Source organism: Bryocella sp., from assembly GCF_058498515.1.
This window is the reverse complement of the sequence record NZ_JBMHYI010000014.1, coordinates 1-57671: the sequence shown is the minus strand read 5'-3', so window position 1 is coordinate 57671 and position 57671 is coordinate 1. Positions and strand designations below refer to the sequence as shown.

The window sequence follows — 57671 nt, the reverse complement described above, 5'->3', positions numbered from 1 at the left end:
TCGTAGGGAGGCATGGCGGCAAAGACTTTGGGCTTGCCGTCGGCGTCCTGCTGCGGGGGCTCGGGCGCGGGTTGTTCGGGCACCGTCTGGACGGGAGGGCCAGAGGGGATCGGTGCTGGCGTGGTTGGTGCAGGGGCCGGCGGTGCTGGCTGCGGAATCACCACGGGCTGTGGGGCGGGCGGAGGATACGTGGGCTCGGCCGCGGGCGTCGCGGCCGGCATGGAGGGCATGCTGCTGGCGGGGGCTGGAGTGGCGGCCGGCATCGACGGCAGCTGCTGACCCGGAATCGGAATGGGGGTCTGCGGCTGCGGCTGGGTCTGGCTCTGGGAGAACGCCTGCGAGGGGAGGGTGAGCGTTGACAGCAGGCAAACTGCCTTCAGACTGAAACGAAGCCGCGACGGGGGCATATGCCCCTTAGTGTACCGGGGTGACATTCGACAAGTTTTCCTGCAGGGTTCGATGCTGAAAGGCGAGGTCGCGCCTAAGTGATTTGCAGGGCAAGGTTAGCGAGATTTCCGAGCCACCGCGGCCATGGGGATGTCGCGCACGCGCATGTAGTCCTCGAGGCGGGCGATGGGCTCTTCGGAGGGCTTGAGCTTGCTGGCGGAGCAGAGCGCCCAGACGAGGATAGGGCCGACGCCGAGGCGGACGTGGATCATCGACTCCTGCATGACGCGATAGAGGGCGACGGCGTCTTCGCCATCGACGGAGACGATGGGGATTTTGGTGCGGGCGGAGAGCTGTTCGGCAGCGGCCCAGCTGGGGGCAACGGGGTTGTTGCCGGTGGTGTCTGGCGCGGCCAGCGTGGCTAGTGAGTCGACGCAGACGACGATGAGAGCGAGCTCGGCGCGCATGGCGTAGTCGAGGGCTTCGGCCCAGCCGGGCTCGGAGATTGCAGCGGAGGCGGTGTCCGTGAAGACGACGGCGGCGCGGTCGAGCTTGGCGAGCTTGAATCCCTGGGCGACGCCGGCGGCGACAGCGATGCGATCGCGGGTGGGCTTCGCGGCGAGTGCGGGGGCTTTCCTTGCGGTCTTCTTCGGAGATTTTGCGGGGAGTGCGTCTTCGGCTCCGGGGGCGGTGGTGTAGTCGCCAGCCTCGAGATGCATTAGCGTCGCGGCCTTGAGGGCTTCGAGGCGTGGACCCTTGGTGGAGCGGCCTTCGAGCGCGCGGAGGCGCAGCATCAGGGCGCGAAGCTCCTGGAGCTTGCGATGGGGAAGCAGGGGATTCTCAGCCAAGTGTTCGATGTCCTTGCAGGGAGTACGCGTAAAAACTTGATCGCTCCGACAAGTATGCCGGAGCGATGCGTTTGCTTGCAGTTTTTTCTGCGCGTATGCGATGCGGAGGGTATGGGCTTGTGTTGCCTAGCGGCTGAAGCGGTCTTCTGCGTTCGTGCTGCCGTGCCATCGTGTGTCGCCGTGGAATACCCCACCCTTTCGCGAAGTGCGCGAAAGGATGGGCCACCCAATATTCGTTAGGCCTTGGCGGCGCTGGGAGCTTCGGCGGAGAGGCCTAGCTCGGCGAGGGCTTTCTCGGCGGACTTGGGCTTGATGACGCCTTCGCGGGCGAGCTTCGAGAGAGTGGCGGCGACGATGGACTCGGCGTCGACCTCGAAGTGGCGGCGCAGGTGGGCGCGGTTGTCGGAGCGGCCGAAGCCATCGGTGCCAAGCGAGAGCAGACGGCTGCCGAGCCACGGCGAGAGGGAGTCGGGCATGGACTTGATGTAGTCCGAGGCCGCGATGATGGGACCGGTGGTCTTGCCGATGGCTTCGACGAGGTACGGCACCTTCTCCTTCTGGGCGGGGTGCAGGCGGTTCCAGCGCTCGGTCTCAACGGCGTCGCGGCGAAGTTCGTTATAGCTGGTGACGCTCCAGACGTCGGCGGCGACGTTGTACTTTTCGGCGAGTATCTCCTGGGCGCGAAGGACCTCGTTGAGGATGGGGCCGGAGCCGAAGAGTTGGGCTTGGGCGGGCTTGTCCGATGCCTTGTACTTGTAGAGGCCGCGGAGGATGCCTTCGCGGATGGCCTCAATGTTTTCGGCTGCAGGCTGGACGTAGTCCTCGTTGTACATGGTGATGTAGTAGAAGGTGTCGGCCATCTTCTCGTACATCTCTTCGATGCCGTGCTGGATGATGACTGCCATCTCAAAGAGGTAGGCGGGGTCGTAGGTCTTGCAGGTGGGGATTGTGCCGGCGAGGACGTGGGAGTGGCCGTCTTGATGCTGTAATCCCTCGCCCAACATTGTTGTTCGGCCAGCAGTCCCGCCCATCAAGAAGCCCTTGCCGCGGGAGTCGGCGAAGGCCCAGGCCATGTCGCCGATGCGCTGGAAGCCGAACATAGAGTAGTAGAGATAGAAGGGCACCATGGGCACGCGGTAGTTGGTGTACGCTGTGCCCGCGGCGGTGAAGCTCGCCATGGAGCCGGCTTCGGTGATGCCTTCCTCGAGGATCTGTCCATTCTTCTTCTCGGAGTAGGAGAGGAAGACGTCGGAGTCATGGGGGACGTACTTCTGGCCTTCGGGGGCGTAGATGCCAACGGCCTTCATGACGGACTCGAAGCCGAAGGTGCGGCCTTCATCGGGAATGATGGGCACGATGTACTTGTTGATCCCTGAAGCAGGCTTGAGCATGCCATTGAGCATGTTCACGAAGCCCATGGTGGTGGAAGCGGCGCGGCCCTTGGAGCCGGCGAGCCACTCCTTGAAGAAGTCGAGGGTGGGCGCCTTGAAATCGAGCGGCTTGACTTCGCGCTTGGGCATGTAACCGCCGAGTTCGGCGCGGCGGGCATGCATGTAGGCCATGGCGTCGTCGGTCTCGGCGGGCTTGTAAAACTCGGCGGCGGCGATTTGTTCGGGGGTGAGCGGGATCTCGAAGCGCTCGGCGAAGGCTACGAGGTCCTTGTCGGCGAGCTTCTTTTCGGAGTGCGTGGCGTTGCGCGCCTGAGCGAAGGCGAGGCCGTAGCCTTTGACGGTGTGCGCGAGGATGACGGTGGGTCCGCCCTTGTGGTCGAGGGCGCGCTTGTAGGCGTTGTAGACCTTCGCGGAGTCGTGACCGCCGCGGTGCAGGCGGTAGAGCTGATCGTCGGTCTTGTCCTCGACGAGCTTGAGCAACTCGGGATACTTACCGAAGAAGTGCTCGCGGAGGTAGGCGCCGCCCTTGGCCTTGAAGGCCTGGTACTCGCCATCGACGCACTCTTCCATGCGCTTGAGCAGGAGGCCCTGGTGGTCGCGGGCGAAGAGCTCATCCCAGTCCGAGCCCCAGATGACCTTGATGACGTTCCAGTTGGCTCCGCGGAAGGTGGACTCGAGCTCATCGATGATGCGGGCGTTGCCGCGCACGGGGCCGTCGAGGCGCTGCAGGTTGCAGTTGACGACGAAGATGAGGTTGTCGAGCTTTTCGCGGGAGCCGAGGTTGATGGCGCCGAGGGTGTCGACCTCGTCCGTCTCGCCGTCCCCGAGGAAGCCCCAGACCTTGCGGTCGGTCTTCTCGATGAGGCCGCGGTTCTCGAGGTACTTCATGAAGCGGGCCTGGTAGATGGCATTGAGCGGGCCGATGCCCATGGAGACGGTGGGGAACTGCCAGAAATCCTTCATCAGCCAAGGGTGCGGATAGCTGGAGAGGCCAGGCTCGTCACGAAGCTCGTGGCGGAAGTTCTTGAGGTGCTGCTCGGAGAGTCGGCCTTCGAGGAAGGCGCGGGAGTAGACACCGGGCGAGGCGTGGCCCTGGAAGTAGATGAAGTCGCCGGGTTGGTCGCCGTAGCTGGCACGGAAGAAGTGGTTGAAGCCGACTTCGAGCAGCGTGGCCTGCGAGGAGTACGTGGAGATGTGGCCGCCGATGCCGGCATCGTACTTGTTCTGCTTGTGCACCATCGCCATGGCGTTCCAGCGGAGCAGGGACTCGACGCGGCGCTCGAGGGTTCGGTCACCGGGGTAGGGGACCTCGTCATGCTTGGGAATGGTGTTCAGGTAGGGCGTGACGGTGCTGCCGGTGGCCGGCACGCCGGCTTCGCGGGCGCGGGTGCGGAGGGCTTCGAGGAGCTTCGCGCCCTGTTCCCAGTCGTCGGCGACCACCTGGTCAAATGCCTCAATCCACTCCGCGACCTCGGCGGTGAGGTCCTTCTTTACTGCCTCGTCGAGTACTGCCATCGCTTATAACCCCTGTCGAGCCGACTTATATCCACTCTCTACGATAAATCCGTCTGCGGTCGTTGTCACACGTCACCGTGATGCGTGCGCGCCGGGGAGGGCGAGGGCTGTTCGCTATTCGGAACGGAGGGGGCAGGCGGGTACGAGTTCGCGTCCCTCAGGGGCTGAAGCCCCCTGCTTCGAGGCGCCTGGATGGCCCGGCTGAAGCCGGGCCCTGCCGTTCGTGCCGGGACGGACGAAGCAGGTCCCTCGGCTTCGCTCGGGATGACACATTTTTCCGATCGGGGGAAAAGCAGGTCCCTCGAGATTCGCTGCGCTCCGCTCGGGATGCACCTCTTCATCCGAGGTTTGGCGGGGAGACCCGATGCCGGAAAGCCCGGGTCCCCAAGTGCGAGGGACCCGGGGGCACCCAATTTCGGTTAGGTGGAGTAGTCGGCGTTGATGGAGACGTATTCATGGGTGAGGTCGCAGGTGACGAACTTGCAGGCTCCGGCGCCCATGCCGAAGTCGATGGCGATGGTGTAGTGGCGTGCGGACATGCGGTCGTGGGTGGCGGTCTCGTCCCATGCGGGGGAGCGGACGCCCTTGGCGAAGACTTCGAGGCCTCCGATGGAGATGGTGACGGTGGCGGGGTCGAAGGGGACGCCGGCCTTGCCGGCGGCGGCGAGGAGACGTCCCCAGTTGGGATCGCCGGAGGACCAGGCGGTCTTGACGAGCGGAGAGTTGGCGATGGACTTGGCCATGGTGGCGGCGGCTTCGTCGGAGCCGGCTCCGGTGAGCTCGAGGGTGACGACGTGGGTGACGCCTTCGCCGTCGTCGACGACCTGGTAGGCGAGGGAGTCGCAGACGCGCTGCAGGGCGCCGTCGAATTCGTGGGTGATGTTGGTATCGAGTGCGACCCAGCTGGCTCCGCTGGCGAGCAGCAGGACGGTGTCGTTGGTGCTCATGTCGCCGTCGACGGAGATGGCGTTGAAGCTCTTGGCGACAGCGTCGGAGAGCATCGTCTGAAGGAGCCCGGTGCTCGCAGCGATGTCCGTGAAGAGGTAGACGAGCATGGTCGCGTGGGGCGCGGCGTTGGCGAGTTTGGGCCCGATCATGCCGGCGCCTTTGCAGCAGCCCCAGATGCTGACGCGCTTGTCGTCGAGGGTGAAGGTCTCGCTGGCGATCTTGACCTTGGTGTCGGTGGTCATGATGGCGTGGGCGAAGGCGTCGGCGTGGCTGGGCGTGTTGCCGAGCGATGCGACGGCGGAGGGGATGGCGGCGAGGAGCTTGTCGATAGGCAGCGGGACGCCGATGATGCCGGTCGAGGAGGGGAAGACCTCGTCGAAGACGCAGCCGATGGCGTCGCCGACAGCCGCACAGGACTGCCGGCAGTGCTCGAGGCCGGGGTCGCCGGTGGCGCAGTTGGCGTTGCCGGCGTTGACCAGCACGGCGCGCATGTGGTGCTCGGTGGCCTTGAGGTGGCGCTGGCCGACGAGGATGGGCGCGGCGACGAACTGGTTGGAGGTGAACATCGCTGCGGCGACGGCTGGGGAGTCGGCGACGGCGAGGGCGACGTCAGGCTTGCCGGAGGCCTTGATGCCCGCGGTGGTAGCGCCCCAGCGGAAGCCGAGAGGGAGAGAGATGCTCGTGTTGCTCACGAAGGCGATTGTATCGAGGGAAGCTGGCAGATGCGCCAAAGCGACGTTGTCCTCCGGGGGAGAAGCAGGTTTCTCCACTTCGCGGGACGATGAAGCTGTCCCGCTCCGGTCGAAATGACACTTCGTTGGAGGCGGAATATGTGGATGCTGCCCAGAGGTTTCCGTCACTGTGTCGTGCAGTGGGGGCGGCGTATACTCTTTCGGTAACAGCGGGAGATTCTGAAAACATGAGCACAAACGGAAACGGCCACTCGAATGGCAACGGACATCACTCGAACGGCCACGTACCCGCGCAAGGGAACGACTATGCGGTTCCGCAGCCGCGCAGGGAGTGGATCGTCAAGCGCAAGGAAGAGGCGGCGCGTACGGGCGACTGGAACATGAGCCAGATGCACTTCGCGCGCAAGGGCCAGATCACCGAGGAGATGGCGTACGTTGCGCACAAGGAGAAGCTGGACGCTGAGTTCATCCGCGCCGAGATCGCCAAGGGCACGATGATCATCCCGGCGAACATCAATCACGTAGAGCTGGAGCCTATGGCGATCGGCGTGGGTTCGCTGTGCAAGATCAATGCGAACATCGGCAACTCGGCGCTGAGCTCGAATGTGGATGAAGAGCTGCGCAAGCTGCACACGGCGGTGCACTATGGCGCCGATACGGTGATGGATCTGTCCACGGGCGGGGATATCCCGATGATCCGCGAGGCGATCATCCGGCACTCGCCGGTACCCATTGGAACGGTCCCGCTGTATGAGGCGCTCTCGCGCGTCAAGCGGGTAGAGGATCTGAACATCGATCTGTACCTCGAGGTGATTGAGGAGCAGGCGCAGCAGGGTGTGGACTACTTCACCATCCATGCGGGCGTGCTGGTGCAGTACATCCCGATGGTGTCGAAGCGGATCACCGGGATCGTGAGCCGGGGTGGCGCGATCCTGGCGCAGTGGATGACGGCGCACCACAAGCAGAACTTCCTGTACGAGAACTTCGACCGCATCACCAAGATTCTTGCCAAGTACGACGTGAGCTATAGCCTGGGCGATGGTCTGCGGCCGGGCTCGGTGGCGGATGCGAGCGATGAGGCTCAGTTTGCCGAGCTGAAGACGCTGGGTGAGCTGACGCGGCAGGCATGGAAGGACGATGTGCAGGTGATGATCGAAGGCCCCGGCCATGTGCCGATGGACAAGATCAAGGAGCAGGTCGACAAGGAAGTGGAACTGTGCGACGGGGCTCCGTTCTACGTGCTGGGACCGCTGGTCACGGACATTGCTCCTGGCTATGACCACATCACGAGCGCGATTGGCGCGGCGATGATTGGATGGCACGGAGCGGCGATGCTGTGCTACGTGACGCCCAAGGAGCACCTGGGACTGCCGAACGAGAAGGATGTGAAGGACGGCATCATCGCGTACAAGATTGCGGCTCATGCGGCGGATATTGCGCGGCACAGGCCGGGTGCGCGCGATCGCGACGATGCGATCTCGCATGCTCGTTACACCTTCGACTGGGATGCGCAGTTTGCGCTGTCGCTGGATCCGGACACGGCTCGCAGCATGCACGATGAGACGCTGCCGGATGATTACTACAAGGAAGCGGCGTTCTGCTCAATGTGCGGACCGAAGTTCTGCTCGATGAACTGGTCGAGCAAGGTGGACAAGTACAACGAAGAGGTCCATGGGCTGAAGAAGCCGGAGCTGACGCAGATCATGACGGAGCAGATGGCTCTTAGGAGCTAGCAGAACAGCAGAATAGTTAAGAGCGGACCGGTCGCCTTGGGGCGGCCGGTTTGCTTTTGGGCATGCTGGTGTTCAGAAAGGCGGGTCTTTCGCCGCGCTCAGGATGACAACCTCTAACGGCATTGCCTGAGGAGTGATGGTTGGCTGTGAAAAAGCGGAAGCCCACGCTGTCGCGGCGTGGGCTTCGTGGTCACAGGAGTTGTCATTACCGGGTACGTATTCGCTGCAGGCTCCGCTGGTTTGATCGGAACACTGCTCCCTAAGGTTCCTCCACCAGGCTCCCCTGCCTGATGTTTTGTTGGGCTCACCCTGCCCGACTGGATAATCATCGCGCGGAGTGGAGGGTTTGCCTACGTCACAGTGGTGCTGTCTGGGGTAACTGAGTGCTGTTACCGCAGCGGCGACGCTAGACGGGCTGGGTGCAGAACTTGCAGCGCGTGGCCGCGACGGGGATATCGCCGAGGCACTGGGGACAGGACTTTGTGGCGGGCGGTTCGACCTTGGCGGGGGAGAATTTCTTGAGCAGGTACTGCATGGGCAGAACAATGCCGAAGTAGATGGCGCCGGCGTTGAGGATGAAGGCGATGACTGCGTTCAGGAAGAGACCAATGTGGACCTCTCCCGGGCAAGGCGTCTTGGAAGTTGCGTCACAGGCTTTGTCCAAGTGGTGCAGGACGGGAACGTGGATGATGAGGCTTGAGAAGTTCGGCGCGCCGATCAGCGCGGAGATGAGTGGCGTGATGACATCCGCCGTGAGCGAGGCGGTGATGGCGCCGAAGGCTGCACCGATGATGACGGCGACGGCGAGGTCCACCACGTTGCCGCGCAGAATAAAGTCACGAAATCCCTTGAGCATCAGCTGTAACCCCTAGCGTTCGTATTGCCGATTTTCGGCGAGTATATCCCAGGTTGGATGGCTGATTTGGGGTTGGTTCTGCCTGGAGAAGCGGTGCCGGGCGCGAATACCGTATTCTCGATGTCGTGCGTCCTACCACCATGCGTGTGCGTTTGCTTTCGTTCGGTCCGCTGCGAGCCAGCCTCCCAGAAGGAGGTGCGGTTCGTGAGTTGCCCCTCGGCGCGCGAGTGGTTGAGCTTCTTGACGGACTGACGGCGGATGGAACGCTGAAGGCGGAGGCGCTGCGGTCGGCGGCGATCGCGGTGAACCAGGAGTATGCGAAGCGCGATCAGGCGTTGGCCGATGGCGATGAGGTTGCGATTCTGCCTCCGGTGAGTGGAGGGAGTGACGACGAGGTTTCTGAGCGGAAGCCGACCGTGTATCTCACCCATGATGCTATCGACGTGAAGACGGTGACCGCGGGGCTGGTGGATGGGCCGGATGGTGCGGTGGTGATCTTCGATGGCGTGGTGCGGGATAACACTCGCGGCCGGAAGACGCTGTACCTGGACTACGAGGCCTATGAGGAGATGGCGTTGAAGCAGATGCACCTGCTGCGCGAGGAGGCCATCGAGCACTATGGCGCGCGGGATGCGGCGATTGTGCATCGGCTGGGGCGGATTGGGATTGGCGAGTCGAGCGTGATCATTGCGGTGACGTCGGCGCACAGGGCGCAGGCGTTTGCGGCGTGCCGGTTTGTCATCGATACGTTGAAGAAGACCGTCCCAATCTGGAAGAAAGAACAGTTTGCGGACGGTGCGGTGTGGGCCGATGGCGAGCCGTTTCCAGAGGAGATTGCAGGAGCTTCGTGAGGAGAGGTTGGTATTTCGGTTGCGCGCAGGCAGCGATTGTTCTTGCAGCGCTGTGTGTGGCGGGACGGGCGCAGACGACTTCCGGACAGCAGCCTCAGGAGCCGACTCGGGATGCTGCGCCGATTGTGCGGCGCACGCCTGAGATTCCGACGATCCCAACGATTCACGTGGAGACCCGGCTGGTGAACGTCGCGCTGAACGTGACGGATGAGCATGGCATGCCGGTTGCGGGGCTGACGAAGGACGACTTCGAGATGCTGGAAGACAACCAGGCAGTGAAGATCTCGATCTTCGACAAGGAGGCGGTGACACCGCTGGCGATTGTGATGACGGTGGACGCGAGCGGCAGCGTGAACATCGATGACAAGCTGGAACGGGATGCCGCGAAGGACTTTGTGCGGTTGATTTTGCGGACGCAGGACCGCATCGACCTGATGGGGTTCAGCGACCAGGTGGATGAGGTAGTTAGCTTCACCAATGATGCGAAGCGCGTGGAGTCGGGGCTCTCGCGGATCAGCAAAGGCGATGCGACGGCGCTGTATGATGCGATCTTTCTTGCGGGCCAGAGACTGGCGGAGACGTCGCAGGCCAATGGTGAGCGGAGGATCATCGTGGTGATCTCGGATGGTGAGAACACCACGCATCATGGGAGCTATCCGACGGCGCTGGAACAAGCGGAGCGCGCGGGCGCGATGGTGTATGCGCTGATCATTGTGCCGGTGGAGGCCGATGCGGGACGCGATACCGGCGGCGAACATGCGTTGATCCAGATGGCCAACGATACGGGTGGGAAGTACTACTACGTGAACGACAAGCATGACCTGGCGCCGGCGTTCGCGCATGTGTCGGATGACCTGCGGACGCAGTACACGCTGGGGTACTACGCTCCGCAGCGGGCGCTGAATCGCGAGGGACTGCGGCATATCACGGTGCGGATGAAGGATCCGGCGCTGCGAACGAAGTACACGCTGCGATACCGCACGGCGTACTACGCTCAGAAGTAGCTGAAAGCCAAAGGCCTGGAAATAGTTTCGAGACGGAGGCGCGGGATTGTGCATCCAAGAGGCAGATACAATGATACGTATGCCTCTCTTTCGTCGCCGCCAAAAAGGTGCGCCCACGGGCGAAACCGGACAGGAAGCCTTGTACCTGAAGTCGCTCTCCGACCGCCAGGTGCAGGTTGCCGTGAAGCTGCGCGATGGCGAGATTGTGTCGGGCTGGATCGAGTATTTCGACGACAGCATGCTGCGCCTGACACGCGAGGGCCGGCCGAACCTGTTCATCTACAAGACGCAGATCCGCACGATCACCGAAGGCAATGCTACGACGGCGAGACGGAGCGGGAACAGAGCCGAGTAGCAGCGCTACGCGCTAGCGCGCGGACTCGCTTCGCTTGTCCTACCGGTAGCGCTTCGCGTTAGCGCGCTGAGGCGCGTTAGCGGCGATCGAGGCGGCCTTGGTGTTCTTCCTAACGCGCATAAAGCGCTATCCCGAAGGGCTAACGGGCGAAGCCCGCTAACGCGCAGCGCTACACTACTTCTGTGCCCGAACTTGTCTCTATCGCTGAGTCCATTGCGCGTGAAGCTGGAGCTTTGCTGCGCGACTACTATCACCGCGGCGTTCGCACGGAGTACAAGGGCGACGTCGATTTGGTTACGGAGGCGGATCGCGCCAGCGAAGCGCTGATCGTCGAGCGGCTGCGTGAGGCACTGCCTTCGCATGGGATCTACGGCGAAGAGGGCACGCGGCATGCGCTCGATGCCGAGTACCGCTGGTACGTCGACCCGCTGGATGGAACGACGAACTTTGCGCATACGTTCCCGGTGTTTGGGGTGGTGCTGGGGTGCGAGCATCGGGCGAAGAATCTGCCTGCGGACCAGGACGGGCAGATGGTAGCGGGTGTGATCTATGACCCGCTACGCGATGAGCTGTTTGCGGCAGAGCGTGGTGGCGGGGCGCGGTTGAACAATCGGCCGATCCATGTGTCGTCGGTGGCGTCGCTGGGCGAGTCGCTGACGGGCACGGGGTTCCCGAGCCGGAAGCGGCATGGGTCGCCGAATGTGCACTTCTACCACGAGTTCACGCTGCGATCGCATGGGGTGCGGCGGGCGGGGTCGGCGGCGCTAGACCTGGCATGCGTGGCGAGCGGAAGGCTCGACGGCTTCTGGGAGTTCAAGCTGAACCCCTGGGATACGTCGGCGGGCGTGCTGCTGGTGGAAGAGGCGGGCGGCAAGATTACTCACTTCGACGGCGGGCCGTTCACGCTGGACAGCCGGGAGGTGCTGGCGACGAATGGGCTGATCCATGACGAGATGGTGGCGCTGTTCAAGGATTTGTTTGCGGGGAGGGATTTGTCGACGCCGACGAGCCCGAAGGAGTATGCGGAGCTGCAGGTGAAGGGGCTGGCGTAAGGGGTCATCACAAATGACTCTTCGTCTTCGCCGCAGTGCGCGCGTGTTTCTCTTCGATGAGCGTGGTGATCTGTTGCTGATCCGGTTCGTGGCGCAGCGGCCGGATGGGCTGTACACCTGCTGGGTGACGCCGGGAGGCGAGGTCGAGCAGGGGGAGCTGGATAGGGATGCAGCAGAGCGGGAGTTGTTTGAGGAGCTAGGGATTCGGCCGCAGCTTGTGGGGCCGGTGCATGAGGAGTCGGGTGGGGAATATTTCCATCTGGGCGAGACGGTGCGGAACCATGATGTGTTCTTCGCTGCGCGGTGTGGGCGCGAGGAACCGGTGCTGGCGGGCGTGACGGCGGATGAGATCGCGCTGATGCGCGAGGCTCGATGGTGGCCGCTGGCGGAGCTGGAGCATGCGGCGGAGCCTGTGTTTCCACCGCGGTGTGCGCAGCTGGCGCGGCGGATTTGGAAAGCGCCCGCGATGGGCAACGACGCCTGTTGAAGGCGGGAGATCGTTCCCTGAAGGCGCAGGCTCCTGTGACGCAGTGGACAGAACAGCAGGTTTCTCCGCTGCGCCGGACGATGAAGCCGTCCGGCTCCGGTCGAAATGACACCTACTTCTACGCAACGCCGTCCGCAACAGTCCGAGTTCCGTAGCGAAAAACGGGTGTTTCGTCTGTGATCCGGTCACTAGACGTGCGAAGGTTTCTTGCTAGAATCGTAGCGACCTCGCAACCCGACCTCGTAGATTTGGCCGTCGAGGCGATGGACTTTCAAGGAGATTGAATAGATGGCGTATGTGATCGCAGAACCCTGTATCGGCACCAAGGATCGCGCGTGTGTAGACGCTTGCCCCGTGGATTGCATTCATCCCAAGGCTGACGAGGCGGGTTCGGACACCGCGGATCAGCTCTTCATCGACCCGGTCGAGTGCATCGACTGCGGCGCGTGCGTTCCCGTGTGCCCGGTGTCGGCGATCTATGCCGGCGACGATCTTCCGGAGAAGTGGGAAGAGTTCAAGGACAAGAACGCGGCTCACTTCGGCCGCTAGGCTTCGGCGAGTTTCTGGACGGGTGCGACGCGCGGCTTCGGCTGCGCGTTTGCCTTTGCGGTCGTGAAAGGCGGATGAAATTGCTGCAGCGGTGGAGGCTGTGGACGTTCGCGAGCGGCACGCTGCTGTGTGGGTGGAAAGCGATGAGACTGCGGGGCCAGGTGGGCGCCGGGATCGCTACGAAATCTGCGTGATGCGATACACACGGAGTACTTTCGTTTATGGATTTCACTGGCACTTTCGCCCCCAGCGCTTTAGGATGAGGCCACCAGCAACTAAACCAGGGCCCGCAACACCTTACCTGAAGGGACTATCCGATGACAGCCTTCTTCTGGTGCATTGCTATCGCAGTTGTGGTTTGGGTTGGATCGATCCTGGCTCTTCTGAGCATCGCCTTCTGGGAGACCCTCAGCGAGAGGCGGCGTAAGGGCGCGGTATCAGAGCCGGATCTCATTCACCCCTCCGCAGGCCGTTTTGGCCCAAGAATGGTGGGCGGACGGTTGAAGCAGGACTCCGCGGCGTAGGCGAATCGGTCTGGGGGACCGATTCTTGACTCGCTATGCGGTTAGCCATTGCAGGGCGTTTGCCAGGAATCGTTGTTGCATCACGGGGTGCATGGGCGGCACGCGGTGGAAGAGCACCTTGCCCTTGCCAAGCTTGGTGGTGAAGGTGCCTGCGCCGACTTTGCGGTCGTGGTCGCGGGAGTAGCCGACGACGACCTCGACCTCGGGGCCGTTGGGAGCTTTCTCAACGAGCAAGCCGTTTGATTGGCGTCCCGGCGTTTGATAGAAACCGCCCATGGCGGCGTTGACAGGCATGCCTGCGAAGAGTGCGTGCTCGCGCACGAAGTACCAGTTGCCCATCCATGGGGCGCGGAAGTCGCCGACAGCACCGTTGTAGGTGAAGGCTCCGGAGGCGGAGAGCTCGCGGGCGAGGCCTTCGCTGAGGGTGTCAGACTGCGGGATGGCGAGTAGCGGCGTGCCATTGCGTACTGCGTCGAGGATTCCGGGAGCGAAACTGCCTAGCTTCGTCGGCTCGGGGACTTCGCCGGGCTCAGGTGCGTGGCCCGGTTTCATCGTGGGCATGGACTCGCCGGTGGTTTCGCCGATGTTCGCGTCCATCTTCGTGTGGGAGGTGATGCCGGCGGTGATGATGAGGTCGAAGCCGTTTCCGGACCTGTAGTCGTTTATGACGAAGCATTTTCCGGCGAGAGCGGATTCTAGTTGCTGGCGGAGTGCCGGCGTGATACCAACAACTCCAATACGACCGCCGACTTCGCAGTCAGTCTTTGCGTAGGGAGTTGCGGTTGACCATAGCTCCTTCGTCTGCGTGGCCGACGGCACGGAGCTTATCGCGAACTTGAAGCGGTAGAGGCCTTCTTCTGTTAGGGCTGGTGTTTCGAAGGCTTCTTTGAGGAGGTAGCTGAAGATGTCGGGATGCTGCTGCGGGACGGGCAGCGAGATGAGCTGCTGGCGCTTGCCGCTGGGCGTGATCATCGTGAAGGTCAGCGTGCCTGTTGCGGACTTCGACGTGTCGTTGGCGAGGAAGAGATCGAAGGTTGCGGGCTGGCCTCGTTCGATGACCAGGGAGCGCTGCTTGGCGATGGGGCGGATGGGCAGTAGCGAGCCGCGGATAAGCTCGGGGTCGGACTTGAAGTTGCGCAGGTTGTCGACGATGCCGGAGTGGTTCTCGATGGCGGTCGATTCCCAGCCGGAGATGGCGGCGAAGTCCAGCTCGTCGCTGATGCGGGCGTTCTCCATGTAGTTCTGCCAGGACTCATAGCAGGTGCGGCCGACGGTTTTGAAGACGGCTTCGCTGGTGGGGAAGGCCTTGCGGAAGTTCCAGCGGTCTAGGAAGCGTTCGTAGCCGGCGATGATCTCTTCGTGGTCAGCAAGGTCATAGCTGGTTCCGGAAATGCTGGGACCTTTGCCGTTGCTGCCGTACTTCGCATACGTGGTCTCGATCTGGTGGACCATCAGGTTGTGGATGTCGGGGCGGGCGCAGCCTTCCATCTCGCCGAACTCGGTGAGGACGTCTTTGTAGGGCGCGCGGTAGGTGTATTCCGTGGGCGACTTGTAGAACTGGTCGTACCATTGATCGCCTGCGCCCTGATGGTTGTTCCACCAGGCACCGGCCTTCTCTTCGTCGCTGCGATGCAGCTTGCCAGGGACGAGATTCGAGATGCCAGATGCGAGATGCGAGGACGGGCCTTCGCCGGCATGGAGTTCATCGGAAGGGCCATCTAACGTCCACGGCTCGTACCAGGCTTGCGCCGCGCCGCGCTCCACGAAGCCATCGTTGAGGACGACGCAGCGTGATGGGTCTTCGTCGTGCATGGCCTTGAGGATGGCGAGCGTGGCGGGGTTCTTGAGGTCCGCGCCGATCTCGTTCTGCAGGCAGTACTCGATGACGGAGGGGTGCGAGCGGAAGGCCTTCACCATCTCGACGCACTTGACGAACATGAAGCGCTGGGCGAAGAGATCGGCTTCGCTGGTGGGCTTCTCCATGACGATCCCGGCGGCATTGGCTGCGGTCTTGGCAGGTAGCTTGCCGATGGCCATCTTGCCCGCGCCGGGCTCCATGTAGCGTAGGACGCCGAGTTCGTCGTGCTTGCGCAGTACATCTTCCTTGGCAAGGTTGCGATGGAAGTTGAGGCAGTTGAGTCCGAGCGCCTGCGCGGCGCGGACTTCTTTCTCGGCGAGTTCGGGCACGGGGAACATGCCGTTGAGTCCCCAGAAGCCCCAGGAGATGGAGGTGTAGATGCGGATGCGGCGGTTGTTGAGCCGGAACATGGCGTCGGTGCCGATGCCGGGTGTCGTGAAGCTGCGGAAGCCGAAGGCTATGGTGCGGGTGTCGTTCCGACCGTTCGCCCTCATGTTTTCGGCAGTTACCTTTAAGCGATACAGACGCGGAGAGTCGACGCTCCATAACTCCGCTTCCACGAAAGTGATTTCGCTCGTTTCGAAGAAATTGCTGGTCCCGAAGCTCCTCATCAGCCCGCCATAATGCCCCTGCCCACCTTGCTGCACAACGTCGTAATTGGTGGATTGGAATGTTGGCTTACCATCCTCGCCGATCTTTGGGAGCCAGCCTCCAAGGGACGTCCCGGTTCGCGGATCGATGAGCTCCCATCGAATCGCATTGCTGCCGCCTGCATCTTCGGCCTCGATGTGCGCATACAGAATGATCTTGCGCGGGTTTGGCGTGTTGAGCACCCAGGCGTCGAGGATCCGCATTTCGTGCTCGTGTGCGCTGATTGTGATGCCGCGATCCAGTGCGCCGAAGCCGTGGGAGCGATAGAGGCTGACCTTGCCCCACTTGGCATTGAGGCCGTCGACCCAGTCGAAGCGGCCGAAGGGATTGGTGATGCGGATGGCGAGTTGGTTCTCTCCGCCGGGCTTCGCTGCCGCGGTAAGGTCGGCTTCGAAGGGAAGCTCTTCCATGATGGAGTAGCCGCAGAGCTTGTTGTTGAGATAGACCTCGGCCCGGAGGTGGGCTCCACGGATGTGGAGGAAGATTCGTTTGCCCTGCATCGATGCGGGGATGTCGATGGCCCGGTAGAACCAGCTCACACCGAAGTAGGCGCCGTTCTGCGGGATGTCGTCATCGGCGGGTGCGCCCGCGGGTGCCTTGGCATAGCGATACTCTTCGGGCGTGTAGGGGCGGGGTTTGCCATCTGTTCCAGCGCCGTACCTTCCCCAGAAGTGCTGCTCGACGGAGGTGGGGAGCATGACTTCGAGGCCGGCGGAGGGCGTAAGGACGCTCCAGCCACCGGTGGGCTCGTTGACGGGCAGGGGATGGCCTTTGCCGCAGATCTTGCCGTCTATCCAACTGACGTCCTCGGGGAGGAAGATGTCGTCGGTCTCCCAGTGGGCCTTCGAATCGATCCAGAGATGCCAGCCTTCGTCGGGGATGAGCGTACCGTTCTCCGGCCATGCGAAGGGATGTGGCTTCGCCTTGGGCTCTGCGAGCGAAGACGTGGGCAGATAGGGAGCGGAGGCACCGAGGGCCATCGTCTTGAGTACATTCCGGCGGGAGATCGCGCGGGGGAAGGACATCGTGCACACCTTTGCAGAGAGCGGAGCTGGTTGGGTTTCGTCGCGCGTGCTGCGCGACCTTAGGCGACGTTGCCAACATACCATTCCGGGCTGTTGGGTTAGGTCGAGGAGCCGCGTCGCTTCGTCATGGAGTTCCGGGTGTGATTGACGGCATGACAAGACAACAAGGGCGAGACCATTGGCCTCGCCCTTGTTGTCTCGTCAGAAAGACTGCCGATTATGCCTGCCAGCCGCCGCCCAGTGCCTGGTAGAGCTGTACGAGCGAGAGTGCCTCGGCCTGCTCGGCGCTAATCAGGTTGAGCTGCGCGGTGAAGAGGTTGCTGTCGTTGGTCAGCACCTCGAGGTAGCTGGATGCGCCGCCCTGGTAGCGGATGCGAGCGAGGCGGGTGGCATCCTGTGCGGAGGCTACGAGCTTCTGCTGCTGCTCGCGTGCCGCGCGCGTTTTGTTGACCGCAATGAGGGCGTTCGAGACATCGCGGAAGGCGCCGAGGATGGTCTTCTGATAGGTGAGGACCATCTCCTCCTTCTGCTGCTTGGAGAGGTCGTATTGTCCGCGCAGCTTGCCGCCCTCGAAGATGGGCTGTGCGATCTGGCCGATTCCGTAGACGGTGTGGCCGCCGGGATCGAAGAGGTCGCCCCAGTCGCTGCCGCCGAGTCCTGCGGAAGCGGTGATGCTGAGCTGCGGGAAGAACTGAGCGCGGGCGACGCCGACCTGCGCGTTCGCGGCCATCAGCTGAGCTTCGGCCTCCTGGATGTCCGGACGGCGCTCGAGCAGCTGCGATGGCACGCCAACGGGGAGATCCTGCGGCACGGGAGCGAGCGCTGCGGTGTCCGTGTGGGTCACGGGGCCGGGCGTCTGTCCCAGGAGGACGCGCATGGCGTTCTCCTGCTGCTGGATCTGCTCTTCGATTGCGGGGATTTGCGACTGCGCGGTGTAGAGCAGTTGCTCGGCCTGGCGAACATCGCTGAGCGGAGCGTTGCCTCCGGTCTGCAGCGTGTTGGTGAGGTCGAGCGAGTCTTGCCGGGCCTTGACGGTGGACCTCGCGACGGCGAGCTGCTCATCGAGCGAACGCAGCGTGAGGTAGGTGGTGGCCACCTGGCTCACGAGCGTCATACGCACGGCGCGGCGAGCCCACTCCTGCGAGAGCATCTGGTCGCGTGCGGCTTCGGTCTGCTTGCGGTATAGGCCCCAGAAGTCGGGCGTCCACGAGGCTGCGAAGCCGAAGCTGCCGGCGGCGAGCGGGTTCGAGCCGAGCGTGCTGGAGAGCGAGTTGGGAAGCTCCGCGCCAAGACCGCTGGCGGAGCCGCTGAGCGTGGGCAGTCCCGCTGCGCGCGTGATCTTTACCTGCGACTGCGCTTCGAGCACCTTCTGTGCCGCGATGCGGAGATCGTAGTTGTTGACCAGGGCCTGGCGGATGAGGTCCTGCAGTTCGGGCTCGTGGAAGACCGAGCTCCACTGCTGATCACCCAGCGAGTCCTTGGCGTCGCTGGCGATCTGCGCCTCGTCCGCGCCGCGGAACGCCGGCGGGGCCGGAGCGACGGGACGCGTGTACTTGGGGCCGACGTTGCATCCCGTGGCCGTAAGCGTGGCGATGAGCGCGAGGCTGATCGCCGCGTTGCGGAGGGCGTGAGTGGTGTTCATCTGTGAGATCAAGCGTGACCTCCTTCCGAGCCGGAAGGCTGGTGGATTCCCGCAGCTTTGCCAGCCGCAACGGGGTCTAAGTCGTGTTCTGAATCCATCGTGGTGCCTTTGCCGCCCCTGCTGAAGCGGTGAGAGATGTACTCGACCACCGAAAAGGTGACGGGCACCATGAGGATGCCGAGGACGGAGGCAAGCAGCATACCGCCGATGACGACGGTGCCAAGGATCTGGCGTGAGGCGGCACCTGAGCCGCTCGCGGTCCACAACGGCAAGCAACCGAAGATGAAGGCGAAGGCCGTCATCAGGATGGGCCGGAAGCGGAGCCGGGCGGCTTCGAGCGCCGACTGTGCGATGGGTTTGCCGGACTTGTAGTTGGTCACGGCAAACTCAACGATGAGGATGGCGTTCTTCGCCGAAAGACCGATCAGCATGATGAGGCCGATGGTGGCGAAGATGTCATTCTCGAGCGAGCGCGACCACAACGCGATGTAGGCGCCAAGGATGGCGACCGGTGTGGAGAGCAGAACGCTGAACGGCAGCGACCAGCTCTCGTACAGCGCGGCGAGGATGAGGAAGACGAAGATCAGCGAGAGTCCGAAGACTGCCCACGTGGGCACGCCCTTCTCGGCCTGCTGCTCCTGGTAGCTCATGCCGTTGTAGTCGTAGCCCATGCCTTCGGGCATCGACTTCGCGAAGACCTCTTCGAGAGCGTGTCGAACCTGTCCCGAGCTGTATCCCGGAGCTCCGGAGATATTCAACTGCGCGGCGGGGTACTCGTTGAAGTGAAGGATGAACTCCGGTCCGTTGATCTTCTTCACGTGGACCAGCGACGCCAGAGGTACCTGGCTTCCATTCGCGCTGCGGACGTAGAACTGATTGATGTTGTCGATCTTCGTGCGCGAGCTGCCTTCAGCTTCCACATACGTCTGCCACTGGCGGCCGAAGCGGTTGAAGTAGTTCACCAGGTAGCCACCCATGAAGGTGGACATGGTGTTGTAGATGCTGCCGAGATCGACCTGCTGCTCGATGGCCTTCTCCTTGTCCACATCCGCATAGAGCTGCGGAACTGCGGGCAGGTAGGAGGGAATCGAAGCGGCGATTTCGGGTCGATTCTTCAGCGCGCCGAGATAGGCGTAGAGGTTCTTGGTAAGGAACGTCGGATCGTCGTTGCCGGAGCGGTCTTCGACGATCATGGTGACGCCGCCCGAAGTTCCGATGCCAGGGATCGATGGTGGTGGGAAGCTGAAGGCAAGTGCCGCAGGATTTCCCATCAGCTTCATCGAGACAGCCTTCTGGATAGCGCCGATCTGCTCTTCCTTGGACTTGCGCTGATCCCATGGCTTCAGGGTCACGAAGAAGAAGGCCGTATTGGTGCTCTGCGTCTGCGTGAGCAGGCTGAAGCCGTTGACCTGGACGACGCTCTGGATGCCGGGCGTTGCGAGCAATGCTTTGGTGGCCTGCAGGCCGGCTTCGTCGGTGCGCTGGAGGCTCGAGGCATCGGGAAGCTGCATTGCCGCGAAGATGTAACCCTGGTCCTCCGATGGGATGAAGCCCGTGGGAAGGCGCGTGCCCATGAAGACTGCCGCACCCGCGATGATGGCGAGCGCGATCATGGTCAGCGTGGACTTATGGATGAGCACGTTGGAGGTGCTCACATACTTATCCGTGGTGCGGCTGAAGACGCGGTTGAACCAGTTGAAGAAGCGGCCGAGGAGACCCGGCTTCGCGTCCTTGTCCTTGGGCTTGAGCAGCAGCGCGGAGAGTGCCGGCGAGAGCGTCAGCGCGTTGAACGCGGAGATGAGCACGCTGATCGCGATGGTGACCGCGAACTGCTGGTACAGCCGGCCGGTGATGCCGGGGATGGCGGCGGTGGGGATGAACACTGCCGCGAGGATGAGTGCGATGGCGACGACCGGGCCGCCGACCTCTTCCATTGCCTTGATGGAGGCATCGGTGGGGCTCATGCCTTCATCGATATGGTGCTCGACGGCTTCGACCACGATGATGGCGTCATCGACGACGAGGCCGATGGCGAGCACGAGACCGAAGAGCGACAACGTGTTGATGCTGAAGCCGAGCAACGGGAAGAGGACGAAGGTTCCGATGAGCGAAACCGGTACGGCCAGCAGCGGAATCAGCGTGGCGCGCCAGCCCTGGAGGAAGATGTATACGACCAGCACGACGAGCGCGAGCGCGATGAACAGCGTCAGCACGATCTCATGGATACCGGCGCTGACGGCCAACGTGGTGTCCAGAGGAACGTCGTACTTCATGCTCGCAGGGAAGCGCTTGGTGAGCTCATCCATGCGGGCGCGTACGGCCGCGGCGACCTGCACGGCGTTCGATCCGGGAAGCTGGTAGATGGCCAGCATGCCGGCAGGCTCGCCGTTGAAGCGCGCGTTGAGCGAGTAGATCTGCTCGCCGAGCTCAATGCGGGCGACATCGTGCAGGTGCAGCACCGAACCGTCGGGGTTTGCACGGATGACGATGTTGGAGAACTCCTCCGGCTGCACGAGACGGCCCTGCGTGCGGACCGTGTAGGTGAACTCCTGGCCGTTGGGTACGGGCTCGCCACCGATCTGGCCGGCGGGGTTCACGTTGTTCTGTGTGCTAAGGGCAGAGATAACGTCGGTGGCCGTGACGCCGAGCTGCGCCATCTTGGCGGGATCGACCCACACACGCAGGGCGTACTGTCCGCCGAAGACCTGCACGCGGCTTACGCCGGGTACGCGGGCAAGCTCATCCTGCACATTGATGATGGCGTAGTTGGTGAGGAACGTTCCGTCATAACGGCCGTCCTTGGAGTTGAGGCCCACCAGCATCAGCGGCGAGGTCAGCGCCTTCTGCACTGTAAGGCCGGCGGTGTTGACCTGCGCTGGAAGCTGCGCCTGAGCCTGCGAGACACGCAGTTGCGAAAGGATCTGGTCGGTGTCCGCGTTGGTCTTCACGTCGAAGTCGACGTACAACGCCGACTGGCCGTTGTTGGCGTTGACCGAGTACATGTAGATCATGTTGTCGACGCCGTTCATCTGCTCTTCGAGCGGCGTGGCGACGGCCTGCTCCAGGGTCCGCGAGTCAGCGCCAGGATAGGTCGCCTGCACGAGGATCTCAGGAGGAACGATGTTCGGATACTGCGATGTGGGCAGCGTCAGCATCGACACCAGGCCGATGATGACCGTAAGCGCCGCGATGACGATCGCCACGATGGGGCGACGAATAAAGAACTTTGACATGGTCTACTTCTCCGCCGCGCTGCCGGCCTGGGTACTGTTGCTGCCGGCCGGTGCGCTGGCCTGGGCCGCTGCCGGGTGCGGGCTCACGGGAGCTCCCTCGCCCAGCTTCTGCAGGTTGTCGGTGATGATGCGGGTGCCGGGCTGCAGGCCCGAGAGCACCACCCAGTTGTTGCCAGCCTCTGCGCCGAGCTGCACATTGACGACGTGCACCTTGTTGTCAGGAGTTACGGTGTAGACCTGTTTGAGTCCCTGCAGGTCCGTGACCGCTATCTGAGGCACGAGGATCGCATTGTGCTTGATCTGCGTGTTGGCGGAGACGCGGCCGAACTGGCCGGGGCGAAGCAGGTTGCCGGGATTGGGGAAGATCGCCGCGATGCGGAGAGCTCCGGTCTGCTGGTTCATCTGGCGGTCGACGAAGACGATCTTGCCCTTCTGCGGATAGTTGGTTCCATCCGAGAGCGACAACGTGAGGGGCACCGCGGAAGCAGCCTTGAGGATATCGCCGTTGCCGGCATGAGATGCGCTGATGAGGCCCAGGTACTCTCCATCGGAGATGGAGAAGTAGACGCGGATGGGATCGAGCTGCGAGACCGCGGTCAGTGTGGACTGCGGGCTGACGAGGTTGCCGACCTGCGTGGTGGCCTGTCCGGCGACGCCGCTGATGAGCGAACGCACACGCGTGAAGCCGAGGTTGAGCTCCGCGCTCTCGATCGTGGCCTTCGCCGAGGCGATCTGCGCCTGCGCGCTGGCCACGTTGGCCGCGGCAGTGGCTAAGGTCTGCTTGTCGGTATCGAGCTGGCTTTGCGCAATGGCGCGCTGCTCGGCGAGCGGAGTGTCGCGCTTGAGGTTGATCTCAGCGAGGCCCTGCTGGGCCTGCGCCTGTCCGAGTGCTCCCTGCGCCTGCCCGAGCTGGCCCTTGGCCTGGTCGAGCGTGGCCTGGAAGGGTCGCGGATCGATCTCGAAGAGGACCTGGCCCTTCTGCACGACGGAACCTTCCTTGTAGTCCTGCTTGATCAGGTAGCCCGAGACCTGCGGCTGGATCTGCGCGTTGACGTTGCCATCCAGCGTGCCGACCCACTCGTTGCGCAGGGCGACGTCGCCGGAGCTGACGGTCACAACGGAGACGGGCAGGGGACCGAAGCCACCGGCGGCGGGCTTCTTGCTATCGCAGCCGCTCAACAGGACGGGTGCGGCCGTGGCCAGCAACAGGGCGGCAAGGCGTCCAGCGCCTGGGCCGAAGGTGCTCGCGGTGTCTTGTGCGCGATGCATCACTGAACTCATCACAACTCCTTCTTCATCATCCTCGGCGATCACGCGAGGGGAGAACTTGGCCGAGAGGGGGATACGCATGCGCCTGTCTGGCGGGTTCCCTAAACTCGACCGGGCTACACGGCTATGCTAAAACATACATGCGTGTATGTTTGTCACTGATGCTGGAGAAGACATGCTCGATGCAGAAAAATCGCGCGAACCGTTGAGGAAATCCACAACGGTTTTGAGGCGGCCCAGGGCTCGGAAGGCTCTTGCGCCGGTGCAGGACCGCGCGCTGCAAACCCGCCAGGATCTGCTGGATGCGGCTCGACGGGTCTTCGCCCGCGATGGTTTTGAGCTGGCCAGGCTTGAGGATATCGCGCGGGCTGCGGGGAAGACCCGCGGGGCTCTCTACACGCACTTTGCGAATAAGGAAGATCTTTTTTTTGCGCTCATCGAGCAGGATATCGCGCGTTCGAGCGATGTCTTCGAGGAGAAGCTGAGTCCCAAATCGACCTTCGAGGAGCGAGTTGCCGTCATCTGCGGCGAGCTTGTGGATTTGCTGCGCGACCGCAGGCGCGTGCTGCTGTATCTCGAGTTCAAGATGTACACGCTGCGCCATCCGCAGAAGCAGAAGCGTTTGGCGGACCTGCATGCAGATGTTTGCCGCGCGGGATCAGCTCGGAAGCTTGACCTGATCCCCGAGTTTCGGCGAGAGACGGAGCAGGCGCGGCGCAGGACCGGAGGGAACTTCGGTGCGGTGCTCGATGGCCTGGCGTTGAATATGTACTTCGATCCCGAGGGGCTGACCGAAGAGGACATTCATCGCCGCGTGGAGACCCTGGTACGCGAAGAGATGATCTCGCAGGATGAATTGCCGTAGACCTCTCCGTGGCCCGCTTTCGCAGGCCTACATGCCGGGATGGCCCAGTTCATTGGCATGCGGTACGAGCCTGAGGTAGACCGCGCCGGGGATGTGCGTCTGCCAGTGGTCGGTGGTCTTGGCCCACAGCACCGCTCCGAAGAAAATGTAAGCAAGCATCGCAGCGAGAGCGAGCGGAGGCACAGCTCGCCGGCTCCAGCGCGCGCGTGGCGTCTCGGCCTTGCGTGGCGGCAGGGCGAGTTGAAGAGCGTCTTGCGCGGGGCAGCTGGCGACGCACAGCATGCAGGCGCTGCACTCCACGGACTGGACCTGCACGAGCTTGTCGACGGGGAGATGCGATGGGCAGGCTTTGGAGCACTTGCCGCAGTCGATGCAGGCTTGCTCGTCGCGACGGATCTTGATCGGGCTGATCACTGCGGTGAGCCCCAGCAACGCACCGTAGGGGCAGAGGTAGCGGCACCAGAAATTCTGGATCATCAGCGAGAGACCCGCGAGCACGATCAGGACAATCAGCGCGGTGCGGCTCATGTCCCAGAAGAAGTTCATCATCTTCACGTCGAGGACGATGCCGAAGGGAGTGCTCATGAAGCCATTGAGCACGTCCGCGGACATCCACCCGATGACGCCGACGAAGAGTGCGAGCAGGATGTACTTGAGCGAGCGCAGTGTGTTGTCTGCCCAGCGCGGCAGCGTGAGGGTGCGGCCGAAAAGGCGCTGCCCGATGCGCCACAGGATCTCCGACGCGAAGCCGACGGGGCACAGCCAGGCGCAGAAGGCGCGCTTCAGGAGCACGCTCATCAGCACGAAGCCGAGGAAGAGGTACATGGCTGCGGGATGGATCGCGGGCACGTGGCCGGTGACGAAAAGATACTTCGCGTTCATCAGGCCGGCGATGGGCAGCCAGCCTTCGACACCTGCGGGGCGTGGGACGTAGAGGCCCGTGCCGCCGCGCTGGTAGTAGCGAACCCAGAGATAGAACTGCGCGCCGAGTGCAAGGTTCAGCAAGAGGAAGAGGCTCTGCACGACGTGGCGAATGAGCTGGGAGCGATCAGGCGTGGTGCGGCGAACGAGCTTCTTTTTTGTTCGGAGAGGTACAGCGACGGGTGGTTCTTCGAGCAGTGCGGGCATTCAGTCCTCCGCCTGTGTACGAAGGTAGGCGCACGTGGTACCGCGCAGCCGTGATCCAAGTCACGATGCGATACAGCATGTTGTTCGAAGAGAAGAGTTCTTAGCCGACGAGGTGGCCCATGCGGTCGCGCTTGGTCTCGATGTACTTCGCGAACGTGGGCTCTTCGGGGATGATGGCGGAGACGCGTTCGGTGACGCGGATGCCGGCGTGCTCGAGCGCAGCGATCTTCTCCGGGTTGTTGGTGATGAGGCGCACTGCGGGCACGTTGAGCTGCTTGAGTATCTCGGCGGGGAGATCGAAGCCGCGATGGTCGGCGCGGAAGCCGAGGCGCTCGTTGGCTTCGATGGTGTCGAAGCCCTGGTCCTGTAGCTCATAGGCGCGCAGCTTGGCCATGAGGCCGATGCCGCGGCCTTCCTGGTGCTCGTAGATGAGGATGCCGGCGCCGCTGTCGGCGATCATCTTCATTGCGAGATGCAGCTGGTCGTGGCAATCGCAGCGCAGCGAGTGGAAGACGTCGCCGGTGAGGCACTGCGAGTGGATGCGCAGCAGTGGAGGGTTCGTGCGGAGGTCGCCCATGGTCAGTGCGACGGCGGTTTCGACGGGCTTGCGGCCGGGATCGCCCGGCTGAGTCAGGCCTTCGAAGCCCAGGATCCGAAACGTTCCCCAGCGGGTGGGGAACTCCGCATCCGCGACTTTATTGACCGAGACGAAACTCATAGCAGCATTATAGATTCGCGAGTTCACAGAAGGTTGCAGTGAGCCGAGTCACAGACCGGCAGCGTGAGCCTGTGCCTTCGCGCGTAGAGTTAACGTGTGCATCCACCGAACCACGATCTGATCCTGATCACGCTGCTGGTCGAGCTTGGCGTCGCGGCGGCGGTGGCCAGTTCTCTGGCTCGCTCGTCGCAGTTCAAGCGGCTGCTGGTGGCGGAGCGGCGCAGCCGACGAGACCTCATCAAGCTGCTGGCGTGGATCGTGATTCCGCTGATGCTGGGCGTGTGGATCCGGGTGCGCGTTCCGAACTTTCTTGCCGCAGACCTTTCGTTCCAGGCTACGGCGCTGATGGGCCTGCTGCTTGGTCCCGGGCCGGCGATGGTGGGCGGCGCGGTGCTGGCATTGCCAGCGATGTGGCATCGCGAGGTCTTTGCCCTCGGGGCGAATCTTGCCGTGGCGCTGATCTTCGGCAACTTCCGGCGCTTCGTGGGAGAGGACGATGTGTGGTCGTTCTCGCCGCTGATCGACCTCAGCCTCTATCGCTGGGTGCGGCGCACGGTGGAGTTTCCGCACCTCGATCGGCAGATTTTCCTGCTGGTGCTGCTGACGGTGGTGCAGTTCGCGCTGAGCGTGATCTCGCATCTTCGGCCGCGTTCGCTGTTTGCGTTGTACTCGGACCACTGGCTAGTGGAGCTGGCGATCTGCGCGTGCGCTCCGGTGGTGGTAGGCATTCCGCTGAAGATCTGGAACTCGGTGCGCATCGAGCGCAAGCTCGAAGAGCAGAGTCGTCTGCTGCTGGAGGCTCGGCTGGACGCACTGCAGCGGCAGATCAATCCACACTTCCTGTTCAACACGCTCAACTCGATTGCATCGCTCATCCGTTCCCGGCCTGAGCTGGCACGCGAGATGATCGTGAAGCTCGGCAACATCATGCGTGTGCTGTTGCGAGATCGCGATGCGTTTGTGCCGCTGGGTGAGGAGCTGGAGTTCACCGATGATTACCTGGCAATCGAGGTGGTGCGCTTCGGAGACAAGCTGAGGGTCGTGAAAGAGATTGCGGAGGAGACGCTGGAGATCGAGGTGCCGAGCATGCTGCTGCAGCCGCTGATCGAGAACAGCATCAAGCATGGCATCGAGCCGCGCATCTCCGGTGGGACAGTGACGCTGCGCAGCCGCGTCGTGGGCGAGAAGCTGGTGATCGAGATTGAGGATGACGGCGTGGGCATGGAGCCGCGATCGAGCGTGACGGCGCCGGTGAGCGGTCTGGTGCGCGAGGGCTCCGGCATTGGGATGCGCAACGTGCGCGAGCGGCTGGAGGTGCTCTACGGCGACTCCGCACAGGTGGAGCTGGTGAGCCGGCCGGGGCGTGGCACACGCGTGCGGCTGGTGATGCCGGTCGAGACCGCTGAGGAGTTCATGCCCAAGCGCGCGCGTGCGACAGAACCGCTGCGCGTGTTGTGAGAGTGCACGTTCATCGGACATGCGCGGCCGCTTTGTTAGAATGAACCCCGGTGAAAATGCGCCATGGCTGAGCTGGTAGAGGTGATCGCGGGAGCGGGTGGCAACGCGATTGCGGTAGACCGCAGGCCAAAGCTGCGTGAGCGCCTTCAGCACCGCATCGTGTCGCAACCGGCGACCAATGCGAACCCCAAAAGATTGAGGAAGAAGATGAGCGAGATTGCATCGATTCACGCGCGTGAGATTCTGGATAGCCGCGGCAACCCAACGGTCGAAGCGGATGTACTGCTGGAAGATGGAACCATTGGGCGCGCGGCTGTGCCGAGCGGAGCCTCCACCGGCGAGAACGAAGCCGTAGAGCTGCGCGACGGCGACAAGGGGTACTACCTCGGCAAGGGCGTGCTGAAGGCGGTCGAGAATGTCGAGACGATCATCGCTCCGGAGCTCGAAGGCATGGACCCTTCCAACCAGCGGCTGATCGACGCAACGATGATTGCGCTCGATGACACGGAGAACAAGTCGAAGCTGGGTGCGAACGCGATCCTTGCTGTCTCGATGGCGACGGCGCGTGCTGCTGCGGCGAGCATTGGTGTGCCGCTGTATCGCTACCTCGGCGGCGTGAACGCGTGCGTTCTGCCTACGCCGATGATGAACATCCTGAACGGCGGCGCACATGCAGACAACAACGTGGACTTCCAGGAGTTCATGGTGATGCCGGTGGGCGCGGAAAGCTTCTCGGATGCGCTGCGCTGGGGCGCGGAGGTCTTCCATACGCTGAAGGGCGTGCTGAAGAAGAAGGGCTACAACACCGCAGTGGGCGATGAGGGTGGCTTCGCGCCTAACCTCAAGTCGAACGTGGAGGCCATCGAGGTGATCCTCGAGGCGATCGAGCTGGCGGGTTACAAGGCGGGCGAGCAGATCGCGATTGCGCTCGATCCCGCGGCCAGCGAGTTCTACGTGAAGGAGACGGGCAAGTACGTCTTCAAGAAGTCGGACAAGAGCGAGAAGAGCTCGGACGCGATGGTGAACTACTGGGACTCGTGGGTGCGCCAGTACCCGATCATCTCGATCGAAGATGGCCTGAGCGAGCATGACTGGGCGGGCTGGCGTCAGCTGACCGACACCATCGGCCGCCGCGTGCAGCTAGTGGGCGACGATCTCTTTGTGACGAACCCGAAGTTCCTGCAGCGGGGCATCAACGAAGGTTGCGGCAACTCGATCCTGGTCAAGGTCAACCAGATCGGCACGATCTCGGAGACGCTGGATGCGATCGAGCTGGCGCGCCGCAACGGCTACACCGCGATCATCTCGCATCGTTCGGGCGAGACTGAGGATGTGTTCATCGCGGACCTTGCGGTGGGTACGAACGCGGGCCAGATCAAGACCGGCTCGGCCTCGCGCACAGACCGCATCGCGAAGTACAACCAGCTGCTGCGCATTGAAGAGCAGCTGGGGCAGACGGCGCAGTTCCTGGGCCGCGACAGCGTGAACTGCGGAGAGTAGATCTCCAGCATTAGAAACGATAGAAGGGCGGAGCCATTGGCTCCGCCCTTCGTAGTTTGGCCGACGCTAGAACCAACGTGCGTGCATCGCTTCGAGGAATTCCTTCGTGATCGGGTATCCGGACGCGGATCCGATGACGGAGTCGATAGGGCAGCGTGGACAGATTGCTGTTTGGCCACCGTCGGTCCACTCAGCGATCTCACTCGGGGCATACGTGGCGAAGCAGTAGAAGCAGCCGCAGATGTCGCTGGCCTCGATGTCGGCCCGATGGAAGGCGCAGTGCTTGTGTGCCGCTTGAAGATCCCATGGGACTAGATGCGGCGATCTGTTTAGGATTCCCATCCTCGCAGGATAATTGCCGCGGCGGGCGAAATACAGGGGTTCCTCGCTGCGCTCGGAATGACGAGCCTCAAACGTAAGGGCGGAGCCATTGGCTCCGCCCTTATTGCTGCGAGATGAGAGTGAGTTATCCCAGCGTGGGCATAGACGTATCGACGCCGGTGCGGATGCCTGTTGGCCAGCGGGCAGTGATGGTCTTGAGGCGCGTGTAGAAGCGGACGCCTTCGGGGCCGTAGATGGCGTGATCGCCGAAGAGGGAGCGCTTCCACCCGCCGAAGCTGTGGAAGGCCATGGGCACGGGGATGGGGACGTTGATGCCGACCATGCCCGCCTGCACGCGGCGGGCGAAGTCGCGGGCGGTGTCGCCGTCGCGCGTGAAGATGGACGTGCCGTTGCCGAACTCGTGCTCGTTGATGAGTTCGAGCGCGGTTTCGAAGTTGTTGGTGCGCACGATGCCGAGCACGGGGCCGAAGATCTCTTCCTTGTAGATCTTCATCTCGGGCTTGACGTGGTCGAAGAGGCAGGCGCCGAGGAAGAAACCGTTGTTAGTTGTTCGTTGTTGGTTGTCAGTTGTTAGGGAGGCAGCGGCGAGGTGGTGGGTTCTGCCATCGACCACCAAGGATGCCCCTTCCTGAGTTCCCAACTCAACATAGGAAGTCACGCGGTCGAGGTGCTGCTTTGTAACGAGCGGGCCCATGTCCTTCTCGCCGCCGGGAGCGTCCTTGGCTCCGTCGCCGATTTTGAGGTCGGCGATGCGGGATTCGAGTTTTGTCAGGAGGTTGTCAGCAGTCTCGTGACCGACGGTGACGGCGATGGAGATGGCCATGCAGCGCTCTCCTGCGGAGCCGTAGGCCGCGCCGACGAGGGCGTCGGCGGCCTGGTCGAGATCGGCGTCGGGCATGACGATCATGTGGTTCTTGGCTCCGCCAAGTGCCTGGACGCGCTTGCCGTGCTTCGTGCCTTCGGCGTAGACGTACTCTGCGATGGGCGTGGAGCCGACGAAGCTGACGGCCTGGATCGTCTTGTGGCGGAGGATGGCGTCGACAGCGGTCTTGTCCCCGTGGACGACGTTGAGGACGCCGTCGGGCAGGCCAGCTTCCTTGAGCGCTTCGGCGAGCCAGAGGGAGGCGGAGGGATCGCGCTCGGAGGGCTTAAGGACGAAGGTGTTGCCGCAGGCGATGGCGAGCGGGAACATCCAGAGCGGGACCATGGCGGGGAAGTTGAACGGCGTGATGCCGGCGACGACTCCGAGGGGCTGGCGCATGTTCCAGGAGTCGACGCCGGTGCCTACCTGCTCGGTGAACTCGCCTTTGAGGAGTTGTGGGATGCCGGTGGCGAACTCGACGTTCTCGAGGCCGCGGGTGACTTCGCCTTTGGCGTCGGAGAAGACCTTGCCGTGCTCGCGATTGATGATGGAGGCGAGCTCATTCATGCGCGACTCGAGGATGTCGCGGAAGCGGAACATGACGCGGGCGCGGCGCAACGGCGGCTGGCTGGACCAGGACGGAAATGCGGCGGCGGCGGCGGCCACAGCGGCGTCAAGCTCGGAGTCGGTGGCTAGGGGAAGCCGGGCCTGCACTTTGCCGGAGGCAGGGTGAAAGACGTCGGAGTAGCGGCCGGAGACGCCTTCGACGCGCGCGCCATTGATCCAGTGAGGGATCGCCGGAAGGGACGCGGAAGACGTGGACTGGGAATCAGCAGCGGGCGACAGGGTGGCGGCACACATGAAGACGCTCCTCCTTCCGAAGCGAGGAACCATATTATCAAGAGCGACGTACGTTACCGCTTACGCGGCGGAGGTGAGCGCGCGTCTGCGCGGCCGGGGCGGGTCGGCGGTCTCGCTATCGAAGCTGATGATGAGCACGCGGGCCGGGGTTTCGCCGGCCGAGCGGTAGTTACGCGGGGTCTCGCCGGAGATGTAGAGGACGTCGCGTGTGCCGAGGGTGTAGGTCTGGTTCTTGCGCTCGAGCTGCACAGAGCCGCTGAGCACGTAGACCATCTCGGTGCCCGGATAGACCTTGGGCTCGAAGGCTCGGGAGTCCGGCCCGGGCTGCAGCTCAGCCAGGCAGGGCCGGAGGCCACCCTCGGGGATCAGGATGCCGAAGCTCTCGGAGATGTAGTCGGGCTCGACGCCGCCGTGGGGCAGGCGCATACGGTCTTTGCGGCGCTGGATGCGGAAGATGCGGCGGTCGGTGGTCTCGAAGAAGTGCGAGAGGTCCTTTTCGAAGACCAGGGCGAGACGTGCGAGGTTGCGGAGCGTGGGAACGACGCGACCGGTTTCGAGCTGCGAGAGGAAGCTGGCGGATAGGCCGGTGCGGCGGCCGAGTTCGACGAGACCCATGGAGCGCTTGAGGCGGAGCTGCTTGATGCGCTTGCCAAGGTGGGCGTGGGCGAGCAGGTCTTCGGCGCCTTCGGGAGCGGGAGCAACCTGGAAGGGGTTGTCGCCGGCCGGCGGTTTGGCCTGCAATACCGGGCTGGAGCCGTTCGCGGCTCCCTGGCCATTGGCTGAGGCGATCTCCTCGTGGCGGTTCAGCGTCATTGCGGCGACTGCCATGGGGGTCTCCGATCCCGGTAGCTTTCTCGAAATTCTTGCCAAAACTTACCCTCCAAAGGCGCGGCGCAACCGCAGTGGATTCACAGGCGACGCCTGCGCCCTGCTCTCACTTCTGACCGGCTAAGGATTGCCAGCGAAGCGGGAGGGATCCAGCGACTGCCTGAGGGTTGAGATGCGTTTCCAGGGATCCGAGGCCAAAACGGTCCGTGACGAAAGTAGGTCGGTGACCGATACGATCGGGCGCTGGGGTTCCTTGAGGGCGGTCCAGGGAAGTGGGAGGGAGACGTGGACGCCGGGGCGGGCGCGTGGCGAGAAGGCCGCGACGGCGGTTGCGCCGCGCTCGTTGCGGAGGTAGTCCAGGAAGATCTTTCCTTTGCGCTCGGACTTGCTCATTTTGGTGAGGTAGAGGCTGGGCTGGGCGCGTTCCATCGCGAGGACGAAGTTGTGCGTGGCGTCCTTGACCTCGGTCCAGCCGAGTTCGGGGTCGATGGGTGCGACGACGTGCAGGCCTTTGCCTCCGGTGAGCTTGAGGAAGCTTTCGAGGCCAGCCTTCTTGAGGCGCTCGCGGACTTCGGCGGCGGCGTCGGTGAGTGCGGACCAGGGCAGGGATTCGTCGGGATCGAGGTCGAAGATGATGCGGTCGGGATGCTCGAGGTCCGCGCTGGTCGAGCCCCAGGGATGGATCTCCAGGACGCCGATCTGGGCGAGGCTGGCGAGGGCTTCGGCGTTGTCGACGGCGATGTAGGATTCCTTTTCGCCGGTCTTCTTGTTGGGCACGTCGATGGAGCCGACGCCCTTGGGGAGCATGTGGTTGGCGTGCTTCTGGAAGAAGGTTTCGCCGCCGACACCCTCGGGGCAGCGGACGAGCGAGAGCGGACGGCCGACGATTTGCGGCAACATGTGCTCGGCGATGACCCAGTAGTAGTCGGCGAGCTGGCGCTTGGTGAGGCCGCTCTCGGGGTCGAGGACCTTGTCGGGATGGGTGAGGCGGATGGTCGCGGGTGCGCCTTCGACCTCGGCTGGTGGCTTTGCTTTTGCAGCTACGCGCGCGGCGACCGGGGCTTTGGCGTGATGCGAGGCTCCGGCATCGGCGCGGCGGTGTGCCGCGCGCCTGGGGGCAGCGTCTGGCTGGGGCTTTTCGGCCTTCAGATCGACGACAGGTTCTTCGAAGCGGACTTCATTGGCGGGCTTGTCTTCGCGGAGGCCGAGAAAGGAGGCCTGGCGGACGAGCTTGTCGGCGGTCCAGGTGGCGAACTGGACTTCGGCGACGAGCTTGGGCTCGACCCAGCAGACGTCCTTGCGGGCGTCGTTGGGGATGCGATCGAAGGCAGGCGAGCGGCGGGAGAGGCTCTCGAGTTTTGTGAGGAGATCGCGGCGCATGGCCTGGGTGAAGCCGGTGCCGGTGCGGCCGGCGTAGATCAGCTCGCCGTTGTTGTAGTAGCCCAGCAGCAGGGCGCCGATGCGGTCGCTGCCTTCGGCGGAGTGGGTGTAGCCGCCGATGACGAGCTCCTGTTCGCGGCGGCACTTGCACTTGAGCCAGGAGCTGCTGCGCGAGCCGGTGTAGGGAGCGTCGGCGCGTTTGCAGACGATGCCTTCGGCGTGGAGCGAGCAGGCGTGGGCGAACATTTTGGCTCCGCCGGTTTCGAGGTGCTCGCTGTAGCGGAGGGTGTCGTCGCCGGCGGGGATGAGCTGTTCGAGGAGCGCCTTGCGCTCGCGGAGCGGAAGGTCGCGGGGATTGCAGCCGTCGAGGTGGAGGAGGTCGAAGACGAAGTAGGTGAGCTTGTGCTGGGCTCCCTCCTGGAAGGCGGCCTGCAGGTCGGCGAAGCTGGTGGTGCCGTCGGCGGAGAGGACGACGACTTCGCCGTCGAGGGTGCAGCTGTTGACGGTGAGTGCGGCGACGGCCTTCGCGACGGTGGGCATGCGGTGCGTCCAGTCGAGGCCCTTGCGGGTGAGCAATTCGACCTTGTCGGCGCTCTTGCGGGCCTGGATGCGATAGCCATCGAGCTTGAGCTCGTGCAGCCAGCCGTCGCCTTCGGGAGGGTTGGTGGCCTCGAGCGCGAACTGGGGCGTGAGGAACTGGGGCTGGCGCTCTTTGGGAAGCTTGGCGAGTACGGCATTGAGCGTGGCTGCGGGAGCGACGCGGGTGGTGCGCTTTCGTGGTGCAGGAGTCTGGACTGGCTTGGCCGCAGCTGCGGCGCGCGTGGCAGGCTTGCGGAGCGCGACGGTGTTGGTGTTCTGGCGGTACCAGGCGCGGCCTTCGCCCTTGGCGGTGTCCTTGGAGTTCCAGACGTGGTCCTCGGCGTGAGCGATCTCTTCCAGAGAGCGGCCGGTGAGGGCGGAGTTGGGCTTCTCCTCGGTGATGGGTTCGGCGGTTTCAGAGCGCTCGTACTCGTCGTGCTCCTTGATGAGCAGCCAGTTGGGCTTGTCGGACGAGCCCCAGCTCTTGCCGTTGGAACCGGTGCGGGGTTTCATGCGGATGAGCGTCCACATGCCCTTCATCTTGGAGCCGTTCATCTCGAACTTGAGGGCTCCCTCGCGCAGACCGGCTTCGACGTTTTCATGGCCCAGCTGCGGCCACCAGGTGCCCTGGTCCCAGACCATGACGGTGCCGCCGCCGTACTGGCCCTGCGGGATGATGCCTTCGAAGCCGCCGTACTCCATGGGGTGGTCTTCGACCTGGACGGCGAGACGTTTGTCGCCGGGGAAGTAGCTTGGCCCTTTGGCGACGGCCCAGCTCTTGAGTACGCCTGCCCAGCCGAGGCGGAAGTCATAGTGCAGATGCGAGGCAGCGTGCTTCTGAATGACGAAGGGAAGGCCGCGGCTGAGCTTGGATTTTAGCTTTGCGGGAGCGGATTTGACCTTCGCGGGTTTGGCCGAGGTCTTGTCTCCGCCGGCTGGCTCGCTGGTGATCGCGAAGTCGCGCATGGAGCGATAGCGCTCGAGCTGCTCATCAACGAGGTCGGCGGAGCGCTCGATGCGGGGCTTCGCGGGTGCCTTGACGCTGGCCTTTGCAGGCTGCTTCGTTGCTTCCGCTGGGGTCTTCTTTGTCGCAGCAGATTTCATCGCCGTGGCCGACGACTTCTTTGTCTGGCTTTTCTTCGCGGCCCTTGGAGCGGCCTGTTTCTTCTTTACTGTCGCCATCGTCCGCTATGCCGTCTTTCTCGGGTGACTGGCCTTGGAGGCCGCTTTGGATGTCGTTTTGGGGGTCGCCTTGGTCGCGCGGGCAGATCCCTTGACCAGGGCGAGGCCCTTTGCCGTCGGCTTCACGGCGCGCGGCTTGCTTTCCGTACTCTTCGCCGCTGGGCGGGACCTTTCTTCGTCGGAACTCGCGGAGGTTTTGGAATCGCTGGAGACGCTCTTGCGCAACGCGTCCATGAGGTTGATGACCTTGCCGCGGCTGGGCGCGGGGGCCTCGTCCCTGGGGATGGGAGCGTGCTTCAGCTTGGCCTCGACGAGCTCTTTGACGGCGGCCTCGTAGCCGTCGACGAAGGTCTCGGGCTGGAAGCTTCCGCTGCGGCGCTTGATGAGCTCCTTGGCGAGGGCGAGCGAGTCGGCTTCGACGGCGGTCTTCTTGACCTCGTCGAAGTAGGTCGCGGGATCGCGAAGCTCGGCGTCGAAGCGAAGGGTGTAGGCCATCATGCCAGGGTGAGCGTCGGTGCCGGCTGGTGCGATGGCGACGACGTGCTCACGGCCTGAGAAGGCGATCTTGGAGAGGGCGATCTTCCTGGTGTCGAGCAGGGCCTTGCGCACGGTGACGAAGGCTTCGGTGGAGGCCGCGTTTTCGGGCACGACGAAGTAGGGCTTCTCGTAGAACTCGGGGGAGATGTCCGCGGCGTCGACGAAGCGGGTGACCTCCATGGCGTGCTTGGAGGGCACGCGGAGGTGGGCGAGCTCTTCGGGCTCGATGGTGATGTATTGGCCCTTGGAGTACTCGTAGCCTTTGACGATCTGGGGCCGTTCGACGACTTCGTCCTGCTCGGCCGCGGCGTCGGGATTGCGCTCGAGGGCCGAGGCAAGCACCTTCTGGTGGCGCACGCGCTCGCCGGTCTTGCGATCGATTTCGTGGAAATGGATGTCGCTACGGGCTTCGGTGGCGACGAAGAGCTTCACCCCAAAGCTGACCAGCGAAATCTGGATTTGTCCGCTCCAGTATGGACGGGCCATACCTCACCTCACGCAAAGTCTTGCTTTCCGATGAGATTGCGTTTTCCGGGGGAGGGATGCTCGGAGTTGTGTGGGCGAGATACCAGCGGTACCGAATCGTTACGCGAAGGTCAGCTCGACCTTACCGGCGGTGGCGAATTCGGCGACGCAATGGCTGCCGGGAGCGGCGGGGGTGTTGCCCGTCCAGGAACCGGTGGTGATCCACTGGCCGCGCTTGAGGCCGCCGGTGCGGGCTGCGCCTTCGTTGGCGAGGAAGGGAAGCAGGCGGAGCAGATTGCCGGAGGTGTTGGAGCCGGTGCGGTCGGAGAGGATGTCGCCGTTCACGGTGAGGGTCACGCGTTCCTTCGTGAAATCAATGGCCTGCCAGTTCTCGATCGCCGGGCCGGGGACGAAGCCGCCGTTCATCGAGAGGTCGCCCTGGGAGCTGCCGCGTGCGGCCTTGCCGGGCTCGGTCAGGGCCGATTCCAGCACCTCGATGGCGGGGTGGCAGGAGGCTATGGCGTCGAGGACTTCGGCGAGGGTGTATGGCGTGTCACGTGGGGGCAGGTCCTGTCCGACGAGGAAGGCAATTTCCGCCTCCAGCACGCGCAAGCGCCAGTGCGGACCGCTCAAGACCGAGCCGCCGGGGTTGATCCAGTCGGCCGGCATCGGGGCGAAGGACGGAGTCGCGTCGGCCGTGGGCGCGCCGATCTTCCATCCGCCGATGGGCCCGAGGGCGGCGGCGATGAGGTCCTGCACGAAGTAGATTTCGTCCAGCTCGACCGGCTGCAGCTCGGTGGGGAGGTCGGCGATGGTGTGATCGACGCTGCGGCAGTCGATGAGGATGGAGGCAGCGTTGCGCAGCGCGTGCTCGCGGGATTCGGTCATGGAGTTCTCCGTTCTGATGAGGGACGGTTGCGGCCCGGAACTTATTGGAGGAGCACGGGCTCGGGCACATAACCGTGCCAGGCGGCCGTACGGCGCAGCGCTTCGTCGAGTGGGATACGCACCTCGAGGCCAAGCTCGGAACGGACGCGATCAATGGCGGGGACGTAGCTGTTGAGGGGATGATTGAGATCGACGGCGCCTTCGATGCGGACTTCGAGCTCGGGCCGAAGCGTGGCGGCGGTGAGGCGGGCGGCCTCGGCGATGCTCATGCCCTGGTCGCTGCCGACGTTGTAGGCGCGGTTGGCCTGGCCTCGGACCAGCAGCGTCCAGATCCAGACGGCGAGGTCGGCCATGTAGAGCCAGGAACGGCGCGGCGTGCCGTCGCTGCGGATGACGAGCGGCTCGTTGCGGATGGCCGAACGCAGGAAGTTGCCGATGGCGAAGTGGGCGTCGAGGGGAAGGTGCGGACCGACGAAGGCGAAGCATCGGGCGATGACGGGCTCCAGCAGGGTCTTGTCGGCGTAGGCGACGCAGAGGTTTTCGCTCATGCGCTTGGCCTCGTCGTAGGAGCTGGAGAGGGCGAGCGGATCGGGGCCGGAGAGGAAGGTCTCGGGCGTGCGCATCAGCGTGGTGGTGCGACCGTAGACGGCGCCGCTGGAGGTGTAGAGGAGCCGCGTCGCGCCGCATTCGCGGGCAAACTCAAGGACGCGGCGCGTGCCATCGAGGACGGAGTTGGCCAGAACGTAGGCGGGGCGCTCGCCCTGCTTGCCTCCGGAGTCCGTGGCGGCGTGCAGGATGTGGGAATACGGCGCGGCGGGGAAGCGGAACCGCGCGATGTCGCCTTCGAGGAGCAACACCGCGGGGTCGAGCGCGATGTGGGGCGAACGCGCGCGAAAGTTGGCTGCGCTGCGGGTGAGCACCGTCGCGTGCAAGCGCAGGTTGAGCGTGCGGTTGGCATGCAGCAGGGATTCCAGCAGCCAGTGGCCGAAGAAGCCGGTTCCGCCGGTGATGAACAATCTCGCTCCACGCAGGGGCGCGAAGGCGCTCTCGGCGTGCTGGAGCACATGGTCAAGGTCCTGCTGGGCGATGGGCTTGGTGGGCATGACGTGCGAACGAACCGGCGATGCGCGCGATGGATCCGTGGCGCGGCATCCTGGCGGCATCTTCCTCGGATCATCCTCGCACACGACGGGCGGGGTGCCGGCTAATCTTCTGGATTCCAACGGGTTCTACCGTAGTGGGCGACGAGGTTCACTCGGCGAGGTGGGTGGGCTTCTCGCCGAAGTCAGGGCCGAAGTAGCAGCGTTCGACGACCATGCAGAAGATGTGTTCCAGGGCGAGCTGCGACTCCTGGATGTTCATGGTCACCTTCGACGGGATGATGACGTTGATGTCGGCGTGATCCTTCATCGCCCCCCCCTGATTGCCGGTGTAGGCGACGGTGTGGATGCCCAGCGTCTTGGCGAGCTTGAGGGCCTTGAGGCAGTTCTTGGAGTTGCCGGAGGTGGAGATGGCGAGCAGCACATCGCCGGGGAGCCCGAGGGCTTCGACCTGGCGCTCGAAGACGTTGTCGTAGGAGTAGTCGTTGCCGATGGCGGTGAGGATGGAGCTGTCGGTGGTGAGGGCGATGGCGCGCAGGGCAGGGCGGTCCACGGTGAGGCGGGAGACGAATTCGGCAACGAGGTGCTGCGCGTCGGCGGCGGAACCGCCGTTGCCGCAGACCATCAGCTTGCGGCCGTTCTTCATCGCGTCGGCGGTGAGGCGTCCGGCCTCGACGACGGCCTCGTGGATAGCGTCATCGGCCAGAACGGCGGACATGGTCTCAATCGATTGTGCGAGCTGCCTGCGAACGAGTGCCTTCATCGGAGCCTGAACCTTCAAGTGGAGTGATGCGTTGGAGTGGCGCAGAGCGGGGTCAGTCTGCGATGAGGGGGAGAGCGGCGTTGGCGGAGTCGGGCGGATAGGGAGCGTACTCGAAGCCGACGCGCTCCTGTTCGATGGCGTAGGGCCGCTGTTGGACCTTGGTGTAGATGGCCCCGATGTACTCGCCGATGATGCCGAAGAAGACCAGCATCATCGACTGCAGGAAGAAGACGCCGATGACCAGCGGAGCGACGCCGATGGAGAAGGTGTTCCAGAAGAGAAGCTTCGCGATAAGGTAGCCAAGCGCGATGAAGAAGCTGATGGCGGCGCCGAGGAAACCTGCAGCTGTGGCGAGCCGCAACGGCACCTTCGAGGTGCTGATGAGGCCCAGCCACGCGATGTCGTACAGCGTGTAGAAGTTGTTCTTGGAGAAGCCGCGCTTGCGGGCCGGCTGGTCGAAGTAGAGGCGCTTGCTGGGTAGCGAGATCTCGGCGACGATGCCGCGGAAGTAGGGATACGGGTCATTGAAGCTGCGAGCGATATCCACGAACTCGCGATCGTAGAGTCCGAAGCCGGTGAAGTTCTGGATGGTTTCGACGGAGCTGAAGCGTTCGACCATCGCGTAGTACTTTTTGCGCAGCCAATAGAAGACGCTGCTCTCTTCCGACGAGCGCTTGACGCAGAGGACCATCTTGTAGCCCTCTTCCCAGGCGGCGAGCATCGCGGGGATGAGGTCGGGCGGCTCCTGGAAGTCGGAGGCGATGCCGATGACGCAGTCGCCGGTGGCCTGGAAGAGGGCGTGGATGGGCGAACGGATGTGGCCGAAGTTGCGCGCGTTCACGATCACCTTCACGTGGTGATCCTGCGTGGCGATGCGTTTGAGGATCTCGGCCGTGGCATCGGTGGAGTGATTGTCGATGAAGAGGTGCTCATAGGCGTATTGCGGATACGCCTGCATGATCTCGCGCACACGGAGGTAGAGCGCCTCGATGTTGTCTTCCTCGTTGTATGCGTGGGTTACGATGCTGACCGTCTTCAATCGCTGCCTCGTTTGGAGAGATGCTGACTTGGATGCTGTTGAGGGCTTCGGGGTTATTAGAGCAAATCTGGTGGTGGCGGAGTATCCAGAGGAATGCAGGGTTTCTCCACTCCGCAGGACGATGCAACCATCCTGCTCCGGTCGAAATGACACATCCTCAAAGGCAGAGGCTCTTAAAGCTGTGCGGGATGTTCGATTGCCTGCCAGGCGCGGATGGCGTCGGCGTTGGGGCGCATGATTGCCTGTGGCACGGCGGCTCGCAGCTTGTCGATCTTGAGGCCCGAGGCCAGAGGGCGCGGGGCTCGCTGGTTCAGCTCGCTGGTCTTCACCGGCGAGAGCAGTGATCCGTCGAGGCCGAGGATGCCTGCGGCCAGTACGGAGAAGTCGAAACGCGAGAGAACCTCGGGGCCGACGATGTTGAAGAGGCCCGTGTGGCCTCCCTCGACGAGTGCTACCGTGGCGCGGGCCAGGTCCTCGTTGTACGTCGGCGAGGAGAGCTGGTCGTCGGCGATGCGCATGGGTGTACCTGCGGAGAGCAAGCGGGTGAGGGTGTAGAGCCAGTTCTTGCGCTGCGCGTCGTAGCCGTAGACGACCGTGGTGCGCACGATGAGCGCGTCGGGCCGTGCGGTCAGAACCGCCTGTTCGCCGAGCAGCTTCGATCGTCCATAGACCGAGAGTGGGTTGGTCGGCGAGTGCTCGTCGTAAGGTCCAGGAGGGCCGTGCAGGCCTCCATCGAAGACGTAATCGGTGGAGAAGAAGACGAACGGGACGCCGCGGCTGGCGTGGGCGAGGGCCGCGGGACCGTCGCAGTTGACCTGCATCGCCCAGGGGATGTCGGTCTCACAACGCTCGACGTCGGTGGCTCCTCCTACGCAGTAGACGGCTGCGAGATCGAGGCCGTTGAGAGCCTTGTCCGCGGATGCGGGATCGGTGGCGAACTGCGCGAGGTCACATTGCAGCCAGCCTGCTTCGCGTGCGGTGCGGCCTGCAGGGAGGGCGTTGGGCCCGAGGACTTGCAGTAGTACCTGGCCTACCTGGCCGTTCGCTCCCACGACGAGGGGGCGGGCGTTACGACGTGCGTTCACGAAAAGTCACCTTCTTGTGTCCGATGAAGCTGGAGATCGTGGTAAAGCCGGTCATCAGGGCTCCGGCTACGTAACCCGCCATGGACTTGCCCGTGGCGGCGTGATGGACAACCAGGAACGCACGGCCGGTGAGATGGCTTTCGACGGCGAAGAGGAGAGGTCGCAGCGCCGCTGCGTGGCGATGGATGAGTGACTGCAGCAGGCGTGTGAGCGCGGAGAGCGCGAGCAGGCCGGGGATCATACTTGTGCCGTAGACGGCGAAGCACTTCAGCCACTCGGAGAGGTAGTTGCCCTTAGTGCGAAAGACGAACAACTTGTATCCGAAGTAAGCGACGGTGATGTTGAAGGGCGTTGTGACGATGGAAGCGACGATGACTGTGAGGTAGAGGAAACGCTGGGGGGTGACGTTATTAAGCAGCGTGAGAGCGGTGACAAAGGTGCCGTAGCCGAAGATCGTGTTGAAGATTCCGACGCAGAGATAGCGGCCGAACTGGGCAGGCGAAAGATGGGAGAGCAGGCGGCGGTGCCAGCCAAGCGTCGCGCTAGACTCGGCCGATTGCACCAGGCTATCCGACGCTGCGGCGCTGGCGTTGGGGTCTGATGGCTGGATGGTTTCGTGGGGCAAGCGGCCTCGAGAGCTGGAGTCAGTTGGAGCGGAATGTCATCGGGTTCACAGCCTGTTCTCGACCATCGACTGCAGGTAGCGGCCGTAGCTGCTCTTGCCCAGCTTAGCTGCCAGTTTCTCGAGCTGGGCGGCGTCGATGTAACCCTGCCGGTACGCAATCTCCTCCGGGCAGCCGATCTTCAGTCCCTGTCGCTGCTCGAGCGTGTGGATGAAGAGCGAAGCGTCGATCAGCGAATCGTGCGTTCCGGTATCGAGCCAGGCCATGCCGCGACCGAGCACCTCGGTGCGAAGCTGTCCGCGATCGAGGTACCAGGAGTTCACATCGGTGATCTCGAGCTCGCCGCGCGGTGAGGGCTTGAGGGACTTCGCCACCTCGACCACCTGCGGGTCATAGAAGTAGATGCCTGTCACAGCGAAGTGCGACTTGGGGTTGGTGGGCTTCTCGACGATGGAGAGCACACGACGATCGGGGCCGAACTCGACCACACCATAGCGCTCCGGATCGGTCACGCGGTAGGCGAAGACCAAGGCTCCCTCGGTGAGCTCGGCGCCGCGGGAGAGGCTATTCGGGAGGTCGTGCCCATAGAAGATGTTGTCACCGAGAACCAGGCAGCAGGAATCGCCGTTGAGGAACTTCTCGCCGATGAGGAAGGCCTGCGCCAGGCCATCGGGCGAGGGCTGCACGGCGTACTCGATGCTCAGTCCCCATTGCGAGCCATCGCCGAGCAGGTCGCGGAACAGCGGCGTGTCGTGGGGCGTGGAGATGAGGAGGATCTCCCGGATGCCGGAGAGCATCAGTGTGGAGAGCGGGTAGTAGACCATCGGCTTGTCGTAGATGGGGAGGAGCTGCTTGGAGATGGCCAGCGTGACGGGATAGAGGCGCGTGCCGGAACCGCCGGCGAGGATGATGCCTTTCATGCCAGCACCTCGCTCCTGCCTGCGGAATCGCTCTCTTCGCGGGCGCCGTAGTTGTCGGCGATCCAGTGTTGATAGGCTCCACTGACCACGCGGACGACCCAGTCCTGGTGCTCGAGGTACCAGGACACGGTCTTGCGCATGCCGCTCTCGAAGGTCTCCTCGGGTTTCCAGCCGATTTTGGTGGTGATTTTGGTGGCGTCGATGGCGTAGCGGCGGTCGTGGCCGGGGCGATCCGTCACAAAGCGGATGAGATTGCGGTGGGGCCGGTGGGGACTCGAGGGCGCGAGCTCATCGAGGAGAGCACAGATGGTCTCGACGACGATGAGGTTGGTGCGCTGGTTATCGCCGCCGATGTTGTAGGTCTCGCCGGGGGCGCCGCGCTGCAGCACTGCGGTGAGCGCGCGGCAGTGGTCGACGGCGAAGAGCCAGTCGCGCACCTGCAAGCCATCGCCATAGACAGGCAGCGGCTTGCCCGCGAGTGCGTTGTGAATGACGAGCGGGATCAGTTTCTCGGGGAACTGATACGGGCCGTAGTTATTCGAGCAGTTGGTGATGATCGCGGGCAGGCCGTAGGTATGCACCCAGGCGCGAACGAGATGATCGGACGCTGCCTTCGAGGCCGCGTAGGGGCTGTTGGGAGCGAAGGGGGTGTTCTCGTGGAAGGCGGGATCTTCCGACGCGAGCGTGCCGTAGACCTCGTCGGTCGACACATGGATGAAGCGGAAACTCTCACGCTCTTCTCCGCTCAGCGATTCGAAGTGCGCGCGCGCAGCCTGCAGCAGCACGAACGTCCCTTGGACGTTCGTGCGGAGGAAGACCTCCGGGCCGAGGATGGAGCGGTCGACGTGGCTTTCCGCCGCGAAGTGGAAGACGGCGCGGGGACGGTGCTGGGAGAAGAGCCGCTGCACGAGGTCTGCGTCGGCGATGTCGCCGTGGACAAAGGTGTAGTCCGGCGAGGCTTCAACGGCGGCGAGATTTTCCGGATTTCCGGCGTAAGTCAATGTATCGAGGTTCACGAGCGGGCCCATTCCCGAGCCTAACCAGTGATGCACGAAGTTGGAGCCGATGAATCCGGCTCCTCCGGTAACGAGAATGGGCTGCGGCACGTTGCTCCTTCTGCGGTTGATGCTCTATTCAGGCAAGGGCTTCACGATCATGTTGGCGAGGAACTCCTCGCGGGAAAGAAACGGGAAGAGGTCTTCGAGGGGCTTCGAGACGAAGGATCCATCGGGACGCTGATAACTCTGGAGTCGCGGAGCGCGCTGTTCGTCAGGGATCACACGAACATCGCACACAACGGGCCCGGGCATGGCGAGGACTTTGTTCACTTCTTCTACGAGGTGGGTTTGATCCGCAATGATATACGTGCCAAGTCCATAAGACGCACCGACCTTGGAAAGGTCGGGAATGCTGATGCCTGTGCGTGCATCGGCGCCGATGGTGGCGCTTCCGAAGTAGGCCTTCTGCGAAGCCCGGATGGACGAGTAGCCATCGTTATTGAGGACAAAGAATTTGATGGGGAGCTGCAGCCGCGAGATCGTCTCCAGCTCCTGGATGTTGAACTGGAAGCCGCCATCGCCATCGACCGCGACGACCTCGCGGCCGGGGTTGGCGGTCGCCACGGCGATCGCCATGGGGACGGCGTAGCCCATCGCTCCCAGGCCGGCGGTGTGGTACAGCCGCTGGGAGTGGAGCGTGGGGCAGGCCAGCAGGTAGATCTCGATGCCGGAGCCGGAGTTGCCGACGACGAGCCGGTCTTCGGGCTTGACGGCGTAGCCGAGGACCTCGGCGAGGTTGAAGATCGAGACCGGGCCCTCAGGCTTGCGGTGATCCTCTGTGACGACGGGGTAGCGCGTCTTCCAGTCGGCGCATCGGGCTAACCAGGGCTTGAAGTCCCGCGGCTTCAGCTTGTCCTTGTGCTTTAGGAGCTCGGTCAGGAAGTCCTTCACATCGGCGCAGACGGGCTGCTGCATGTGCGGATGGAGCTTGCCGAGCTCGGCGGCATCGATATCGACGACGACTTTGTGGGCTTCGCGCGCGAGGTTCTGCGGAGCGTAACCGGTGATGGCCATGTCGAGCCGCACGCCGAGGCTGAGCAGGAAGTCGCAGTTCTGCAGAGCGAAGTTCGCTCCTCGGGCGGCGACGGTACCGGGGCGTCCCACGTAGCTTGGATCGTCGGAGGGGACAAGGTCCGCTGCGCACCAGGTCGCGACGGTAGGAACGCCTAGGTACTTGCGCAGCTCCTCGAACTCCCTCTCCGCGCGGGCGAGACGAACGCCGTTGCCGCAGAAGAGCAATGGACGCTCGCAGGCGTTGAAGGCCTCAATCGCCCGAAGTACTTCTTCGGGGACGTTCGAGGTGCCGCGGATGAAGTCGGCGTGGGCATACTCGTCGGGGTCGAAGCCGCGCAGGGAGGTCTCGTCGATGGGCGAGGCCTGCACGTCGAGCGGGATGTCGATCCACACCGGGCCGGGGCGGCCATTGAGTGCGAGGTACACGGCCTTCTCGAGGTGATAGCGGATGTCGCCGGGTTCAAGAACGGTGACGGCGTACTTCGTGATGGGGCCGACGATCGAGCATATGTCGACTTCCTGCACGCCCAGCTGGCGCATGCCCAGCGGTTTGCCGGTGATGGCATCGAACATGCGATCAGGACGCTTGACCTGTCCGGAGAGATAGAGCACGGGGGTAGAGTCGAGCCAGGCTCCTGCGACTCCGGTGACCGCGTTGGTGCCGCCGGGCCCGGTGGTGACCATGCAGCAGCCGAGACCGTTGACGGCTTTGGCGAAGCCTTCGGCGCAGATCGCGGAGGCCTGTTCGTGGGAGTTGCATACGGGGGTGATGCGGGTCTCGGCCCCGAGCGACTGATTGAGGTGCATCGCTCCGCCACCGGTGACCAGAAATACATGCGAGACGCCTTGGTCGGCGACGAATTTCATGACGTAGTCAGAAAGCTTCATCTGTTCCTCATGGTACATGTTGCGTGGGCGTTAAAGCTGCTACCAGACGGGTGGAAGACTCATTGCAAGTATGAGATGCGTCGTTCGGTCGCAGAAGTCAGTATGAGCAGTGGCGACAGCGCGCACGACGCCAGAGATGGGTGAGCATGGGACTACCGTTGTGGGACAGAGGCACTCCCTGGGCTTTGTAGAATCAATGGATAAGGCTGAGTATCGGTATGACTGGAAGTGATTTGAGGTTGGGCCCGTGCCGGAGGTGGCGCGCATGAACTTTCTCGCGATTCCAAGCTTCCTCGGCATTGCCTGGATGACGTTCGTGCTGGCTCGTGTGCATGACCGCAATGACAGCGGACGTCTCCGGCTCTGGGTCGGCGGCCTGCTGCTGATCGTGCTCGAAGGGCTTTCGCGGATTGTGTATTACCAAACGGGCTTGACGCCGCTGACTCATAAGCTCGCTCATGTCGTTGCGTTGGATGCCTACTTTCTCGCGGGCATCGTCTTCCTCCGGTCATCAGCGGGAGAGCACAGCCGCTATGCGACAGGCCGCTGGTACCTTCTGCTCACGGCGTTGCCGCACATTCTTCTGCTCACCTGCTACGGTCTCGCGCTGCCTCAGCAATGGGTGTACTTCGGGTGTGCGCTGGTGGGGCTCATCGGAGCTCCGTTGCTGGCGGTCGCCTTCCGCAAGACCCTGCCGGAGGCGCAGGCGCAGGCGCTGGTGTGGGGCATTGTGCTGGCAGGGCTCTTTGGCTCGAAGCGCCTGGGCGCTTATCTCTCGCTCTCTTCTGTCTTTGCCATCACAGCGCTTGCTTTCGCATTCCGGCTGAACCGGAAGAGCCGCGGCACGTGGGTCGTGGCTGCCAGCTTCGCGATGTGGGCGATGTGCTTTCTGGTGCATCCGTGGATCGCTGAGCACCGGCCCGCATGGGCTCTGCTGTTGGACCAGGTGTGGGATCTGCAGCGCTATCTCGTGACGTTCGGCGTGCTCATCTATTCGCTGGAAGAGCGCGTGGCGACCAATGAATACGCGGCTCTGCACGATGGGCTGACTGGGCTGGCGAATCGGACGCTCTTCGAGAGCCGGCTGCGCAGTGCGCTGGCGCGGAGCCGTCGCCGGCAGACCCGCGTGCTGCTCCTGAGCCTGGACATGAGCGGCTTCAAGCAGGTGAACGATACTTTTGGCCATCCCGCCGGGGACGCGCTGCTGAAACAGGTTGCGGACCGGCTGGGACATGCCACACGCGAGTCCGATACGGTGGCGCGACTGGGTGGCGACGAGTTCACCGTGATCCTGGAGGACGTGGACAGCGGGCTCTCCCATGCCTCACGCCCGGACGCCGTGACCGTGCGCTGCGAGGCGTTGGTGCAGAAGATGCGCAGCCTCATCGAGGATTCGCCGTTTCCGCTGCCGACCCGCGAGGGCGACCGCCCAGCAACGCTGCAGGTGGCGATCGGCGCGGCGATCTTCCCGGACGATGCGGATTCGGCCGAGGAGCTTTATGTGCTCTCCGACGAGAGCATGTACCGCGACAAGGGTCGGCTCCGTGAGCACGAAGCTGTGTTGAGTTTCTTTGCGAGCTAAATTTTCTTTCGGTCGGCTCTTCTCGGCTTCTCAATGCGTTACGGCAAGCAGTGTTCCTGCGAGGGAACCTGCGGGGCTGTGGATTTTTGCTGTGGAAATCGTTCGCGGTTATACTCCGGGGTATCGGCACAGCTGGTGCTTCTTCTCGCTGCGCCGCGAGTGAGGTTCGTCTTCGACGTTCGTGCGAAGGTTTTCCAGCTCGGGAATGCCGGTCCACCTGGCCATACGGTGAGCGCCGCAGGATGGCTCGCGGTCACGCGTGTGCTGCGAAGTTGCACAGCTCGCGTGCAGGCTGCGAGTCGCACGGCAGCCGTCGATTTAGCCACTACTCTTATCCCCTCTGATTGCCATCTATGCGGCGGTCCACTCACCACGCTTCGTCCCGCGCCGGTCTGCGAGCGCTGTCTCTTGGGGATCGAAGCGCTGCCTTCGGGGGCCGGTATGGGCCTCGCGTTGTGCGCCTGCTGTGGCGACCTGCTTGCGCCTGAGAGCGTCCGCATGAGCGGAGGCTGGGGCGAGGGCCGTTGCGCTGCCTGCCGCATCTCTCCGCCAGATTTCTCCCGCGCGGTTGCGTTCGCGCCTTACTCCGGCGGGAATCGCGACCTGCTGCATATGCTCAAGTTCGATGGCGTGGAGCCAATCGCACGCGAGGTGCTGGGGCGGGGCATGGCGACGGCGATCCTGCAGCTTGAGTTGCAGGCGGCGGGCGAGTTGCTGGTTGTGCCGGTACCGCTCTTCCGCGCTCGCCAACGCCGGCGTGGCTTCAACCAGGCGCTGTTGCTGGCCGAGGCTGGGCTGGCGGTGCTGCGGAGTGATCGCCCGGCATGGAAGCTGACGCTCAACGCCTCGGCGCTGGAGCGCACTCGCGACACGCATGAGCTGTATCCGCTCGCGCCACATCTTCGGCGTGCGGGCTTGCGCGGAGCTTTCCGAGTAACGGACAAAGCTGGTGTCCACGGCCGCGAAGTGCTGCTCATCGACGACATCCTTACCACTGGCGCCACGGCGCGCGAGTGCACGCGCGTGTTGCTTCGTGCCGGGGCGACGAAGGTATGGGTCGCGACGTGGGCCCGCACGGTGGACCCGGATGCGCAGGCTGGAGTCGCCTTCTGGAGCGCAGCGCCACCACGAGCTTCCCGGTCATCGCACGATCGGGCGTTGCCTCAGGATCCACGACCAGGCTGAACGCGGTACAGGAACGCCAACATCAGACGCACTAACTTCACGGACCAGACCGACGGAGGAGAGAGCAAGATGCATGCGGGCAAACCCACGAGCAAAGGGCACACCAGCAACGGAAAGCTTCGAGGCAAGCGCAACCGCAGCCACCATACGCCGCCAGAGCCGCTGACGGCGCGTGCGGAGGCTATCGACATTCGCGCCGGAGTCTTTCGCCAGCCTCCGATGCAGACCCCGGTGCTGGTGCTGAACGCGAGCTACGAGCCCATCAACATCTGCGGCGCGCGGCGCGCGCTGGTGCTGGTGCTGAAGGGCGTGGCGCGCACGGAGGAGCAGCAGGGATCGATGCTGCACTCGCAGCGCTCGGCGATGCAGATGCCGTCGGTGATCCGGCTGCTGGAGTATCGCCGCATCCCGCACCAGACGCGGGCGCTCTCGCGGAAGAACATCCTGCTACGCGACCGCAACACCTGCCAGTACTGCATGAAGGTGTTCATCGCGGCAGACCTGACGCTGGACCATGTGCTGCCGCGCTGCCGCGGGGGCTTGTCGACGTGGGAGAACCTGGTGGCCTGCTGCCGCGACTGCAACCGCCGCAAAGGCAGCCAACTGCTCCACGAGCTGAAGGACATGAAGCTGACGCGCGAGCCGCGGCCGTTCACGCTGCATACGTCCCGGCACATCATGCGGATGATTGGCTCCGCCGATGCCAACTGGAGGAAGTACCTGTTCTTCGAGAGCGAGACGGCTGCATGAGGTGGGTTCGGAAGACAGATGGGGCATGGGCGAACTTCGACCATGCCTGGGAGTTTTGCTCCTAAGAATGTTGGTCGGTTGGCGGCAGTTCTGCTATTTTTGCTGCCATGCCGAAATCTGTTGTGATGTTCCTGGCCGCGGTCGCGGTCCTGGCCCCTGTTTCCGTGTTGGCTTCCGTCGGCCCTGCGGATGATCCTGCGGGGATTCATCCTTCAGGCGCGCCTCGTCCCGCGAACGCGCTCTCCGAGTACGGCATCCTTCGCTCCAGCGTGGCCGGAGCAGCCGGCGTCGCGGTGAAGGAGTTCGTCCTTGAGCGCGAAGGATCGAAGTTCACCTTTCACGATGGAGCGTTCTATCTTTATCCGGCGATCAATGGCCGGGTGACGGGAGCAGCGTTTGTCGGCAAAGGGCACTTCAGCCTCCGGGTCAACGATGCGCGGGAGCAGCACTCGCTGGCGTACTTCACCAAGGGTGGCGAGCTGGAGCAGGACTTCACGTCGCTGCTGCTGCGGTTCACCGATGAGACGGCGGCGGAGATCACGAAGGCGGCGGCAGGAACCGCAGGGGCTTCGAGTGAAGCTTCGCATATCTCCAGCGAGAGTGCGACGAGATTTCGGCAGCACCTGCATTTGAATCTCGAGGAGCGGCTGCTGGAGGACATCGTTCCGGATCGAGGAGGCTCGTTCTTCCTGGCGTCGTTCCGCATGGGCGGCGCCTTCAGCGGGCACAACGTGTTGTTCACGGTCGACCCAGACGACTCGCCCGACCAGGTGTCGCTGGCCACGTGGGACGATTTCACGTATGACGTGTGGGCCGGCTATCGGATGAAGAATCCGGGCAAGGTGGCGGTGCCGCTGCGCATCGTCGAGGAGCGGCCCGATGTGACGATTGAGAAGTCCGGGAATCTGATCGGCTCGACGGAGACGACGTTTACCGTCACACGCGACCAGACCCGGGTGCTGCCGCTGAACCTGTTTCCTACGCTGCGGGTGAGCGGTGTTTTCGACGAGAGCGGTGCGGCGCTGGACTTCATCCAGGAGAACAAGGACTACGACCCGCAGTTTGCGGTGGTGCTGGCGCAGCCGGCAAAGGCCGGACAGAAGGTGCGCATCCTCACGCGCTACGCCGGGAAGGATGCGGTGCGTCGCGATGGTGAGGGAATGTATTACCTGCAGACGGGCGCGCGGGAGAGCTGGTACCCCTCGGGCCATAACAGCTTCGGCGACTTTACCAACTTCCGCATGACGTTCCACATCCCCAGGCGACTGCAGATTGTGGCGACTGGCAAAGAGGTGAGCCGCGACAGTGAAGGGAACAACACACGCGTGGTGTGGGCGACGGACAAGCCGATCCCCGTGGCTGGGTTCAATCTTGGCGACTTCAAGACGGCATCGCGGAAGACCCCGGCGGGGTTCGATGTGACCTCGTACGCGAACACTGCGCTACCGGACTCGGTGGCGCCACTGGCGAACGAGGGTGCGCTGGGCAGCCTGGACACCACGATGTTGCTCAAGAGCCAGGTGGAGCAGGGATGGGCGGCGATCCAGATCTACACGGATTACTTTGGGCCGCTGCCGTTCGATCATGTGGCGCTGACGGAGCAGAGCGCGTGCAACTTCGGGCAGTCGTGGCCCATGCTGGTCTACCTTCCGATGTGCGCGTTCTGGGATGCGACCGCGCGCCATGGGTTGGGGCTCGACCTGCATGATTGGAGCTACTGGGACGAGGTGACGCCGCATGAGGTGGCGCATCAGTGGTGGGGTTCGCTGATTGGCTTCGACAGCTATCGCGACCAGTGGATGAGCGAGGGCTTTGCCAACTTCTCCACTGGTGTGTACCTGAAGCAGACCGAGAAGACGATGGACAAGTACCGCGCGTTCTGGAAGGAGCAGCACCGCAACCTGCTGGAGAAGAATGCGAACGGCAAGCGTCCCGTCGATGTAGGCCCGCTGACGATGGGCTATCGCGTGAACAACGAGAAGACCGGGGACTGGGTGGCGCAGGAACTGATCTACTGCAAGGGCGCGTACGTGCTGCACATGCTGGAGATGCTGTACTGGACGCCGAAGTATGGCGAGACGCCGTTCCGCGAGTCGATGAAGCGGTTTACGCACGACTACTCGGGGCGGGCGGCGACGACGGAGGACTTCAAGGCGTCCATGGAGAAAGGCTTGCCACCCTGGATGGACCTTGACCACAACGGCAAACTCGACTGGTTCTTCAACGAGTGGGTGTACGGCACGGAGGTTCCGCGTTACGCGATCACGGGAGAGTTTACGGTGGCTGACGGACAGACCACGATGCACCTGAAGCTCGCGCAGTCGGGGGTGTCGAAGGATTTCAAGATGATCGTGCCCATTTATCTGCAGATGGACAACGGTGTGGTCACGCGGATCGGAGCGGCGCCTATCAGCGGCGACGATACGTACGAGCGCACGGTGAACCTGGGCAAGCTGCCTTCCGGGGCGAAGAAGCTGCTGGTGAACTACAACGGGGATGTGTTGAGCGAGTGATCATGAGGACGTGCAGCTACTGCGTCCTCGAGAGGCCGATTCACTGCTGGGGCTTGTCCTTTGGCGGCGACGGTGGCGGTGGAGTCTGCGTCGGCTTCTGCTGGTTATCGTCCTTCTGGTGGGTGATGTCTTCGCCGTTGTAGATAATCCGCACGTTGGTGTGGAACTGTTTGTAGTCGGTGTACTTGATGATGGAGCGGACGGTGATGTCCTCGGCCATGGCTCCGTTTTGTGGCGGGAAGTGCAGGGTGCCTTCGGCGCGGGTGTAGGTGGGGAACCAGTACTTGCCGTCGATTTGCTCGTAGTAGGTGGTGAAGGGTGGTGAGAGATCGGCGTGGCCGGGGCGGGTGTCCTGGGGGACGTTGAGACCGTTGACCATGACGATCTCGTCGTCCAGCTGATCGACCCAGACGCGGCCCTGGAAGTAGCGCTTGCCCTTCTCGTAACGCTTGGGCTCGACATCGAAGGCGTAGGTGTCGATCTCGTCGATCTTCTGGCGGCCAGCGTAGTGGAAGTTGTAGTCGGGCAGCTCGGGTGCGGTGAGGATGAAGGGGAGACGCTTCTCGATGTCCTTGAAGTCGTTCTCGGTCATGGTGACGCGTTCGATGGTGTTGGCGGGCGCGAAGACGACGTGTTCCTGGCGGCGGCCATCCTTGTCGAAGGTGATGTCGGTGACCTGGCGATACTCTCCATCGGGCTTGTTGGTGTCGTCGGAGATGGTGTTGAACTTCACTTCCTGACGGAAGGTGTACTGCAGCCGCGCGGCGGCGAATTCGCTTTCGCGAGCTCCCATTTTTTGAATGATCTGGTCGACGGTGATGCCGGAGGGGAGCGTGGGGTCGAGCTTGCCGAAGCCTTCCTGTGCGTGGACGGCGAGGGTGAGGCAGAGGGCGGCGGTGGCGAGGATCAGCTTCATTCGGGGCGTCGGTGGTCGGGTGGTGTGGTGAGCCTACCTCTGAGGTAGACGGGGAGCGGCGGAGGAAGGTTCCGCTGGGACGCCGGAGGTGGGTACCCCCCTCCCCCCTTTTGGGTCAAAGTATTCCAAGGGGAGACTTTAGGGGGGGACCTTGGGTTTTGTCGTTGGGTGTTGGGTCCGGATGCCAGATGCCAGTTTGCCAGTCGCCAGATGCTGCGGGCCTGGGCCTGGATACTACTTCTATTGTAGTGATTGGCGAAGGTCAGTCTGCCAAATGCTGCGATGGTTTTAGGGCGGTGACCTCGGGGCTTTGGTGGCGATTTCGCCCGGATTCATGGCGGGTTGCGGACGCAGATTCCCTTCGGGAATCACACACAGAAGCAGATCCCCTTCGGGGATGACAACAAGAAAAGCCACAGCGGTTGCGCGCTACACTCATCGCGATGAAGATCGCGGCGTGTTTCCTTCTTTCCTCTCTTTTTTTCGTGACGGGTGTTCCTTCCGGCTTCGCTCAGCAGAAGCGACCGATGACGTTTGCCGACCTGATGGCGATGAAGCGGGTGAGCGATCCGCAGATTTCGCCCAGCGGGAAGTGGGTGTTGTTCTCGGTGACGGATGTTTCGCTGGAGAAGAACTCGAAGGTGAACCATCTTTGGAGCGTTCCGCTTGGAGGGTCAAGGGTCGAGGGCCAAGGGCCAAGTGGGGCGAAGGAGAAGCAGGTGACCAGCGGCTCGGGCGAGTCGAATGGGCGGTTTTCGCCGGATGGTAAGTGGGTGATGTATTCGAGTGCTGCGGGTGAGGGGCAGTTGTGGCTGGCGAAGTGGAATGAGGCGATGGGAACGCTGAGTGACGACCAGATGCTGCCCTCGATTCCTGGGGTGCGGATGGGGCGATCTGGGCGCCTGACTCGAATCATTTTCTGTTTACGGCGCCGGTGTATCCGGAGTGCGAGTCGAAGGCGGCGGATGCGGCGAAGCGGCTGCACGAAGAAGCTCTCTGCAACTTCCAGCATGCGCAGGCGGAGAAGAAGAGCCCGGTGAAGGCGCAGATCTTCGAGAGCCTGCTGTACCGGCACTGGGACCACTACGAGGGCAGGACGCGGTCGCACATCTTCTGGACGAGCGTGGAGCATGCGCTCTCGCAGGGTGATCCGTATGGGCTGGAGCCGAAGGACCTGACGCCGGCGAGCGTGGTGGGGGATCGCGAGGCGCCTACGTTTTCGTTGGGTGGGCCGCTGGGGTATGCGATCGCTCCGGATGGGAAAGAGGTTGCGTATGTGGTGAATTTGGATAAGGTGCCGGCGGAGTCGACGAACAATGACATCTTCGTGCTGGATCCCGAGGGCGATGTGCACGCGGCGAAGAAGGTGTCGACGTCGCCGGGGAGTGATGATGGGCCGCAGTACTCGCCGGATGGGAAGTGGCTGGCTTGGAGGTCGCAGGCTCGGAATGGGTACGAGAGCGATAAGTTCGATCTGGTGGTGATGGATCGGGGGACGCTCACCGACAAGCCGAGGCCAACGCTCAGGAACCTCACGGATAAGTTCGATGGTTGGGTTGATGAGTTTGTGTGGGGGGATAACTCGAATCATTTGCTATTTGCTGCAGCACAACACGGCGCGGAGGATGTCTTCGATTTCTCGCTTCGTGGCGGAACGCTCACGGTTCAGACTTCCGGCACCCGGGGTTTCGAGATGGGACGTGACTCCGATCTCGCACGCGATGGAGAGCATCTCGAAGGTGCTGAGTACGGTTCGCTTGCCTCGGGCAAGAGTGGCGTACTTGTCGCAACCATGATGTCGGCACGCGCGCCGGCGGAAGTTGTTTCCTTGAAGCTGGACGACCGTGAAGAGGCTGATGACACCGGCGCGCGCATACCGCGATTTCGGTTCGATGGTGGACCCATCCGTTCGGTCCTGGCGGTTGAGGCTCGACTAACTCACGAGAACGATCGGAATTTGGCAGGGCTCGATCTTCCGAAGATGGAGTCCTTCTGGTTTGCTGGTGCGAATGGAACAAAGGTTGAGGGATTTCTGATTCAGCCGCCTGGCTTCGATCCGGCTAAGAAATATCCGTTGAAGTTTCTGATTCATGGCGGGCCGCAAGGGGCGTGGGGCGATGCTTGGTCGTACCGTTGGAATCCGGAGTTATTTGCGGCGGATGGATATGTGGTGGTGATGATCAACCCGCGTGGGTCTACGGGGTATGGGCAGAAGTTCCTGGAGGAAGTGAGCGGCGATTGGGGTGGGCGGCCTTACATCGACCTGATGAAGGGGCTGGATTATGCGGAAGCGGCTTACCCGTTTATCGATAAGTCGCGGGAGTGTGCGCTGGGGGCGAGTTATGGCGGGTTCATGGCGAACTGGGTGCTCACGCATACGGACCGGTTCAAGTGCATCGTGACGCATGACGGGATGTATAACCCGCAGGCGGCGTTTGGGGATACGGAAGAGCTTTGGTTCAACGAGTGGGAGTTTCGGCCGCTCGAGAAGGGCCAAGGAGCTAGGGCCAAGGGCCAAGGGGAAACCGGGGATGGGGTGGTGGAGCAGTCGAAGCCGGCGCGGCCTTGGGATTTTTATGATCGGCCGGCGGGTGAGGATCCTTTTCGGAAGTGGTCGCCGATGCTGAATATCAGGAATGCGAAGACGCCGACGCTGGTGGTGCATGGGCAGAGGGATTATCGGCTGGATGTGAGTGAAGGTCTTCAGTTGTTTACGGCGCTGCAGCTGCTGGGTGTGCCGTCGAAGATGTTGTACTTCCCGGATGAGGGGCATTGGGTGTTGAAGCCTCAGAACTCGGAGCTTTGGTGGAAGACGGTCGGGGATTGGTGTGACAAGTGGACGCATAGCAATGCGTATGCGGGCACGAAGTGAAGCGGATGTAAGAGCGACAGCAAAGGAAAACGCGAAGGCACGAAGGACGCCAAGGTACACAACGGGAGTTTGGGCCGTCCTGAAAAGCAGATCCTCTTTGAGGATGACAACAACAACGGCGGGGATGACGGCAAAAAGGCCAACGAGGGCGTGAAAGAGGACAATAGGATCTATGTCGTTTGGAAGATCGAATAAGCCGAAGCCTTCGTTGCCGTATGAGGAGTTGCTGGACCATGCGGTGAAGTCGCTGGCTTCGAAGATGAAGAGTGAGCGGGACCTGCGGTACAAGATTGCGGAGCGGGCGGAGGATGCGGACGATGTCGCGCGGGTGATGGAGAAGCTGAAGGAGCTTGGATACCTGAGCGATGAGCGGTTTGCGGCGGAGTACACGCGGTCTCGGCAGGAGAACGAGAAGTTTGGGCGGCGGCGGGTGCAGCAGGGGCTGATGCAGAAGGGCATCGCGACGCCGGTGGCGAGCGCGGCGTTGTCGACGGCGTATGACGAGATTGATGAGGCGGCGCTAGCGCGGAAGTATGTCGAGCGGAAGCGGATGAAGGCTCCTAGCGGCGACCGCGAGCAGAAGCAGAAGGAGACGGCGAAGATCATGCGGCGGCTGGTGGCGGCGGGGTTCTCGTCGCGCGCGGTGTGGAAGGTGCTAAGGGACTGGGGCGGGAGCGAGATCGAGGAAGCGGAGATCGTGGATGATGGCGATGGTTCGGCGGAGGGCGTCTAAGTTCGGGTGAGAGCGAAGCGAAAGACAACAGCAAGGGCAACTGCAAACGCGGCGGACGCAAAGGACGCGGCGGGACGCAGCGTTGGAGCGGCTCCGGAGCGGTTGATTGCGATTGACTGGTCGGGGCGGGTGGATGCTGCAGGGCAGCGGCGGCACATCTGGGCGGGGGTTTGGACGCGGCGAGAGGGTAAGGCTCCGCGGGTTGCGCTGGAGGCGGGGCGGACGCGGGAGGAGATTGCGGCTTGGCTGATCGAGCTGGCGCGGGAGACGCCGCGCATGGTGGTGAGCCTGGATTGTTGCTTCAGCTTTCCGGCGTGGTTCCTGGCGGAGCATGGGTGCGCGACGGTGTTTGCGTTCTGGCGGCGCGTGGTGGATGGGCATGGGGAAAGGTGGCTGTCGCGGGAGTGCGAAGAGGTCGCGCGGGATGAGAGGTTTTGGGGCGCGCCGCATAAACGTCCTGAGCAGTTTTGTGGCGTGGGGCTGCGGCGGATGTTTCGGACGACCGACTTCGACAACAAGTTTGCGCAGGCGCTTGAGGGCGGCGATGCGGTGCGGGCGGCGAAGATGCGCGGCATCACGCCGAAGTCCCCGTTTCAGATTGGTGGCTCGGGCAGCGTGGGCACGGGGTCTTTGCGGGCGATGCCGGTGCTGCTAAGGCTGCATGAGGCGGGATTTCGGATATGGCCTTATGAGCATGCTGCGTTGGACGCGCGTGCGCCGAAGCCGCTGCTGGTGGAGATGTATACGCGGCTGATGACGGGGGCTGTCGCGAAGAGCAATGAGAGCGCGCGGAAGAGTTACTTAGCGGAAAAGCGCAAGAGCGATGCGGTGTTTGCGGGGCTGACGCGCACGGTGCTGCGCAAGGCGGAGGCGTCCGAGGATGCGTTCGACGCGCTGGTGAGCACGATGGAGATGGTGCGCTATGCGGAGACGTTTGGCTCGCTGCGGGCGACGAGGGACCCGGTGCTGAAGCTGGAGGGGATTACCTGGCGGCCGGGGATTGGGGATGTCTGACGCGCGCAGTGTGCGGCGGCTGGCGAAAAGGTTCGATTGAGTTAAGAGTTTGGGGCTGGGAGTTTGGAGTTCAGATTCCAGATTCCAGTTGGCCAGATCCCAGGATCGGGAGTTGCGGGAGTGGGGGCAGGGCGTCTATCTGTGCGGCCAACTGGCGGAAGAGCTGGATGGCGCGGAGGCAGTCGGCGTCGAGGTCGTAGTGGATGTTTTGGGTGAGGTAGGTGCGGACAGTCCGCTCGGGGAGGTTGATGCGGGGGGACCACTCGGCGACGAGGGTTTCTATGTTTGCTTTGCCGGCGATGCGGCTGTTGTTGGTGTCGTCGATGAGCTGTTGTGTGGTGACGCCGCTGGGGCCGCCGTGATCGCTGAGGGCTTCGGGGCGGACGGCCCAGACGGCGGCTACCCAGGGAAGGCCGGTGTGCTGCCGCCAGAGCTGGGCGAGGTCTAGCCAGAGAAGTGAGCCGGCGGGGTCGATGGCAGCGCGCCGCTCGCGGGCGAGGAGCGCGGGATCGCCGATGAGGAGCGCGGCGTCGGCTTGCTGGAGCATGGAGAGCGGGTCTGCGGGATGCTCGACGAAGTCGGGATGGTTGTCGTGGAAGTGGGCGAAGAGGACCTTGGCGTAGGCGAGAGAGCTGCGGGACGCGGAGTCGGCGGCGACGGTTCGGACGTTGTGGAGGGCTACGTCGACGCTGAGGTTTTGGGGGTTCTTGACGAGTAGAAGGATGCTGCGGACTTCGCCCAGCGAGGCGATGGTGCAGCCGGGCACGATGGCGAGGTGTCCGTCGAGCTCGGCGATGGGGATGAGGCCGAGGTCGGCTTCGCCGGCGTGGAGCTGGGCGGCGCATTGCGCGGGGGTGGTGTACGCGATGTCGTAGCGCGTGCGCAGCTCGGTGGCTGTGGGCTCGTGCTCGAAGTTGTAGAGGAGGGGGGCGGGGTTGAGGAACGAGATCGCCGCGACACGCAGAGGCACAAACATATTTTAGTCGGCAACGTGGTCCGGGGCGTTCCGGGAGTCGATGATCGGACTTTTAGCTTTTAGTCTCCATCACCCGGTCTAAACCCACCGCCTTTAGGCGGTGTGCTTTCAGCGTCTTGCTGGATACTGGAAGAGATGGTGGAGTATCGCAAGAACGCGCATTCCGTGTGGGACATC

At 63.2% G+C, this 57671-nt stretch carries 44 protein-coding genes (1 of these 44 running past the window's edge); 17 read left to right on the top strand and 27 right to left on the bottom strand.

All coding sequences use genetic code 11. The features are described 5' to 3' along the window. The 4 genes from AC5E6W_RS04450 to argJ form a co-directional block, all read right to left on the bottom strand. Positions 1 to 434: the 5' end (the start) of a capsule assembly Wzi family protein gene (locus tag AC5E6W_RS04450; protein WP_491751058.1), read on the bottom strand. It extends 1639 nt beyond the left edge of the window; the window shows 434 of its 2073 coding nt (coding positions 1–434); its start codon is at positions 432 to 434; its stop codon lies off the left edge, out of view. 69 nt (positions 435 to 503) lie between these two features. Next, positions 504 to 1235 (bottom strand): thiamine pyrophosphate-dependent enzyme, encoded by a 732-nt coding sequence (locus AC5E6W_RS04445; RefSeq protein ID WP_491751057.1) that lies wholly within the window; start codon positions 1233 to 1235, stop codon positions 504 to 506. Between the two features lie 236 nt (positions 1236 to 1471). Further along, on the bottom strand, positions 1472 to 4141 hold the full coding sequence (gene aceE / locus AC5E6W_RS04440) for a pyruvate dehydrogenase (acetyl-transferring), homodimeric type (RefSeq protein ID WP_491751056.1): 2670 nt from the start codon (positions 4139 to 4141) through the stop codon (positions 1472 to 1474). A 419-nt stretch (positions 4142 to 4560) separates the two neighbouring features. Next, positions 4561 to 5781, bottom strand: a complete 1221-nt coding sequence (gene argJ / locus AC5E6W_RS04435) for a bifunctional glutamate N-acetyltransferase/amino-acid acetyltransferase ArgJ (RefSeq protein ID WP_491751055.1) — start codon at positions 5779 to 5781, stop codon at positions 4561 to 4563. Between the two features lie 227 nt (positions 5782 to 6008). On the opposite strand from argJ, the gene thiC reads away from it, so the two are divergent. Then, on the top strand, positions 6009 to 7514 hold the full coding sequence (thiC, locus tag AC5E6W_RS04430; RefSeq protein ID WP_491751054.1) for a phosphomethylpyrimidine synthase ThiC: 1506 nt from the start codon (positions 6009 to 6011) through the stop codon (positions 7512 to 7514). A 406-nt stretch (positions 7515 to 7920) separates the two neighbouring features. Here the strand turns inward: thiC and mscL are convergent, their stop codons facing one another. Beyond that, entirely contained in the window at positions 7921 to 8370 is a 450-nt protein-coding gene (gene mscL / locus AC5E6W_RS04425; RefSeq protein WP_491751053.1) for a large conductance mechanosensitive channel protein MscL, read from the bottom strand. Between the two features lie 227 nt (positions 8371 to 8597). Between mscL and AC5E6W_RS04420 the strand changes: the two genes are divergently transcribed. The 6 genes from AC5E6W_RS04420 (at position 8598) to AC5E6W_RS04395 (ending at position 12668) form a co-directional block, all read left to right on the top strand. Beyond that, positions 8598 to 9221, top strand: coding sequence for a molybdenum cofactor biosynthesis protein (locus tag AC5E6W_RS04420; protein WP_491751052.1), 624 nt, complete (start codon positions 8598 to 8600; stop codon positions 9219 to 9221). Next, positions 9218 to 10225, top strand: a complete 1008-nt coding sequence (locus AC5E6W_RS04415) for a VWA domain-containing protein (RefSeq protein WP_491751051.1) — start codon at positions 9218 to 9220, stop codon at positions 10223 to 10225. Before AC5E6W_RS04420 ends, AC5E6W_RS04415 begins: the two co-directional genes overlap by 4 nt. Before the next feature lie 79 nt (positions 10226 to 10304). Beyond that, positions 10305 to 10580, top strand: a complete 276-nt coding sequence (locus AC5E6W_RS04410; RefSeq protein WP_491751050.1) for an RNA chaperone Hfq — start codon at positions 10305 to 10307, stop codon at positions 10578 to 10580. A 182-nt stretch (positions 10581 to 10762) separates the two neighbouring features. Continuing rightward, entirely contained in the window at positions 10763 to 11632 is an 870-nt protein-coding gene (locus tag AC5E6W_RS04405) for an inositol monophosphatase family protein (RefSeq protein ID WP_491751049.1), read from the top strand. A 13-nt stretch (positions 11633 to 11645) separates the two neighbouring features. Next, positions 11646 to 12119, top strand: coding sequence for an NUDIX hydrolase (locus AC5E6W_RS04400; RefSeq protein ID WP_491751048.1), 474 nt, complete (start codon positions 11646 to 11648; stop codon positions 12117 to 12119). 288 nt (positions 12120 to 12407) lie between these two features. Further along, a complete protein-coding gene (locus AC5E6W_RS04395; RefSeq protein ID WP_491751047.1) occupies positions 12408 to 12668 on the top strand; it encodes a 4Fe-4S dicluster domain-containing protein in 261 nt (86 codons plus the stop codon). 557 nt (positions 12669 to 13225) lie between these two features. Here the strand turns inward: AC5E6W_RS04395 and AC5E6W_RS04390 are convergent. The 4 genes from AC5E6W_RS04390 to AC5E6W_RS04375 form a co-directional block, all read right to left on the bottom strand. Next, on the bottom strand, positions 13226 to 16726 hold the full coding sequence (locus tag AC5E6W_RS04390) for a glycoside hydrolase family 2 protein (protein WP_491751046.1): 3501 nt from the start codon (positions 16724 to 16726) through the stop codon (positions 13226 to 13228). Between the two features lie 217 nt (positions 16727 to 16943). Next, positions 16944 to 18368, bottom strand: coding sequence for an efflux transporter outer membrane subunit (locus AC5E6W_RS04385; protein ID WP_491751076.1), 1425 nt, complete (start codon positions 18366 to 18368; stop codon positions 16944 to 16946). A gap of 8 nt (positions 18369 to 18376) precedes the next feature. Next, positions 18377 to 21601, bottom strand: a complete 3225-nt coding sequence (locus AC5E6W_RS04380; RefSeq protein ID WP_491751045.1) for an efflux RND transporter permease subunit — start codon at positions 21599 to 21601, stop codon at positions 18377 to 18379. Between the two features lie 3 nt (positions 21602 to 21604). Further along, positions 21605 to 22882, bottom strand: coding sequence for an efflux RND transporter periplasmic adaptor subunit (locus tag AC5E6W_RS04375; RefSeq protein WP_491751044.1), 1278 nt, complete (start codon positions 22880 to 22882; stop codon positions 21605 to 21607). A gap of 214 nt (positions 22883 to 23096) precedes the next feature. Between AC5E6W_RS04375 and AC5E6W_RS04370 the strand changes: the two genes are divergently transcribed. Then, positions 23097 to 23735 carry a TetR/AcrR family transcriptional regulator gene (locus AC5E6W_RS04370; protein WP_491751043.1) on the top strand — a complete coding sequence of 213 codons (639 nt, stop codon included), beginning with the start codon at positions 23097 to 23099 and terminating at the stop codon, positions 23733 to 23735. A gap of 27 nt (positions 23736 to 23762) precedes the next feature. Here the strand turns inward: AC5E6W_RS04370 and AC5E6W_RS04365 are convergent, their stop codons facing one another. Together AC5E6W_RS04365 and ribA are read right to left on the bottom strand one after the other, a co-directional pair. Continuing rightward, complete coding sequence (locus AC5E6W_RS04365; RefSeq protein WP_491751042.1) at positions 23763 to 24863, bottom strand: 4Fe-4S binding protein; 1101 nt, start codon at positions 24861 to 24863, stop codon at positions 23763 to 23765. A gap of 100 nt (positions 24864 to 24963) precedes the next feature. Further along, the gene (gene ribA / locus AC5E6W_RS04360) at positions 24964 to 25581 is read right to left on the bottom strand and encodes a GTP cyclohydrolase II (RefSeq protein WP_491751041.1); all 618 of its coding nucleotides are present in this window, start codon (positions 25579 to 25581) and stop codon (positions 24964 to 24966) included. Between the two features lie 96 nt (positions 25582 to 25677). Here ribA and AC5E6W_RS04355 point away from each other — a divergent pair, with 96 nt between their 5' ends. Continuing rightward, positions 25678 to 27039 carry a sensor histidine kinase gene (locus AC5E6W_RS04355; protein WP_491751040.1) on the top strand — a complete coding sequence of 454 codons (1362 nt, stop codon included), beginning with the start codon at positions 25678 to 25680 and terminating at the stop codon, positions 27037 to 27039. A gap of 63 nt (positions 27040 to 27102) precedes the next feature. Continuing rightward, positions 27103 to 28539 (top strand): phosphopyruvate hydratase, encoded by a 1437-nt coding sequence (gene eno / locus AC5E6W_RS04350; RefSeq protein WP_491751039.1) that lies wholly within the window; start codon positions 27103 to 27105, stop codon positions 28537 to 28539. Between the two features lie 466 nt (positions 28540 to 29005). Here the strand turns inward: eno and AC5E6W_RS04345 are convergent, their stop codons facing one another. From AC5E6W_RS04345 to AC5E6W_RS04285, 13 genes are all read right to left on the bottom strand, one after another. Beyond that, positions 29006 to 30604 (bottom strand): CoA-acylating methylmalonate-semialdehyde dehydrogenase, encoded by a 1599-nt coding sequence (locus tag AC5E6W_RS04345; RefSeq protein ID WP_491751038.1) that lies wholly within the window; start codon positions 30602 to 30604, stop codon positions 29006 to 29008. Positions 30605 to 30664: 60 nt separating this feature from the next. Beyond that, positions 30665 to 31432: a helix-turn-helix domain-containing protein gene (locus tag AC5E6W_RS04340; RefSeq protein WP_491751037.1), complete on the bottom strand. Its 768-nt coding sequence runs from the start codon at positions 31430 to 31432 to the stop codon at positions 30665 to 30667. Positions 31433 to 31552: 120 nt separating this feature from the next. Further along, the gene (gene ligD, locus AC5E6W_RS04335; RefSeq protein ID WP_491751036.1) at positions 31553 to 34573 is read right to left on the bottom strand and encodes a DNA ligase D; all 3021 of its coding nucleotides are present in this window, start codon (positions 34571 to 34573) and stop codon (positions 31553 to 31555) included. Between the two features lie 6 nt (positions 34574 to 34579). Then, positions 34580 to 35596, bottom strand: coding sequence for a non-homologous end joining protein Ku (ku, locus tag AC5E6W_RS04330; RefSeq protein ID WP_491751035.1), 1017 nt, complete (start codon positions 35594 to 35596; stop codon positions 34580 to 34582). Positions 35597 to 35695: 99 nt separating this feature from the next. Beyond that, on the bottom strand, positions 35696 to 36463 hold the full coding sequence (locus AC5E6W_RS04325; RefSeq protein ID WP_491751034.1) for a 2-keto-4-pentenoate hydratase: 768 nt from the start codon (positions 36461 to 36463) through the stop codon (positions 35696 to 35698). Positions 36464 to 36504: 41 nt separating this feature from the next. Then, on the bottom strand, positions 36505 to 37566 hold the full coding sequence (locus tag AC5E6W_RS04320; RefSeq protein WP_491751033.1) for an NAD-dependent epimerase/dehydratase family protein: 1062 nt from the start codon (positions 37564 to 37566) through the stop codon (positions 36505 to 36507). 148 nt (positions 37567 to 37714) lie between these two features. Continuing rightward, positions 37715 to 38326: a D-sedoheptulose-7-phosphate isomerase gene (locus tag AC5E6W_RS04315; RefSeq protein WP_491751032.1), complete on the bottom strand. Its 612-nt coding sequence runs from the start codon at positions 38324 to 38326 to the stop codon at positions 37715 to 37717. A gap of 52 nt (positions 38327 to 38378) precedes the next feature. Next, positions 38379 to 39365, bottom strand: coding sequence for a glycosyltransferase family 2 protein (locus AC5E6W_RS04310; RefSeq protein WP_491751031.1), 987 nt, complete (start codon positions 39363 to 39365; stop codon positions 38379 to 38381). Positions 39366 to 39538: 173 nt separating this feature from the next. Beyond that, a complete protein-coding gene (locus tag AC5E6W_RS04305) occupies positions 39539 to 40450 on the bottom strand; it encodes an SDR family oxidoreductase (RefSeq protein WP_491751030.1) in 912 nt (303 codons plus the stop codon). Then, positions 40434 to 41075, bottom strand: a complete 642-nt coding sequence (locus AC5E6W_RS04300) for a GtrA family protein (protein ID WP_491751029.1) — start codon at positions 41073 to 41075, stop codon at positions 40434 to 40436. The genes AC5E6W_RS04305 and AC5E6W_RS04300 overlap by 17 nt, the downstream gene beginning before the upstream one ends. Before the next feature lie 45 nt (positions 41076 to 41120). After that, on the bottom strand, positions 41121 to 41993 hold the full coding sequence (gene rfbA / locus AC5E6W_RS04295) for a glucose-1-phosphate thymidylyltransferase RfbA (protein WP_491751028.1): 873 nt from the start codon (positions 41991 to 41993) through the stop codon (positions 41121 to 41123). Further along, positions 41990 to 43099: a dTDP-glucose 4,6-dehydratase gene (rfbB, locus tag AC5E6W_RS04290; RefSeq protein WP_491751027.1), complete on the bottom strand. Its 1110-nt coding sequence runs from the start codon at positions 43097 to 43099 to the stop codon at positions 41990 to 41992. Before rfbB ends, rfbA begins: the two co-directional genes overlap by 4 nt. Positions 43100 to 43123: 24 nt before the next feature. Further along, the gene (locus tag AC5E6W_RS04285; protein WP_491751026.1) at positions 43124 to 44953 is read right to left on the bottom strand and encodes a thiamine pyrophosphate-binding protein; all 1830 of its coding nucleotides are present in this window, start codon (positions 44951 to 44953) and stop codon (positions 43124 to 43126) included. Positions 44954 to 45218: 265 nt separating this feature from the next. Between AC5E6W_RS04285 and AC5E6W_RS04280 the strand changes: the two genes are divergently transcribed. From AC5E6W_RS04280 to AC5E6W_RS04265, 4 genes are all read left to right on the top strand, one after another. Beyond that, complete coding sequence (locus AC5E6W_RS04280; protein ID WP_491751025.1) at positions 45219 to 46535, top strand: diguanylate cyclase domain-containing protein; 1317 nt, start codon at positions 45219 to 45221, stop codon at positions 46533 to 46535. A gap of 408 nt (positions 46536 to 46943) precedes the next feature. Then, on the top strand, positions 46944 to 47720 hold the full coding sequence (locus tag AC5E6W_RS04275; protein ID WP_491751024.1) for a ComF family protein: 777 nt from the start codon (positions 46944 to 46946) through the stop codon (positions 47718 to 47720). A gap of 69 nt (positions 47721 to 47789) precedes the next feature. Then, positions 47790 to 48470 carry an HNH endonuclease gene (locus AC5E6W_RS04270; protein WP_491751023.1) on the top strand — a complete coding sequence of 227 codons (681 nt, stop codon included), beginning with the start codon at positions 47790 to 47792 and terminating at the stop codon, positions 48468 to 48470. 107 nt (positions 48471 to 48577) lie between these two features. After that, positions 48578 to 50983, top strand: coding sequence for a M1 family aminopeptidase (locus tag AC5E6W_RS04265; protein ID WP_491751022.1), 2406 nt, complete (start codon positions 48578 to 48580; stop codon positions 50981 to 50983). 40 nt (positions 50984 to 51023) lie between these two features. Here the strand turns inward: AC5E6W_RS04265 and AC5E6W_RS04260 are convergent, their stop codons facing one another. Together AC5E6W_RS04260 and AC5E6W_RS04255 are read right to left on the bottom strand one after the other, a co-directional pair. Next, on the bottom strand, positions 51024 to 51899 hold the full coding sequence (locus AC5E6W_RS04260; RefSeq protein WP_491751021.1) for a hypothetical protein: 876 nt from the start codon (positions 51897 to 51899) through the stop codon (positions 51024 to 51026). A gap of 511 nt (positions 51900 to 52410) precedes the next feature. Beyond that, the gene (locus tag AC5E6W_RS04255; protein WP_491751020.1) at positions 52411 to 52815 is read right to left on the bottom strand and encodes a hypothetical protein; all 405 of its coding nucleotides are present in this window, start codon (positions 52813 to 52815) and stop codon (positions 52411 to 52413) included. Positions 52816 to 52833: 18 nt separating this feature from the next. On the opposite strand from AC5E6W_RS04255, the gene AC5E6W_RS04250 reads away from it, so the two are divergent. The 3 genes from AC5E6W_RS04250 to AC5E6W_RS04240 all read left to right on the top strand — a co-directional run bounded on the left by AC5E6W_RS04250 (position 52834) and on the right by AC5E6W_RS04240 (position 56518). After that, positions 52834 to 54771, top strand: coding sequence for a dipeptidyl-peptidase 5 (locus AC5E6W_RS04250; protein ID WP_491751019.1), 1938 nt, complete (start codon positions 52834 to 52836; stop codon positions 54769 to 54771). A 172-nt stretch (positions 54772 to 54943) separates the two neighbouring features. After that, positions 54944 to 55504: a regulatory protein RecX gene (locus tag AC5E6W_RS04245; RefSeq protein WP_491751018.1), complete on the top strand. Its 561-nt coding sequence runs from the start codon at positions 54944 to 54946 to the stop codon at positions 55502 to 55504. A 6-nt stretch (positions 55505 to 55510) separates the two neighbouring features. Continuing rightward, positions 55511 to 56518 (top strand): hypothetical protein, encoded by a 1008-nt coding sequence (locus AC5E6W_RS04240; protein ID WP_491751017.1) that lies wholly within the window; start codon positions 55511 to 55513, stop codon positions 56516 to 56518. Positions 56519 to 56588: 70 nt separating this feature from the next. Here AC5E6W_RS04240 and AC5E6W_RS04235 read toward each other — a convergent pair whose 3' ends face one another. Further along, positions 56589 to 57494, bottom strand: coding sequence for a menaquinone biosynthesis protein (locus tag AC5E6W_RS04235; RefSeq protein WP_491751016.1), 906 nt, complete (start codon positions 57492 to 57494; stop codon positions 56589 to 56591). Positions 57495 to 57671 lie beyond the last annotated feature (177 nt).

What these genes read in the sequence shown, in the direction of transcription:
- aceE (WP_491751056.1), bottom strand. Translation starts at nt 4,141, where the DNA reads ATGGCAGTACTCGACGAGGCAGTAAAGAAGGACCTCACCGCCGAGGTC.
- thiC (WP_491751054.1), top strand. Translation starts at nt 6,009, where the DNA reads ATGAGCACAAACGGAAACGGCCACTCGAATGGCAACGGACATCACTCG.
- mscL (WP_491751053.1), bottom strand. Translation starts at nt 8,370, where the DNA reads ATGCTCAAGGGATTTCGTGACTTTATTCTGCGCGGCAACGTGGTGGAC.
- AC5E6W_RS04410 (WP_491751050.1), top strand. Translation starts at nt 10,305, where the DNA reads ATGCCTCTCTTTCGTCGCCGCCAAAAAGGTGCGCCCACGGGCGAAACC.
- AC5E6W_RS04400 (WP_491751048.1), top strand. Translation starts at nt 11,646, where the DNA reads ATGACTCTTCGTCTTCGCCGCAGTGCGCGCGTGTTTCTCTTCGATGAG.
- AC5E6W_RS04395 (WP_491751047.1), top strand. Translation starts at nt 12,408, where the DNA reads ATGGCGTATGTGATCGCAGAACCCTGTATCGGCACCAAGGATCGCGCG.
- AC5E6W_RS04390 (WP_491751046.1), bottom strand. Translation starts at nt 16,726, where the DNA reads ATGTCCTTCCCCCGCGCGATCTCCCGCCGGAATGTACTCAAGACGATG.
- AC5E6W_RS04385 (WP_491751076.1), bottom strand. Translation starts at nt 18,368, where the DNA reads ATGAACACCACTCACGCCCTCCGCAACGCGGCGATCAGCCTCGCGCTC.
- AC5E6W_RS04380 (WP_491751045.1), bottom strand. Translation starts at nt 21,601, where the DNA reads ATGTCAAAGTTCTTTATTCGTCGCCCCATCGTGGCGATCGTCATCGCG.
- AC5E6W_RS04375 (WP_491751044.1), bottom strand. Translation starts at nt 22,882, where the DNA reads ATGAGTTCAGTGATGCATCGCGCACAAGACACCGCGAGCACCTTCGGC.
- AC5E6W_RS04365 (WP_491751042.1), bottom strand. Translation starts at nt 24,863, where the DNA reads ATGCCCGCACTGCTCGAAGAACCACCCGTCGCTGTACCTCTCCGAACA.
- ribA (WP_491751041.1), bottom strand. Translation starts at nt 25,581, where the DNA reads ATGAGTTTCGTCTCGGTCAATAAAGTCGCGGATGCGGAGTTCCCCACC.
- eno (WP_491751039.1), top strand. Translation starts at nt 27,103, where the DNA reads ATGGCTGAGCTGGTAGAGGTGATCGCGGGAGCGGGTGGCAACGCGATT.
- AC5E6W_RS04345 (WP_491751038.1), bottom strand. Translation starts at nt 30,604, where the DNA reads ATGTGTGCCGCCACCCTGTCGCCCGCTGCTGATTCCCAGTCCACGTCT.
- AC5E6W_RS04340 (WP_491751037.1), bottom strand. Translation starts at nt 31,432, where the DNA reads ATGGCAGTCGCCGCAATGACGCTGAACCGCCACGAGGAGATCGCCTCA.
- ligD (WP_491751036.1), bottom strand. Translation starts at nt 34,573, where the DNA reads ATGGCGACAGTAAAGAAGAAACAGGCCGCTCCAAGGGCCGCGAAGAAA.
- ku (WP_491751035.1), bottom strand. Translation starts at nt 35,596, where the DNA reads ATGGCCCGTCCATACTGGAGCGGACAAATCCAGATTTCGCTGGTCAGC.
- AC5E6W_RS04325 (WP_491751034.1), bottom strand. Translation starts at nt 36,463, where the DNA reads ATGACCGAATCCCGCGAGCACGCGCTGCGCAACGCTGCCTCCATCCTC.
- AC5E6W_RS04320 (WP_491751033.1), bottom strand. Translation starts at nt 37,566, where the DNA reads ATGCCCACCAAGCCCATCGCCCAGCAGGACCTTGACCATGTGCTCCAG.
- AC5E6W_RS04315 (WP_491751032.1), bottom strand. Translation starts at nt 38,326, where the DNA reads ATGAAGGCACTCGTTCGCAGGCAGCTCGCACAATCGATTGAGACCATG.
- rfbA (WP_491751028.1), bottom strand. Translation starts at nt 41,993, where the DNA reads ATGAAAGGCATCATCCTCGCCGGCGGTTCCGGCACGCGCCTCTATCCC.
- AC5E6W_RS04285 (WP_491751026.1), bottom strand. Translation starts at nt 44,953, where the DNA reads ATGAAGCTTTCTGACTACGTCATGAAATTCGTCGCCGACCAAGGCGTC.
- AC5E6W_RS04280 (WP_491751025.1), top strand. Translation starts at nt 45,219, where the DNA reads ATGAACTTTCTCGCGATTCCAAGCTTCCTCGGCATTGCCTGGATGACG.
- AC5E6W_RS04270 (WP_491751023.1), top strand. Translation starts at nt 47,790, where the DNA reads ATGCATGCGGGCAAACCCACGAGCAAAGGGCACACCAGCAACGGAAAG.
- AC5E6W_RS04265 (WP_491751022.1), top strand. Translation starts at nt 48,578, where the DNA reads ATGCCGAAATCTGTTGTGATGTTCCTGGCCGCGGTCGCGGTCCTGGCC.
- AC5E6W_RS04260 (WP_491751021.1), bottom strand. Translation starts at nt 51,899, where the DNA reads ATGAAGCTGATCCTCGCCACCGCCGCCCTCTGCCTCACCCTCGCCGTC.
- AC5E6W_RS04255 (WP_491751020.1), bottom strand. Translation starts at nt 52,815, where the DNA reads ATGATTCGAGTCAGGCGCCCAGATCGCCCCATCCGCACCCCAGGAATC.
- AC5E6W_RS04245 (WP_491751018.1), top strand. Translation starts at nt 54,944, where the DNA reads ATGTCGTTTGGAAGATCGAATAAGCCGAAGCCTTCGTTGCCGTATGAG.
- AC5E6W_RS04235 (WP_491751016.1), bottom strand. Translation starts at nt 57,494, where the DNA reads ATGTTTGTGCCTCTGCGTGTCGCGGCGATCTCGTTCCTCAACCCCGCC.